This window comes from Mycolicibacterium fluoranthenivorans (assembly GCF_011758805.1).
In the GTDB taxonomy this organism is placed as follows: Bacteria; Actinomycetota; Actinomycetes; order Mycobacteriales; family Mycobacteriaceae; genus Mycobacterium; species Mycobacterium fluoranthenivorans.
The window spans coordinates 633,922-690,403 of record NZ_JAANOW010000002.1 but is presented as its reverse complement, the minus strand read 5'-3'; the positions used below and the strand labels follow the sequence as shown (position 1 = coordinate 690,403).

Here is a 56,482-nt window from a genome sequence, read left to right as displayed (position 1 = left end):
CGACGAGTTCGAGCGCGGTCGCGAGGAATCGGGAGCTGCGTGCCAGTGCCCGCGCACGCGCCGTGCTGAGCCGACGGTCGATGGTCCGCTGCTGCCAGGTCTCCGGCATCGTCGGTTCCGCGTCGACGATGCCGAGTTCCTCCTCGACGTCGCCGGCTGACTTCTTGGTGCTCATAATCCAAGAACAATACCCGCACCATCGGAGAATGTGTGATCTACCTACACGGGTATGTTGATTATCTCTTTCGCAACGAGCGATTTACGGAACCGCTTCTCAGCGGGCCTGCCAGTGCGGCACGCGTTTTTCCAGGAAAGCGCGGGGTCCCTCGATCGCATCCTTGGTCAGCGCGACCTTCATGCGGTAGTTCTCGGCCAGCAACTCCGCTTCATAGATCGGCAAGGTCAAGCCTTTGCGGACCGCCATCCGTGAACCCCGTACCGCCAGGGGCGCATTGGAGTTCACAATCTCGCCGATCTCCCAGGCCCGGTCCATCAGATCGTCGTGGGATACCACCTCGGTGAAGACCCCCAGTTCGTGCGCGCGGTGCGCGTCGAGGCGCTCGTGCTTACCCATGAGCACCAGTCGCATGGCCACCGGGAGGGGCAAGATCCTGGCAAGCCGCACCGCCTCCCGGCCCGAGGTCACCCCGATGCTGACGTGCGGGTCCATCAACGTCGCGCGGTCCGAGGCGATGGTGATGTCGGCGGTGGTGACCAAATCCATCCCCGCACCGCAGGCGATACCGTTGACCGCGCAGATGATCGGCTTGGTCATCTGCAACCACGGTGGCGTGGCCTCCTGCGGTGCGTCCCACTGCCGGAGCGAACTCAGGATCGGCTCACCCTGGTTGTCGATGCCCGCGGCGTTCTCCATGTCGTGATCGGCGGCCTTCTTGACATCGGCACCCACGCACAATGCCCGCCCTGCGCCGGTGATGATCACCGTCCAAATATCCTGGGACTGTTCGATGTCGGCATACACCGTGGCGAGTTCAGCGATCATCTCATCATTGATCGCGTTGAGGACGTCGGGCCGGTTCAACGTCACGCACGCGGTGTGCCCGCGGACCTCGAACTCGATGGTTTCGTACGTTGTCACCTGGGCATGCTCCTTCACAGACGTTGCCACGACTGGTTCACTCACTCGGACACCGCGGCAACGGGCCGGGTGGGCCGGAAGCCGAGGATGTCGTGGAAGCGGTCGCAGTAACGGGGCCAGACATCGGGGTTGAGCAGACGTGGCGGCCGGCGCCCCTCGAAGATCATCTGCCATTGTGTGGCGGTTGCCACCGCGATATCGCGCGCCGCCTCTTTGGTGATCCCGGCGGTATGCGGTGTCGCCACCACGTTTTCGAGATGCAACAGCGGGTTGTCCGGCCGTGGTGGCTCATCGTGGAACACGTCCAGACCGGCACCGGCGATACCGCCGCCCACCAGGGCATCGAGCAGGGCCTGCTCGTCGTGCACCGGTCCGCGCGCGGTGGTGATGAAGAAGGCCGTCGGTTTCATGGCCGCGAATTCGGCCCTGCCGAACAACCCCCGCGTCTCGGCGGTGAGGGGGCAGGTCACCTGGACGAAGTCCGCCCGCGCCACGAGTTCGGACAGCGTCACCAGTTGCGCACCGCGCGCCTGCGCGGATTGCTCGTCGAGGTAGGGATCGAAGACCAGCACCTCCATCCCGAAGGGCGCGCACAGCTGCACCAGGCGGCTGCCGATGACCCCCATCCCAACCACCCCGAGGGTCTTGCCGAGCAACTGGCTGCCTTGCAGGACCAGCCGATCCCCGATCGGCCCGCTGCGCAGAGCGCGGTCGGCGACGGTGATCTTCTTCGCCAGGTCCAGCATGAATCCCAGGGCGTGCTCGGCCACCGCCTCGGCACCGGGACCAGAGTTGTTGCACACCGCGATGCCGGCGCTGGTACAGGCTTCGACATCGATGACGTCGTACCCGGCACCGGCCGAACACACCGCGAGAAGACTGTCGCAGCGCCGGACCAGGGCGGGGCCGGCCAACCATTGCTGGCCGGCCTCCACCCTGGCGATATCGGTGCGGGTGGCGACCTGATAGCCATGCGCCGACTCCAGCGCCGCCCACCCCTGCCCAGCGGGTGCACCGAGATCCAGTTTGACGACGTCGATGTCGGCGAGTTCGAGGATGTCTCCGGCGACGGGATCGGTCCAACGTTCGAAGACCAGCCGCGGTCGAGGGCGTTGGCTCATTTCTTCAGCGTGGGCTTCGCCTGTGCCGCCTTGAACATATCCGCCAGCGCCGCATCCACGTTCTTGTAGTCATTGCGCGCGATGGCACCGTCGCGGCCCTCGACCACGTCGTAGCCGAGCCGGAGATCCTTGTTCTCCATGTGGAAGTACTCACGCCCCAGCGGCAGCCGACGGTCCTCGCGCGGCACTTCCATCCACGCGCGAAGGAAGCACCGCGCCTTCTTCGGGTCGTTGCTGCTGACGAAATCCGAGCGAGAATGGCACATCGCGAAGTTGTTCGCGACCGCCGCCTCGCCGGATTCGAGACGGAATTCCACCTGCTGCTCGACGAGTACGTTGCGCAGGTACTCCACGGCCTCCTCCTCTTTGGCGGTGAACTCGCGGCCGATCGTCTTCATGGCGGGCAAGATGCTGCTGTACGTGAAGTTGATGCAGATCCTGCCGTCGATCTGCGAGAAGACCGGCACGTCGTAGGGAGTCACGTCGGGCTGGTCGTCGGGCTGCTCGCTCCGCCGGTGGTGCGGGAATCCTTGGTACAGCACGTCGAGCAGATCGGGACGTTCGGCGAGGATGCGGTTGTGCGCGGCCGGCCCGCTGGCGAACTGGCTCTCGCCGCCCTCGAAGGCGGGATACACGCACAGTAGCGACAAGATGTCGGCGGCATCGTTGTGCATCGCGAGCTCGGCCCGCGATTTGGTGCCACGGGCGGGCTGCACGCCGTTGGGCAGAATCTCCTCCTGCACCCGCACCATGCGGTGACCGAACGAGTTGTTCGACACCAGGTAGCCCAGATGAGTGCAGAACGCCCAGTAGATGCGTTCCAGGTCCTCAATAGAGTGCTGCTCCACCGGGAAACCGCGGACGCAGGCCAGGCCCTTGCCGAACATCAGATCTCGGTAGAGCCGCCCCAAATCGTCGTCGAGATCGGGGTGACGGGCGTCCTCAGGGGTGATGTCGTCGCGGTCTTTACCGGCGGTCTTCGCCAGAATCGACTCAAGCGCAGCGACATTGCGGGCTGAGAGATCGAAGGCGAAGTCCTCTTTACTGGTGAAGTCCGCACCGGTCCAGGCCATGCTGTCGGTTACTTGATCGTGGTAGATCGGGGTGGGCATCCGTCCTCCTGTAGTCGTCGCGCCAGTCCTGCCGACAGCCTGTCAGCCGGAGCAGCCCCGAAGCCCGCGAAGGGCTTGTGCGCGAGCCGTAGCAGCTTCGGTCATCATGCCGACATCCGTGCCTGCCGAGATGAATTGCAGACCGAGGTCGGCAAAGCGTCTCAGCAGGTCGACGGACTTTATCCCCGCTACGCCTAGCGCCACGCCGTGAGTGCGGCAGGCCGCCGCCACCGACTCTACCGCAATATGGAAATGTTCATTCTCATACTGGCCGTGGATTCCCATCTCGGCCGTCAGATCGCTAGGTCCGATGAGGATCATGTCGATCCCGCCCACAGCGGCGATATCGTCGCATGCCCGCACCGCCTGCGGGGTTTCTATCATCACCGACACCACCGTGCGCTGCTCGAGCACCTCGGTCAGTTTCGTCGCCGGGCGGGGCTCGTAGCCACTGACGGCGTTGGGTCCGGAGATCGACCTGTGACCCACCGGAGGGAACCGCGCGGCGTCCACGATCGCCCGCGCCTCGCTGGCTGAATTGACATGCGGCACAATAATTCCAGTCGCCCCGTTGTCGAGCACCCGGGCGATCACACTGGGATCATGAGACGGCACCCGAACCAGGCCGGCAATACCTGCGCCGATCGCACTGGAGCACAGCAGCGCGGCCGTCTCCAACGATGTCGAGGTGTGTTCCAGATCGACGTAGACGGCGTCATAACCGCACGCAGCGGCGATGGCCGGAACATCAGAGGTTCGCGAGTTCAACAGCGCCAGGCACACCACCAGATCGCCGGCCCTCAGCGCGTCCCGCAAAGCTGCTTGCACCAAGCCACCGTAACCGAGCGAGAACAATCATTTCACAAATTCGGCAATGCCCTTATCGGTGTGCTAACCATGACTGATGCCGTCTCGCCGCGTTGCCGTTGTGGGTGCCGCCCTGTCTGATTGCGGACGCGTTCCCGACCAGACCGCCGTGGCGCTGATGGCCCAGGCCGCTCGGCGCGCGGTGGCCGACGCCGGGTTGCACAAGGACGATGTTCAGGGACTGGGCGCGCACGGCTCGCTGCTGGCCCCGGTCGAGGTGAGCGAGTATCTCGGACTTCGCCCCACCTGGGTCGACGCCACGAATGTCGGCGGCTCGTCGTGGGAGGTGATGGCCCGGCACGCGGCCACGGCCATTGCCGCCGGCGAGTTGGACGTGGTCTTGCTGACGTACGGCTCCACAGCCCGGTCCGACGTCAAACGCCGCGTCCGCGGCTCTGCCGCGGCGATGGGCACCGGCGGCGCCTTGCAGTTCGAAACACCCTACGGTGCAACGCTCATCGCCAAGTATGCGATGGCCGCGCGACGGCACATGATCGAATACGGCACGACGGTCGAACAGCTCGCCGAAGTGGCCGTCGCCGCGCACGAATGGGCGGCGATGAATGAGGACGCCTTCGACCGGGAGCGGTTGACCGTGGCGGACGTGGGTGCAGCCCCGATGCTCGCTGACCCCTTCACGGCCAAACACGTGTGTCTGCGCACCGATGGCGGAGGTGCAGTGGTCCTGGCCAGTGAGGCGGTGGCCCGGGACTGCGCCAAGGAACCCGTCTGGATCTTGGGGGCCTCGGACGCCACGTCGCACGTGAACATGAGCCAGTGGCAGGATTTCACCACCTCGGCGGCTGCCGTCTCCGGTCCGCGGGCGTTCGACCAAGCTGGGGTCCGGCCATCCGACATCGACGTCTGCCAGTTGTACGATTCGTTCACCTCGACGGTGCTCCTCACTCTCGAAGACCTGGGATTCTGCGCCAAGGGCGACGGGGGCCCATTCCTGGAATCCGGCGCCCTGCGCCCCGGCGGAGCACTGCCCACCAACACCGACGGCGGCGGGCTGGCCGCCTGCCACCCCGGCATGCGCGGCATGTTCCTGTTGGTCGAGGCCGTCCGTCAACTGCGCGGAGAATGCGGACCGCGCCAGGTCGACCACGCCCGGCTGGCGTGCGTACACGCCATGGGCGGCTTCTTCACGCACAGCGCCACAATGATTCTCGGGAGGCAGTGATGGAGGTACCGTCCGGCCCGCACCGACCGACGGTCGACACCGACACCGACACCGAAGCATGGTGGACAGCCGTACAGGACCGGACCCTGATGGTGCACACCTGTGGGTCCTGCGGGCAGCGTTCGCTCTACGTGCGGCCGTTCTGCCCGCACTGCTGGAGCGAGGATGTGCAGCTGACGCCGGCCTCGGGGCATGCCCGGCTCTACACCTGGACCGTGATCCGGCAGAACGCCGCGCCGTTCGACGCCACGCCCTACGTGGTGGCGATGGTCGACCTGACCGACGGGCCGCGGCTGATGACGGTGATCCAGGATTGCGATATCGACGACCTACGCGCCGGGATGGAACTGGCGGTGGCCTACCGCGACGATGACGACGGATTCGTGGTCCCGGTCTTCGTCCCGGCCCCGGGTGTCACGACGCCGGGGTGACCAACCGATCCGCCAGCGTCCGGGGTCGGCCGGCGGACCGCTGGGCCAGTTCCTTGCGCACCACCTTGCCATTGTCGTTGAGCGGCAGGGGCTGATCCCAGAACACGAGTTCTTCGGGCAGTTTGTATTTGGGGAGCCCGGCCGCCAGCAGTGCTTCGGAAACCTCGGTCAGCGGGATCGCGGTGGTGCCCTCGTCCAGTACCACCGCCACGGCCAGTCGCTCGCCGGTGGTCGCGTCGGCGACGGCATAAGCCGCACAGTCGCGCACCCCCGGCAGCACCGCGACCGCCTCCTCGACCTCGGCCGCCGGGATCTTCAGCCCGTTGCGGATCACGATGTCCTTCAACCGGCCCACGATGCGGACCCGTCCGTCGGCGAGTTCGGCCACATCCCCGGTGCGAAACCACTCACCGTCGAACGCCGCCGTGTCGTCCTCGGCGTCGGTGTACCCCAGGAAAGCGTGCGGCCCGCGGATACAGCACTCCGCCGGATCAGACGGCGACCCCAATCGCACCTCGACATCGCCGAGCGCCACGCCGTCGTCGGCATGCCGCAGCGACGCAGGCTCACTGCGCAGGCCCGATGTGCTCACTGGTACCTCCGATGACCCGTAGGCGCGCATCACGATGATCCCGAAATCGTCCTCGATCCGATCGACGATCCGCGCGTCGAGCATGGTCCCGCCCAGATAGACCGCCCGTAGCGGTACCAGGCGGTCGCGTTTGACGGCCTCGTCGAGGAGCCGATCCAGCAGCCGGTCCGGGCCGCCGTACCAGGTGGCCCCCGACGTCAGCAGCAGTTCACACGTCGCCGCGGGATCCCACCGATCTTCGAGGACGACCGGCGCCGTCAGCATCGGCGCGATGAAGAGGGCCTGCAGCACGCCGGTGACCGACGCCAACGGGCTGATCAGAAAGATCCGGTCGTCCCAGCTGAGGCCGGCGCCGGCGATGTAGTTGACCGATGCCTTGGTCAGGGTGCTCACCGAGTGGATCACACCCTTGGGGCGCGACGTGGTCCCCGAGGTGTAAAGGATGAACGACGGCTGGTCGGCCGGCACCGTTCGGCGGGGCAGCTTGCCGGCACCGGTGTACCGGTGCGGGTCGATCCAGCTGAAGCCGGCGCCTCCGGTGCAGTCGGCGACGCGGTCCCAGTTCGGCGCGGTCCCGAATCGGGCGCCGGACCGTTCGATGACATCGGCCACCTGGGCGGGCCCGGAACTACGGGCCACCAGCAACACCACCGCCTCGATACGCATGACCGCATGGACGGCGACCACCGAGTCGATATCGTTGCCCACCACGACGACCACGGGAGTCGCCACACCCACGCCCGCGTCAACCATTGCCTTGGCCGCCAGGTCGATTCGCTCGTCCAGTTGGGAATAGGTCAGCTCGCCGAGACGGCGGTCGACGGCCGCGACCCGGGCCGGGTACCGCGCGGCGGCGAACCGCACAGCGTCCACAGGTTGCGCGGACCAGAACCCTGCGGCGCGAAACCGGGAACGCAGGCCCGCGGCCCGTCGGTGCGCGTGGCGCAACAGCTCGGACGGGACAGTCATGACGTACCTCCGTCGAAAATGTCAATTCTCTGTCCCGTAAATGTAACCTCTCACTCATGCAGTCAATGACTTTCGATGATCAGGTGGCCATCGTCACGGGGGCCGGCGGTGGACTTGGACGATGCCACGCCCTCGAACTGGCCCGTCGTGGGGCGCGGGTGCTGGTCAACGACCTCGGTAGCGCGGTCGACGGCCAGGGGGCATCCTCGGCAGCCGCCCAGTCCGTGGTCGACGAGATCACCGCCGCCGGCGGGATCGCCGTCGCGAACGGGGACTCGGTGGCCACCGAGGACGGGGGCGCCGCGATCGTGGCCGCCGCAGTAGAGGCGTTCGGCCGAGTCGACATCCTGGTGAACAACGCCGGGATTCTGCGCGACGCGGCCTTCAAGAACATGACGGCAGACCAGGTCGACGCAGTGGTCGCCGTCCACCTCACCGGCGCCTTCCACGTCACCCGCGCCGTCTGGCCGATCATGCGCGCGCAGAACTACGGCCGGATCGTGCAAACCACCTCGGGAACCGGACTTTTCGGCAACTTCGGGCAGGCCAACTACGGCGCCGCGAAGATGGGGCTGGTGGGCATGATGCACGTGCTCGCAATCGAAGGCGCGCGTAACGGGATCGCCGTCAACGCCATCGCGCCGATCGCCCGGACCCGGATGACCGAGGAGATCATGGGCGAGGCGGGCAAGGTCATGGATCCCGAGCTCGTCACCCCGGTCGTGGTCTACCTCTCACACCGCTCCTGCGACCGGACCGCACACATCTACTCGGTTGGCGCGGGCAAGGTGTCACGGGTGTTCATCGGCGTCACCAAGGGCATCGAAGACCCCCAGCTGAGTCCCGAAGGCATCGCAGACGCCATCGATCAGATCGACGACAGCTCGGCGTTCACCATCCGCGGTGGCCCGACGAGTTAGGGTCAGAAACCCTGGAACCGCGGGGCGCGGCGCTCCGCGAACGACCGCAGCCCTTCCTGAAGATCCTCCGTGCGCGAGACGACCTCCTGGGCCCACGCTTCCTGTTCGAGAGCGCGATCGCGACCCGATTCCGAGGAGACCGCCAACAGGCGCTTGGTGAGACCGAGCATGACCGTCGGGCCCGACGCCAGACGCCGGGCCCAGTCCTGCGCGATCACGTCGACATCCTCCACTGGGGCCACCCGATTGGCGATGCCGAGACGTTCACACGCCGCAGCATCGAGCGTCTCGCCCAGCATCAGCAACTCGGTGGCCTTGCGTAGCCCCACGATTCTGGTCAACAGGTAGGCAGCCCCCGAATCGGGCAGGATCCCGCGGTGCACGAACGACTCGACAAGCGTTGCTTGCGTTGACATCACGACCAGGTCGCAGGCCAGCATCAGACTGGACCCCGCGCCGGCTGCCACACCTTTCACCGTCGCGATCACCGGTTTGTCGCATTCCAGCACCGAGGTGACCAGCGCCTGCCAGCCGCCCCGCAGCATCCGTGCGATGTCGCCCGGCCGGCGCTTCTGGTCGGCGTAGGAACTCGATTTCGAGTCGGTCGGCGCAAGTCCCGCGCCCGCACAGAAGTGCCGCGTCCCCGCCGCGGATAACAGCACCGCGCGTACCGCAGGGTCGCCGGAAGCCGAACGAAAAGCCTCGGTGAGGAAGTCACGTGCCAACGGGGACAACGAGTTTCCCACCTCGGCTCGATCAATGAGGATGTGCGCAACACCGACCTCGTCGTGTGTCACAACGATTCCGGACGACTCCACGCCCATGTAGACCTCCTGCGTTAACGCCATTTCCGCTTTTCGGGTATCTTAATTTCCATTATCGTCTAGATCACGACGCGGGGCCACAACGAGGAGGCACTGGATGGCGGCGAATCCCTCCCCTGACACCGGCAAGATCACCGATGCGGGACTGGCGAGATTGCGGGCCACCATCGGCATCGCCGTACCGCACACCCAGCCCCCGCATTACTTCCGCCCCAACGAGGACGCGTTCCGCCATGTCGCCGAGAGCTACGGCGACGCCAACCCGCTCTGGTGCGACCCGGAGTACGCGGCGAAGTCCGTGTGGGGTGAGCCGTTGGCCCCACCGGCGCTGGTCGGCGGCGACACGCTGATCGGCGAGGACGAGGTAACCGAGCTGTCCGAGGAGGACCGGGCGCTGACCAAAGGCGATCCCCTGCGCGGCGTGCACGCCTTCTACGCCTCGTCCGCACGGGAGTGGTGGGCGCCGCTGCGGGCCGGCCGCCGGGTGTTCCGGCGCAACGCACTCGTGGCGGCGCTGGACAAAGACAGTGAGTTCGCCGACCGCGCGGTGCACGAATGGTCCGCCCAAGTGTTCCGCGAGGAGGACGGCACACTGCTCGGAGGGCAGTACCGGAACATGATTCGCACCGAACGCAGCAAGGCGCGCGGACGCAAGAAGTACCAGACCGTCGAACTCAAGTCCTGGTCGCCCGAGGAGATCGCCGAGATCGACCGACGGTATGCCGCCCAGGCGCCGCGTGGAGCCAGCCCGCGATGGTGGGAGGACGTCCAGGAGGGCGACGAGGTCGGACCCCTGACCAAGGGGCCGCTGACGGTGACCGACATGGTCTGCTGGCATGTCGGCATGGGCACCGGCATGTACGGAGTCCGACCACTGGCGTTGGCGTGGCGCAACCGCCAGCGGATCCCGCGTTTCTACACACCCAACGAACACGGCGTACCCGATGTCCAGCAACGGGTGCACTGGGAGCCGAGCGCCGCCCAGAACGCCGGCAACCCGACCACCTTCGACTACGGCCGGATGCGCGAGACCTGGTTGATCCACCTGTGCACCGACTGGATGGGTGACGATGCGTGGCTCTGGAAGCTGGACTGCGAATTCCGCCTGTTCAACTACGTGGGCGATCTGCACACCATCACAGGCACCGTGACCCGTAAGTACCTCGCCGAAGGGAACCGGCCGGCGGTCGATCTCGAGCTCGCAGCCACCAGCCAGCGGGGCGAGGTGACCGCACCCGGGCGCGCCACCATCCTGCTGCCGAGCCGGGAGCGGGGACCGGTCCGCCTGCCCGATCCCCCCGGCGCCGCCACCAACTTGCCCGAGCTGCTGACCGCGATCTCGGCGCAGTTCTCCGAGCGTTGACCTATGAGTTACCCCGATGTCGACGGTCTACGCGCCGAGCACCACGGTGCCGTACTGGAATTGACGCTGGACCGGGCGGAGCGCCGGAACGCCGTCAACGACGTGATACTCGACGCGATGATCGGCCACCTCGCCGCTGCGGGCATCGACGAGTCGGTTCGCGTCATCGTCCTCCGCGCCTGCGGACCCGACTTCTGCGCGGGGTCGGACCTTGTCTCCAACAACGCGAGATCCGACCGCAAACCACGGGTGGGCAGCACCCAGCGCCGACTCCCCAACAAGGCCAACCGCCTCATCCCGCTGATGCTGGAGACCCAGGTGCCCATCGTCTCGGTAGTCCGTGGCTGGACCGCCGGACTCGGCTTCCACCTCGCGATGGCCTCCGACTTCTGTGTAGCCTCCGAAGATGCGCGGTTCTGGGAACCGTTCATGGCCCGTGGCTTCACCCCCGACAGCGGCGCGGCCTGGTTGCTCCCCCGGCTGATCGGCATGGTTCGCACCCGTCGACTGCTGTTGCTCGGTCAGGAACTGTCCGGTTCCACCGCGGCAGATTGGGGCATCATCCACAGCGCCCACCCCGCCGCCGACCTCGACAGCGAGGCCGAACGACTCATCGGTGGCCTGGCGGCGGCTCCGACCGTGGCGCTCGGCCTCACCAAATGGTTGTTGCACAGCGGAAACGGACTCGATTTGGACCGGCACCTGCAGAACGAGGCAATGGCCCTCGAATTGTCAAGCCGCAGTGACGACTTCAAGGAGGGGCTGGCGGCCTTCCGCGACAAGCGCGACGCGCAATTCCAGGGCCGCTGACAATCATGACGGCACTGCCGATCTTCCCAGACACCAGTACCGACGACGCACTCGCCGTGGTCGGGGCGTGGGCGCAAGACCAGGTCCCGGCGGCCTGGCGCAGCGCCGCCGCCGACGGCCCCAAGGCACTGCGCGCCGTCCGCACACCGGCCGACTACGAGAGCTGGTATCCGACCTTCGCCGAGACCGGCCTCGTCGCGCCGACATGGCTGCCCGAGCACGGGGGCCTGGGCATCAGCAATACCGTTGCGCGTGCGGTCGATTCGCTGTTGGCGCCGCTGCGGCTGACCCGGTTGAACCCGCTGGGACTCAACAATGCGGCCGCAGCGTTGTTCAGCCACGGGACCGACGACCAGCGGCTCCGCTTCCTGCGGCCCATCGTGCGCAACGAGGAGAAGTGGTGTCAGCTGTTCAGCGAGCCCGGCGCGGGCTCGGACCTGGCATCGTTGGCCACCCGCGCCGTCCGCGATGGTGACGACTGGATCATCACCGGGCAGAAGGTCTGGACCACCTGGGCCGACGTCGCGGACTTCGGCATCCTGCTGGCGCGAACAGACCCCGACCAACCGAAACACCGAGGGATCACCTACTTCCTGCTGGACATGAACCAGCCCGGCGTCGAGGTCCGGCCACTGCGCCAAATCACCGGGGAGGCCGAGTTCAACGAGGTGTTCCTGGTGGAGGCGCGGGTGCCCGACATCCATCGGGTCGGCGCGCTCAACGACGGCTGGCGCGTCAGTGCCTCCACCCTGTCCAGCGAGCGCCAGATGGTCTCCGGATCCGGCTCCGGCGGCATGGGCCGGCTCGGCGGGTCGAGCAGTGAACGCCTCATCGCCCTGGCAAAGGAGACCGGGCGCTGGAACGACCCGGTGCTACGCGACAAGATCATCCGGCTGTGGGCCCAGGAGCAGATCCGCGGCTGGACCAACACTCGGGTGCGGGCGGCCCTGGCCACCGGCCAGTCCCCCGGTGCGGCCTCCTCGATCGGCAAGGTCCACCAGGCCACGCTCAATCAGCAGATCCAGGATGTGATGGTCGACCTACTCGGCACCGCGGCGGTCGGCTGGACCGGCTCCGACGCGGCGGAGTTGCCCCGCGAGGTGCGGGGCTGGATGCGCAGCCTGGCCAACGGCACGGAGGGTGGCACCACCGACATCAACAAGAACATCCTCGGCGAACGCGTGCTCGGTCTACCCAAAGAGCCAGACCCGTGGAAAGGCAAGCCCTGGAAGGATATTCCACGATCATGACCGACTACGAGCGCCTCATCGTGGAGAAGTCGGACGGGATCGGCTGGCTGATCCTGAACCGGCCCGATGCCGGCAACGCCTTCGACGCACGCATGCTCGACGAGCTCGAGCAGGCGTGGGCCGAGCTGGACCGCGATCCCGACGTGCGGGTCATCGTGAACACCGCGGTCGGGCGTTCGTTCTGCACCGGCATGGATGTCGTGCAAGTGGCCCGTGACAAAGAGGCGATGCGCCGGCACTCCCGCCGCACCCGCGACGCCGAACTGAAGATCTCCTCGTGGCACTGCGATGTCTGGAAGCCGGTCATTGCAGCGGTCAACGGGCTCTGCGCCGGCGGTGGGCTGCACCTGGTCGCGGACGCCGACATCGTGATCGCGGCGGAGACCGCGGCCTTCGTCGACCCGCATGTCTCGGTGGGCCAGGCCGTCGCGTACGAGTCGATCACGCTGCTGCGGAAATCCCCCATGGAGGCCGTCACCCGGATGGCGATGGTGGGCCGGGGCGAACGGATATCGGCGCGCCGGGCCTACGAGTTGGGCATCGTGTCGGACGTCGTGGCACCCGACGCACTCCGGCCGGCGGCCGGCCGGCTGGCCGCGGCTGTCGCCGCCAACTCGCCGACGGCGCTGCGGGAATCCAAACGCGCGCTGTGGCGATCGCTGGAGGTCGGACTCACCCAGGCCCGCAACGAGGCCGCGTCGACGATCTGGGAACTGCGAAACCATCCCGATCACGCCGAAGGCGTACACGCCTGGCGCGAAAAGCGAATGCCGCATTGGGAATCGCTTGCTCAAGAGAACATGGAGGCACGGTGACCACCGATCAGCAGGCACCCTATCGGCGGCTTATCGTCGAGCGCCGCGGGCCCGTGGGCTGGATCATCAACGACCGGCCGGACCGGCTCAACGCCTACGACGCCGTGATGCGCGCCGAATTTCCCAGGGCGTGGGCCGAGTTGGACGCCGATCCCGACGTGCGGGTCATCGTGCACACCGGAAACGGGCGGGCTTTCCAGGTGGGCGCCGACGTCGAGGAACTCGACGGCGACGCCGTCCTGCAGTTCCAGGAGACCATGCGCACCCTCGATCTGAAACTCACCGGGTGGCACTGCAACGTCCGCAAACCGGTGATCACCGCCATCAACGGGGTGTGCGCGGGCGGCGGCCTGCACTGGGTCGCCGATGCCGATGTCGTGATCGCGGCCTCGGATGCCTCCTTCGTCGACCCGCACGTCTCGATCGGACAGGTCAGCGCACTGGAGACCATTGCCCTGATGCGCAAGATCCCCGCGGAGGCCGTGTTGCGCATGGCGTTGGTGGGCAGTCACGAACGCCTCAGCGCGCAGCGCGCCTATGAACTCGGCCTTATCAGCCAGATCGTCGACCCGCCGGACAATCTCCGTGACGTCGCGCAGGAGTTGGCCGAGAAGATCGCCAAGAACTCGCCCGCGGCGATGTATGCCACCAAACGTGCGCTATGGGGTGCCCTGGAACACGGCCTCACCGACGCCTGCCGGGTCGGGGCAACGCATCTGACCTCCGTCTGGGGACATCCGGACCAGAACGAGGGTCCCCTCGCGTTCGCCGACAAGCGGACACCGAACTGGCTTCCGCTGGAGACCGAATCGTGAACCTGACCGAGCTGCTCGACGGTCTGCCCGACATCGCCGTCCACACCCTGGAGCAGGAGCTGTCTCGGGCCGAATTGGCCGACGCCGCCGATTCTCTGGGCGCCGTACTCGCCTCGGCCGGGGTGCGTACCGGCCAGGTGGTCGCCGCGATGTTGCCCAACGAGGCCACCACCGTGGCGGCGCTGTTCGGCACGTGGCGGGCCGGCGCCGTGTACACCCCGCTCAACCCGCGGGCAGCCGACAGCGAACTGATCGATCAACTCTCGACGCTGCGCCCGGTCGCCGTGCTGACGACACGTGCTCTGGCGCACCGGTTCACGTCATTCGGACTCCCCGTGATCACCGGAGCCGCCATGCAGTGGTCGACCTCCGACGGCGGGCAACAGCCGGCCGACCCTCGGCACTACGACCCCGATGTGGCTCTGCTCCAGTTCACCTCAGGCACGACCGGCGCACCCAAGCCGGTACCGCTGCGGCACAGCACCGTACTCGACCTCATCGACCGGCTGCTGTCGAAGTTGCGTGGTGCGCCGTCGGCCCCGGACAAGCCGAAGCGGCCACCGATGCCGAACCTGGTACCGCTGTCGCTGTCCTTGTGGGCAGGTATCTATCAGGTCTTGTTCGCATTCCGCGCCGGTTCGGGGGTGGTCCTGATGGACCGCTTCGCGCCCGCCGACTTCGCGACGTTGGTGCGGCGCCACCAATTGCGGTCCACCGTGCTGCCGCCGGCCGCCCTCACCATGGTGCTGCACGACGAGACGGTCACCGACCTGGCTCCCTTGAAAATCGTGCGGTCGATCACCGCCCCGCTGTCGCCGGTGCAGGCCGGCCGATTCCGCGACAAGTTCGGTGTCCTCGTGCTGAATTCATACGGACAGACCGAACTCGGCGGTGAAGTGGTGGGGTGGTCGGCGGCGGACGCTCGCGAGTGGGGTGAGACGAAGCTGGGTTCGGTGGGCCGTCCGCTGCCCGGGATCGACGTCACGATCGCCGATCACGAGGTGCTCGTGCGCACACCGACGACGGCAGCGCGCAAGATCGATCCCGCCTTCCTCGACCGGTTGACCGAGGAAGGCTGGTTTCGCACCGGCGATCTCGGCTGGTTCGACGCGGACGGCTTTCTCTGGCTCGACGGCAGGGTGTCGGACATGATCAACCGCGGCGGCCTGAAGGTGTTCCCCGGCACGGTCGAAGATGTCCTGGTGGCCGCGGCGGGCGTGCGGGAGGCCGCGGTGGTGGGCATCCCGGATGATCGGCTCGGCGAGGTACCGTGGGCATTCGTGGTCCGGCTGAGCGACGGTGTGCGCGAGGACGACCTGATCGCCTGGTGCCGGGAACGGCTGACGCCCTACCGGGTTCCGGTGCGAGTGGTGTTCGTCGACCAATTGCCGCGCAACGAGGTGGGCAAGGTGGTCAAACGCGAACTGGCGGCACTCGCCGACGCCTGAGCGGCGACTGCACACCGGTCAGCTGCCGGGTCCGTTCGGGAACTTGAGCAGTGAGCCCGCATCCACCCGGATCTGCTGACCGGTGATGTAGCGGCTGTCGTCACTGGCCAGGAAGACCGCCAGGTTGGCGATGTCCTCGGGCTCGACGTACGGAATCGGCATCGCCTGGAAGTAGGTGAACGCCAGCTCGGCGTCCTCGCGGGTGGGCTTACGCCCCTCCGCGGCCACATCGGGCCGGAAGACGCCGTAGATGCCGTCGTTGTGCAGCAGACCGGTGTTGCAGTTGGTCGGATGGATGACGTTGACCCGGATGAAGCGGGACGCGAGATGCACCGCCATCTGTTCGGCGTACTGCATCAAGGTGCGCTTGCTCCAGGCGTAGCCCGCCCCGCCCGGTCCCATCTCGGGGCTGTCGGCGTTGCCCGGCATCATCCCTGCGGTCGAGCCGGTGATGATGACGGAGGATTTCTCGGCCAGGTGTGGCACCGCGACCGCAACCGTGTTCATCACGCCCAAAAGATCGACATCCGTCGCGTCGACGAAGTGCATCGGGTCCGGCGAACCCATCGCCATCGGCAAGATGCCCGCGTTGGCCACCACGATGTCGAGACCGCCGAGCTCGGCCACGCCCGCCTCGAGAGCCTCTCGCAGCTCACCGCGCTCTCGCACGTCGGCGACCCGGAAGACGCCGCGCCTGCCGAGTTCCTTGACCGCGCGTTCGGTTTCGGCGAAGTCCTCACGCGATGCGAGCGGGTACGGGTTCGAGGCAATGGGTGCGCAGATGTCGACTGCAATGATGTCGGCACCCTCGCGCGCCATACCGAGCGCATGCGCCCGGCCCTGCCCTCTGGCCGCACCGGTGATGAATGCGACCTTTCCTGCTAGCCGTCCCGGCATCAGGCCTCCTCAGGATCCAGTGCAGCGTCCAGCGCGGCAATCGTCGCTCATCAACATACAGTGTGAATGTAGATCCGCTGGGCGGATTGGCCGAACTCGGAAACTGCTGTGCAGAAACGCTGTTGGTCGCGGTCAAGCTCAACGGAACCGGTTCCGCAGCTCCGCCTTGAGCACCTTGCCGGTCAGGTTTCTGGGCAGTTCATCCACCAGTTCCAGTCGTTCCGGGGACTTGTGCCTGCCGAGGCCCTGCGCCTCACAGTGCGCGGCGAGATCCGCGAGTGCGAGTGTCGATCCCTCCCGGGCAACCACCACGGCACACACCCGCTCACCTGTGCGGGTGTCGGCCACCCCGATCACCGCCACATCAGCGACACCGGGATGGGTGGCCAGCACACCCTCGATCTCCAGAGCGGAGATGTTCTCGGCGTTGCGGATGATGGCGTCCTTGATCCGACCGGTGACGAAGACATTTCCGTCGGCGTCCAGGCGACCGCGATCTCCGGTGCGGAACCAGCCCTCGGCGTCGAATGCCGCGGCGTCCAGCGCCGAATCCACATAGCCGAGGAAGCACTGGGGTCCCTGCAGCCGCAACTCCCCCTCGTCGCCGGGGCCGCACGGCCGCCCGTTGTCGTCGACCACCCGGACCCGAACCCCCGGCACCGCGCGGCCGACGGAACGATCGAGCAGATCGTGCTCACCGTTGGGCGGCTGTGTCGTCGCGACCGGGAACTCGGTCAACCCCCAGGCATTCGCGATCCCATCGACCGAGAAGGTCTCGCGCACTTGGCGACTCAGATCGGGGGTGACCGGAGCACCTCCACCGACACACCCGCGCAGGTCCGGATACAGCGGGGTGTCGCCGTGCGCCCGCTGCGCGGCCAAGAAGGCGACGAAGAACGGGGTCGCCGAACCGAGCAGCGTCGGGCGGTGCGCCGCCAGTGCCTTCGGCGTGGCCACCGGATCGAACGAGTCGAACAGCACCAGCCGCATCCCGGTGAGCAGGCCCGCCGCGAGCATGGCGGCGCCACCGATGTGCGACACCGGGAACGCGATCGGGTTGACGTCCGCGCTGGACGCGCCGACCAGATTCACCACGCCCGACGAACCCGCGATGACCGAGCGATCACAGTGCCGGACCCCTTTCGGCGCGGCGGTGGTGCCCGACGAATAGTAGATCCAACGGGGCTGGGAACCGTCGACCGGAGGCGCAGGCAATGTCGGTGCGGCGGCGACCGAATCGAGTCTCAGCTCGGACCCCGGTTCCGATTCCAATTCGAGAACAACGACTTTCATGGCTCGGCGGGTGGCCAGCCGGCGAGCCAGACCGGCGTGATCGAAACCGCGCCAGGCCCGCGGAACGATCATCACCTCGGTGCCGATCTGGGCGGTGGCGAAGCCCGCCTCGTGCTCGCGCCAGATGGGCAGGATGGGATTCTGCACAGCGTCGAGCCGCGTGAGCGCGACCATCACCACCATGGTCTCCAAGGTGGTCGGCAGTTGCCACGACACCACCGTGCCGGGCCCGACACCCTCGGCGGCCAGTGCCGCCGCCGTACGCGATGCGGCGTCGCGCAGCGCAGCGGTGGTCAGGCTGCGACCGAAGTCGTCCTCCAGGACGACGCGCTCTGGATGCGTCCGGGCCGCCGCTTCGACCAGGGCCCAGTAGGTTCCGGATTCCGGCCCGGTCACCGGTTGGGCAGCATCAGTCGCCGCTTGGCCAGGATGTTGCGCATCATCTCCGAGCTGCCACCCGACACCGTGTAGGCACGCGACCACAGCCAGCATTCTCTCAGTCGCTGCTTCGCCTGTTGCACATCCGGTTCCGCAGACGGCCCGCACCTGGCCGCGAGATCGGCCCCGAATGCCGACACCCGATGATAGGTCTCGGCGAAGCTGAGCTTGGCGATCGAACCGTCACCGGGCTGCTCGGCACCGGCGATCAACCGCTCGACATGGTCGTCGATGAACGCCTTGGCAACCTCGACCTCGACCGCGAGTTCGGCGACCGACTGCCGGATGTCCTGGTGCTCGATCGCCGGGCGGCCGTCGAGCACGCTGCCGCGGGCCGTCGTCAGCAGATCATCGATGAGCAGTTCCAGCAGGATGACGTTGCTGCCGATGCCGAATCGTTCGAAATCCAGTCCGGTCATGATGATCGACCAGCCATCACCCTCGGCGCCGACCAGATCCCCGGCACCCAGGACGACGTCGGTGAGGAACACCTCGTTCACCTCGATCGCATCGCCGATGGTGCGGATCGGGCGCACATCCACACCATCGGTGTCCAGCGGCACGGTGAACACCGACAGGCCATGATGGCGCGACGATGTCGGGTCGGTCCTGATCAATGCCAGCCCCATATCGGCCCAGTGCCCGTCGGTGATCCAGGTCTTCTGACCGTTGAGCACCCAGGTGCCGTCCTCCTGCCGCACCCCCCGGCTGCGCACTCCGGCGATATCGCTTCCGGCGTCGGGTTCGCTGAGCAATTGACACCACACGTGTTCGCTGCGGCGGATCGGGGGCAGCAGGGTCTCCTTCTGCTGCGCCGACCCGAAGTGCAGCAGGACGTGGGCCGCGAGATTGACCTGATCCACCGGGCGCGGTGCGCGGGCCCGCAGGATCTCCTCGCTCACGATGCGGTCATGCAGCGGATGGTGATCGGGCCGGCCACCGTACTCCACCGGCCAGTCGGCGCCCACGAACCCGGCTTCGAACAGCCCGGCGAACCAGGTGCGCAGCAACGACTCCTGTGCACTGTCCTCCGGTGCGCGCCTACCCTCGCGCGCCTCGATGGGCGGGGCGTGCTCACCGATGAATGCGCGCACCCGGTGGCGGAAGCTGTCCAGGGCCTTATCACTCGGGCGATCGACAATGGTGGTCACCATCCGGACACCTCAGCGAGGTGGGTGCGACTGCCCGCGGCGGTGCCGAGCAGATGGGCGTTGGTGAAGACCCGGCGCAGCTCGTGATGCAGAGGGTATTCCCAAGTAAAGCCGATACCGCCGGACAACTGCATGCATTCGTCGACGGCCGCAGCAGCTTTGGCGGTCACGAAGGCATGAGCCACGGTACTCAGCCTGGCCGAGCTCCCATCACCGGTAGCCGCAGCGCGTGCGGCCTTCATGATGGCCGCACGCGCCTTGACCTCGAGAACCAGCAACTCCACCAACCGGTGCTGGATGGCCTGGAAGCTGGCGATGGGCGCACCGAACGCCTCCCGCTCCTTGAGATAGGAGGTGAGCCGTTCCACCGTCATCGACAGGGCGCCCACCGAGTCCGCCGCCAGCAGCAGCCGGGCCGTATCGACCAGCCGGCCGGCCAACTCGGCGGATCCGATCAGCATCCCGGGCGCGCTGCTGATGTCGACCCGCCACACGGGCCGAACCACATCCAGCAGATCCTCGTCCGGGTGCGTCACCATGCTGTCGCTCAGCTCGATGAGATGTACACCGTTGCGCCCCAAGGTGACAACGAGGTCAACCTCATCGCCACGGATCACCCGGACTTCGTCGTCGGCGATAGCCACTCCCGCCGTCGCCGCACCGCTGAGCAGTGCCTCCAGCCTGCCGTTGCGGATGTCATCGGGAGCCGCGCTCACGGCCGCGGCCGCCACGAGGGTACCCAGCCAGGCCGACCCGTCGCCGGAACGTCCCAGCTCTTCGGCCACCACCACGGATTCGACCGGTAGCCAACCACTTCCGCCGAACTTCTCGGGAGCCAGCAGGCCAATCCAGTCCAGCCGGGCCAGGTCATCCACGGAATCCTGGTGTCCGCGCCCGGTCAGAAAATCCCGGGCCGACTTCCGGAGCAGATCCAGGTCGACGTCGTCAGCAGAGCTCACCGCTATCCTCGAACCAACAACTGATCCGCGTTGTCCCGCATGATGCGCTTCTTAGCGGCCTCGTCCAGCGGGTCCAGGAGCTTGACGAAATCGGCGGGCTCGGCCAGACCCTCGGCGTGCGGGTAATCGGATCCCATCAACAGGCACTCGTCGTAGCCGAGCCGCCCCACAATGGCCGGGACGTCGTCCTCCGGGTAAGGAACCACGCCCACGTGGCGCCGGAAGATATCGGACGGCCGCTCGGTCAGCTTGCCGCCGATCCAGGGTCCGTTGCGGCCCATGCCACGGCTCTTGTCCATGTGGACGACGAACTGCGGCACCCACTCGGCGCCGTGCTCAGCGACCAGGACGTTCAGACCGGGGAAGCGACCGAAGAGGTTGTCGAAGATGAGTGCGGACAAGGTGTCCTCGATGGGCCGCTGACCGTAGATGTTCATCCACTGCCAGGCCGACATGTGCCACGCCGCCGGGTCGGGATCGTGTCCCCACGCCGGGGAGATGGCGTTGAAGTACCAGAACGGCTGGATATGGAACACCAGCGTGCAGCCGGCCTCCTGCAGACGCGCGTAAATGGGGTCGAAATACGGATCGCCCGGGGAGCGGCCGTGCGCGGGGCCCGTCGGGAGCAGCACCATCTTGGCGCCCTGCTCGATGATGGCCTCGGTCTCGGCGATGGCGGATTCCAGATCGCGCAGCGACAACAGCGCCGTCGCATAGATCTTGTCCTGGTAGTTGAACCCCCAGGTCTCGTCGAACCAGCGGTTGAAGGAACGAACATTGGCATACAACGCCGCGGTGTCGTCAACGTAGTGCTCGGCGGCCAGCGCCATCCCCGCGGGGAAGATGACCGCGCGCTCGACATTCTGCTCGGCCATCACCCTCAGCCGCGGTTCCCGCTCGAGCCACTCGGCCTGCATCGGCTGGGGCTCGTAGGTCTCGTCGGGATTACCCGAGCCCATCTGCTTGAGCATTTCCTTGAGCGAACCGGGCCGGTACGCCAGGTCGAACCCGAGTCCGGCTTCGCTGTTGAACGTCGCGATCCGGTGTCCGGCGAGAATGACCTCCTTCCCGTCGGCCGACCGAACCGGGGTGATGGCCCGGTCGTGAAACGCCTTGGGCAGATAACGGGTGAACGCGTCCCGCGTCTCGTAGCAGTGGGTATCGCAGTCGAAGATCCCATAATCGAGTCTCGCCGTCACGACGCAGCTCCTTCCGGTGAGAATGAATATTCTCTCTTTTCAGAAAAGATACTATCGTCTTCCGATAATGCCTATAGCAACGGTGCAAGAGATGTGGCCTGACACCCGTGTGGGCCGACGCATCCACCCTCGGCGGGCACCGGTGTCGCGGACCGACCCGCCGAGGCGGCCAGGGAATCAAATCCCTTGCCAATCAACGATGAAGGCCAGGACCGCATGAGCGCAGACACCACACCTATCGACACCCGAGCGCAGCTCGCAGAGCGGGAGCGGCACGTGTCGGGCGATGAACTCGAAGAACTGCGCCACGCGATCCGGGACTTTTTGACCGCCAAGTCGCCGAGCTCCGCGGTGCGTACGCTCATGATGGCCGACGCAGGCTACGACCCTGGTGTGTGGCTACAGATGGCCCGGGAGCTGGGGCTACACGGGATAGCGGTGCCCGAGGAGTGGGGCGGCGCGGGCGCGGGGATGCCCGAACTCGTCGTCGTATTCGAGGAGATGGGCGCAGCACTGTTGTGCGCGCCGTTCTTCGCCACGGTGGCGCTCGCCGCTTCGGCGGTGCTGGCCAGCGGTGACCGCGCCGCCATGGCGGACCTGCTCCCCCGCTTCGTCGACGGCACCAGCATGGGCACCGTGGCCCTCAACGGGACGCTGGAGGCCTGGACGCCGGACTCTGTCGGTGCCAGCGCGCGATCGACGCCGGACGGATTCCGGCTCAGCGGCGACCTTCCCCTGGTGCTCGACGGTCACGCGGCAGACGTCATCCTGGTCGCGGCCAACACCGATCGCGGGGTGTCGCTGTTCGCGGTTGCCGGAACCGCGGACGGGCTGCGCCGCGAGCAGCTCGTCACGCTCGACCGCACCCGCAAGGCCGCCCGCCTCCGCCTCGACGACGTGCCTGCCCGACTTATCGGGGACGACGGGGCGGCCGCTCCCGTGCTCGCCCGGGTCAGCGATCTGGCCACCGTCGCCCTGGCGGCGGAACAGCTGGGGGTAGCCCAACGATCCCTGGACATGGCCGTCCGTTACGCGAAGGACCGAATCCAGTTCGGTCGCGCCATCGGTAGCTTCCAGGCCGTCAAACACCGTTGCGCGGACATGCTGGTGCTCGTCGAGGGCGCCCGCTCGGCGGTGGTGCACGCCGCACAGGTCGCCGACACCGACGAGTTGGCCCTCGCCGCGTCGGTCGCCAAGATGACCTGCTCGGAGGTGGCCCTGCAGACCGCACTCGACAGCATGCGCATCCATGGCGGCATCGGATTCACCTGGGAGCACGACGCGCACCTGTACGTGCGCCGGGCCAAGTCCACCGAGCTGATCTTGGGCAGTCCGGGCTACCACGCTCGGCGCCTCGCCGACCTCGTCACCATCTGAAAGGACCCCTCGTGCCCATCTCGTATTCGCTCGAACTGCCGACCCAGCGGGTGGACGCCGGCGCGGAGTTCGTCTCCGCATCCGCCATCTCCGATGTCGCACGCGCGGCAGAGGAGGCCGGATTCGCCGCCGTGCACGTCACCGACCATCCGGCACCGGACGCCAAGTGGCTGGACCACGGTGGGCACCACGCGCTCGACCCGTTCGTGGCGCTGTCGTTCGCCGCGGCGGCAACCAGCACGGTCAAAGTGCTGACCAACGTGTACATTGCGGCCTACCGCAATCCTTTCCTCGGGGCGAAGTCCATTCAGAGCCTGGCGGTGCTGTCGGGAAACCGACTCATCGTCGGAGCCGCGGCGGGCTACCTGAAACCGGAGTTTCGCGCCCTGGGAGTCGACTTCGACACGCGCGGCGCGCTTTTCGACGAAGCTCTCGACGTGCTGCAGAAAGTCCTCTCCGGCGCCGACCTCGCCTATGTGGGCAGCTCGTTCTCGGCCAGGGGCGTGCGGCTGCGTCCGCTACCGGCGACCGCACCGCCGATCTGGATCGGCGGGAACAGCAAGCCCGCCGTACGCCGGGCGGTGACCCATGCGCAGGGCTGGGCACCGTTCAACACGTTCGGTTATGCCGCGGCGTCCCGAACCGCCGAGATCTCCACGCTGGACGAATTGGAGTCGGCGATCACCTGGGCCCGCGCCTATGCCGCCGAGGTCGGCCGGACGGAACCGCTGGACATCTGCTTCTCGGCGGGCAACCTGCTCGACGACGATCGGTCGACCGACGAACGGCACGCGATCGTCGACCGGCTGGCCGCTGCCGGGGTGACCTGGTTGACCATCGCGCCCGCCGGCCACGACCGGGCCGAGTACGTCGAACTCGCGGCGGCGTTCGCCAAGGAGTTCATCACGACGTGATCATCACGCCATCAGACTGGAGGCGGAGAACGAGTCCACGGTGATACGCCGGTGCGCGAACAGCCATCGGCCCTCGTGCGGAACCAGAACGTCGCGGTATCGGCCCCAGTGGTCGGAGCCGATGTCGGTGTACACCGCGAAATAGCTGCTGACCTGCGCCCGTCCGGGCTTCACGGAGATGAACCGCACGCTGGAGACATGGTGGCGGACGTAGGTCGGTCGAGGCCGGTCCGGCTCCGGCGAGCCGCTCAGGGCGGCGCCGAGGCCGGCTTCGATGGCGGCCGGACCGGTCAGCGGTCCGTCGCCGCCGGTGAACTCCAGCACGCCGTCGGGGGCGAAACACGACGCCAGTGCCGCGAGGTCGAAGGAGTCAGTTGCCGCCGTGTAGTCGGAAAGGGTCTGCCGTACCGACTCACGTATCTCGATCTCCGCATGTTGCATAGCCGCCTCCTCTGGAATTTCCTACCCGCCAAACGATAACGTCTGTTCTCATGCCGCAGCCACGTCTCCGCGATCTGATCGAACCCGCGACCACCGCCATCGTCACGCAGGAATGCCAAGGCGGTGTCATCGGCCCGGAGGCCGGTCTTCCGCTGCTGGCCGCGGAGGCCCGGCGCGAGGCGATCCCGAATATCGCCGAGCTGCTCACCGGCGCGCGCCGTGCGGGCGTGACCGTGGTGCACTGCCTCATCCAGCGCCGAACCGACGGCCGCGGATCCAACACCAACGCCAGGCTCTTCGCGGCGGCCAAATCGTTCTCGGCAGACCTCACCCCGGGTACGCCCGCCGCCTCCGTCCTTCCCGAATTCGGTCCGGAGGAAAGCGATCTGGTGCTTACCCGCACCCACGGGGTCGGACCTATGACGGGTACCGATCTGGACTCGGTACTGCGGAACCTGGGTATCCGGACGATCGTCGGCGTCGGGGTTTCCGTCAACATCGCGATCACGAATTTCGTCATGGATGCCGTCAACCGCGGCTATCGATTCGTGCTACCCAGGGACGCCGTCAGCGGATTCCCGCGCGAGTACGCGGACGCGATGATCGACAATACGCTGGCCCTGCTCTCCACCGTGACGACCACCCACGAAGTCCTCGCATCCTGGGACGAAGCCCGGTCAGGCCCAGCAATTCTGGATGTTACCCAGCGATAGTGATAACGTCGTTTTCACCTACCGTAAATGGTCATATTCACCACCCTCAGGAGGCACGGCACATGGCGCCCCGTTCACTTCCGTACCCGATCTTCGACATCGACAATCACATGTACGAGACGAAGGATGCCCTGCTCAAATACCTGCCGAAGGAGCATCGAGGCAAGGTCGGCTACGTCGAGGTCAACGGCCGGCCGAAGCTCGTCGTCAAAGACCACATCAGCCACATGATCCCGAACCCGACCTTCGAACGGGTAGCGCGACCGGGTAGCGCGGAGGACTACTTCCTCGGCAACAACCCCGAAGGACTCAACTTCCGCGAGTTCATCGGCGAGGCAATGGATGTCATCCCGGCCTATCAGTCACCCGCCCCGCGGCTGGAGCTGATGGACGAGTTGGGCATCGACCAGTGCGTGATGTATCCGACGCTGGCCAGCCTCATCGAGGAGCGCACCACCGACGACGTCGTGCTCACGCACGCGATCATCCACGCCCTCAACGAGTGGATGCACGAGCACTGGACGTTCAACTACCAGGACCGGATCTTCGCCACCCCGGTCATCTGTCTGCCTCTGGTCGACGAGGCCATCAAGGAGTTCCACTGGGCGCTCGAGCGGGGGATGAAGACTTTTCTGGTGCGACCGGCACCGGTGCCCAGCCGGTTCGGGGGATCGCGCTCCATGGGACTGCCGGAGTTCGACCCGTTCTGGGCCGAAGTCGTCAAGGCGGACATCCCGGTGACGTTCCACGCTTCCGACAGCGGGTACCAGAAGCACCTCATGGAATGGGAGGGCGGCGACGAGTACCTGTCGTTCAAGACCAGCGCACTACGTGAGGTGGTGATGGGATTCCGCGCCATGGAGGACACCCTGGCCGCGCTGATCTGCCACGGCGTGCTCTCGCGGTTCCCCGACCTGCGGGTGTTGGTCGTGGAGAACGGCAGCGGTTGGGTGAAGAACCTGCTTCGTCAGCTGGACAAGGCTTACCGGGTGATGCCCAAGGAGTTCGAAGAGCACCCGGTCGAGGTGTTCAAGCGCAACATCTACATCCACCCGTTCCTCGAAGACGATGTGAAGTCGATCGTCGACATCATGGGCGAGGACCACGTGATGTTCGGCTCGGACTTCCCCCACCCCGAAGGCATCGGCGATCCGCTCAGCTTCGTCGATCGGCTTGACGGCATCTCCGAGGAGGGTAAGGCGAAGATCATGGGAGGCAACGCGATCAAGCAGCTGCGCCTCAAGGTGTCGGTATGACGCAGGCCCCTCCGGCACCCACGGTGTACGACGGTATCGCGGGGTTCGCGGCCCATGTCGGCGAGCATCTCGGTCACAGCGACTGGCGAGAGGTCACCCAGAAGGAAGTCGACCTGTTCGCCGACGCCACCGGCGACCACCAGTGGATCCACGTGGACCCGGAGAAGGCCGCCGCCGGGCCCTACGGCGGCACCATCGCACACGGATATCTCACACTCTCGCTGGTGCCCGTGCTGGTTCAGCAGATCTACCAGGTGACCGGCCTGTCCATGCAGGTGAACTACGGAGTCGACAAGCTCCGTTTCCCGGCACCAGTGCCGGTGGGATCCCGGATCCGCGCCGGCGCGGAACTGATCAAGATCGATCGCGACGACAAGGGCGGCCGTGCCACGGTGCGGGTGACCGTCGAGGTCGAGGGGTCGCAGCGGCCGGCCTGTGTCGTCGACACCATCGCCGCGATGATGGACGCCTAGGTGTGATGTCCGCTACGGCGGGGTCAGCTTGAAGGGCATTTCGATCACCAGCGGTGTGTTGATACCGCATGCGCCACTCGGGCCGACCACGGTGTCCCAGCCTTTGAAGATCGTCGGATCGTCGGGGTCGCGGTAGAACTTCACGATCTGCTTGCCCGGCACCGACGTTCCGTCGGCACAGTGTTCCCAATCGGGCAACGTCCGGCTGACGAACCACATCCGGCTCTGATAGCGGATCGGCGCGGTCCAACCCTGATCACTGTGCACGGTCCCGGTGCAGTCGAAGACCCCCGTGCACGCCGATGTCACCGTCCACAGGCTCGACACCGTCGATTCATCGTGGAAGACCTCATTTGTCTTGGCCCACTGCCCATCTGACACCGCCCGCAGAGTGCCGTTGATCGCGATGTCGTCGATGGTGGCTTGGGCGGCCGGTAGTTCGGCGGGCGCCAAGGCCAGGGATACGGCAGCAACGAGCCAGAGCACCCTCATGATCCGCGCATCCCCGGATTCAGCACCAAGTCCTGCCAGACGGGCGCGGCGCCGGGGTCGGTGAGATCACTCTGGATGTGTGTGGATCCGTCCGGAGCCGCGTAGCGTCCGGTGCGAGGGTCGTAGGTCGCCACCGACACCGCAGGCCCGGTACCGGGGGAACGCTGATGCGACGCCGGTGCCGCGCCGCCGGCAGGCGCCGGCGGCGCCGTGCCCTCGACCGGGGCGTGGATGTTCTCGTCGGAGGTCACCCGGTCGTCGGGGGGCACCCCCTGAGCGAGCAGATTCGGGTCAATCGGGTTGGGGCCCAACGCATGCTGGCGCATCGCCAGCGGTACGTAGGGTTTGTCGCTGTCACAGATCTCCACCGTCGGAGCCCGCTTTCCCGGCTTGCCCATACACGGCAGGTTGCGTGCCCCGCGCACCAGGATCGGAGAGTCCTGCGGAAGCTTGCAGTAGAGACCGTCGGGGGTGTCCACGGTCTCGGTGTCGGCCGGTGACCGCCACTGCGACGGCGGCAGGAACCCGACGGTACAAGCGGGTGGGTCACTGATCTGGATCCGGAAGTTGGCCAACGGCAGCCCGGAGGCGTTGTGGCCGGGCGAGATCGCTTCCAGGTCGGCAAAATACGGCGGGATCAACACCATCAGCTGCTCCAGCGCCGGCAGATACGTCACGGCGACCTTGCTCACGCTCGTCAGGTTGGCCAACAGGATGGGCAAGGTCGGCTTGACCCGTTCCAGCAGATCGGTGACGGATCCGAGGGCGCCAGGTCCTTGGGTGAGGATCGTCCGGATGTGAGCGTCGTTGGTTGCCAGACTGTCGGTGACGCCTGCCAGGCTGTGCGCCCATGTCCGGATCGCCTGGTCGGACTCCAATTGCGCGTCGAGCAGCGGGGTTGCGTCGTCGATCAGTCCCGTAAGGCGGGGCGCCACGGCACGCAGGTCGCCGGAAACGGTCCCCCAGGAATCGAGCAACGAGCCCAGGTCGTAACCCGCGTTGTCCAACGCCTTGGATGACTCGTCGAACACCGTGGCGAGCTTGTCCCGCGGCACGCTACCCAGCAATGCGCTGACATGGTCGAGCATCGGGCCCACCGGCTGAGGCACCGTCACGTTCTCCTGCGGGATCACTGCGCCGTCTTCGAGATACGGCGGCTGGTCGGTGCGCGGCTGCAAGTCGACGTACTGTTCGCCGACCGCGCTGATACTGCGCACGTGGGCCACCAGATCGGCCGGGATACGGGGGGTGCGGTCCAGCGAGAGGATCGCCTCGGCCCTGTCCCGGGTGAGCCTGACGTCGGTCACCTTGCCCATCTGTGCGCCCCGGTAGGTGACATTGGCCAGCCGGTAAAGGCCGCCGCCGCTCGGCAGCTGCACGGTGACGGTGAGTCTCCCGATTCCCAAGAGAACGGGGCCTTGCAGGTACACCGCGAACATGGTCACCAGCCCCACGACCGTGGCGACCGCGAAGATGATGAGTTGGATTCGGACGAAGCGGGTGAGCATCATCCCCCCGCTTTCGGCGCAGGCACCGGGTCGGGCGGCGGCGGATCCAGGGGGGCCATCAGCGGATTGGAGCTGTAGTAAGCGTCGAAGCCGGGGTCACCGGGCGCCGGAACGATATGCACGTTCTCGTCGCCCCAGCGGGTTCCGGCGAACAACGTGCGCTTGAGGCGGGGCACCGTGAGATCGAAGACGGCGAACAGATTCATGTAGTCACCTTTGATCCCCCGGTCGATCAGGTTCTGCCCGAATGGCATCACGGGCAGGAATGCCAGCGCGGTATCGATTTCGGGCCCGACGTCGGCCAGTGCTCGGATCGTCGGCTCCAGATGCTGCAGATCCGCCACCAGATCGTCCCCGCTGTCCTGCACTAAACCGGTGGTGGTATCGCTGAAGCGGCGCATGTGGTCCAAGGCCGTCACGAGTTGCTGCCGCTGTCCGTTGAGCACATCGAGAGCACCCGGAAGTACGTCGAGAGCGCGTGAGATCACGGGTTGTTGATCAGCAAGCGTGGTGGCCAGTCGGTCCATCGCTTGGATGGCTCCGACCATCTCGTCGCGCTGCTCGTCGAACACCGTCACCAGATCGTTCAGGCGAGACAGCACGTCCCGGGTCTGAGCCGCATGCCCGCCGAGCGCGAGCGTGAAATCGTGGACGATGCTGCCGATCTGGCCGAGTCCACCAGCATTGACCACCGTCGACAAAGTCGACAGGGTGCGTTCGGTGGACGGGTAGCTCGCTGACCTGGTCAGTGGGAGATGAGTGCCAGGATCCAGTCGGCCCTGTGCCTGCTGTCCGACGGGTGGGTCCAGGGCCACGTGCATCGAACCGAGGAGGCTGGTCTGGCCCACCCGGGCCACGACGTTGGCGGGTACCACGACATCAGGACGTAACGACACTTCGATGTCGGCATGCCAGTCGACCACGCTGATGGCGCGGACACTGCCGACCACCACGTCATCGACCAGCACAGGTGAATTCGGTTCCAGTGTTCCGACATTGGCGACGGCGAGATGGTATACGAGCGCATCCGAACTACGTCCGACAGCGCCTGGCAGCGGCAGCGAGTTCAGCCCCTGGAACGCACACCCCGCAGTGGCCATCAGAGCAGAGCACAGCGCGCCCGTACGACGCAGCATGGATCTGACGTTCATCGGGACGGACCTTCCGCCGGCAGCGGCGGGGGGCTGTCCGCGGGCGGTGGCGCGACAGCGCCCTGGTCTGGAAGCAAGAGCTCGGGCAGGCTCGCCGGCGGTTGCCCGGGAATCGAGGTGCCGGGCAGTGCGGGCGCGGCATATCCCGGTGGCGGAGGCACATCGCCGGCCCCGGTGTAGGCCGACACCGCCGGCGGGGTCTCCGGTGGCGCCGGCTTGGGACCAGGACCGCCCGGCGCAAGATTTGGTTCGGTGTAGATGATGTCCTTGGAGGGCGGCACAGATGGCAGGACCGGGTTGAACGGAAACGGAAGATAGTTGAAGTTCAACTGCCGCAACGCCGGACCGAGGTACTGACTGCACAGCTTGGCCGTTTCGGGTGCGGTGGCATTCTCGATGGCTCCGATGGCCCCGCAGAGGAACTGCATGGGATTGCTGAGGTTGGACAGCGCGATGGTGCCGGTGGCGCCGCCATCGCGGGGGTCGAACATGTTGAGCGTGTTGGCAACCGCGGTCGGGGCGACATGCAGGATCTGCTCTAGATCCTTCTGGCGGTTCACCACCGACTGGGTCACTGCGGCAAGGCTGCGGATCTGTTCGGCGGTGGGGTCACGCACGTCGGCGATGAAGCGCTGGACGTCGCCGACGGTACCGGCGACGTTGGTCAGCACCGCATCCAGATCGGCTCTGCTCCCGTCGACGACGCTGGTCAAGGTGGCGAGCCGGTCCTGGAACTGCACTATCTGCGTCTTGCTCGCTTGCAGTGTAGTGACGAAGGTCTGCAGGTTGGCGATGATGTCGGTGATGCTGCCGCCGCCGGCGGCCAGGATCCGGCCCACGCCGGAGAGCTGGGACAGCGTCTGGCGCAGCTTGTCGCCGTTACCGGCCATGGCGTCCGCGGTGCTGGTGATGAACCTGGCCGACGCAGTGTCCGACACCCCCGATTTCGGTCCGAGTTCGACAGCCAGCCGGTTCAATTGGTCCTTCACCTCGTCCCACTCCACCGGGATCGCCGTCCGGCTCAACGGAATCGCGGCGCCGTCGGCCATCATCGGCCCGCTGGACCGGTAGGCAGGCGTCAGCTGCACGTAACGCGCCGAGATCAGGTTCTGCGCGACGATGACCGCCTGGGCATCGGCGGGGATCGGGACCCGGCGGTCCACCGTCAGCGTCATCCTGGTGAAGGTCCCCCGAGGCTGGACCGACTCGATGGTTCCCACTCGCACCCCCGACACCTGAACCTGGTCGCCGGGGTAGATGGCCGTCGCAGTCTGGAAATCTGCGGTGATGGTGATCGGGGCGAAGAAGTGCCGGTAAGTGAGCAGTGCCGCGCCGCCGGTCAGGCACCCGGCCAGCACGATTACGGTGATCAATCTAAGTGCTCGGCGCATCATCGTCCCCACTGCTCGCCGGGTTGCGGAATCCCGTTGCGCGGGAATGGAATTTCTGCTCGGGGGCCCGCGTTGTCCGGCGGCTGACCGCTGTCGGTACCGCGCCGGAAGCCGAACGCATAGTCCAGGAAGGGCTGCAGCAGCGAGCCCTGAGTGAGGTTGGGAATATAGCCGATGTAATAGGGACCGTTGGCGACGAGTTCGCTGAGCCCGCCCTGGAATTTCGCCAGCCCGGGAAGGGCCTTCTCCAGGTTGTCGCGATTGCGTTCCAGTACCGCGGTGACGGCATTGAGTTTGTCCAACGTGGGCTTGAGTTTGTCCTGATTGTCGTGGATCAGCCCGGAAACACGCTGGGCCAGGGCGGACGTGTCCGCCAGCAGGTTGACGATGGCCCGTCGGCGGTCGGCCAGCACGGCCGTCAGATCGTTGGCATCCAGCAGCATGGTGTTCACCGCATCGCTTCGCTCGGCGACGATGCCGCTGACCATCGCGGCGTGCTCAAGGAGTTCGCCTATCTTTTGGTCCCGGCCGTTGAGGATCCTCGACAACCGGGTCAGTTCGTCGAACGTGGGCCCCAACTGCGGGGCGATCTCGTCCACCGTGGTGGCCAGCACATCCAGCGACTGGTTGAGTGAAGCCGTATCCGTGTGGGCGACGGTGGTGGTCAGGTCACCGACCGCATCGGTCAGCGAGTACGGCGACGAGGTCCGCTCAACCGGGATCCGGCCGTTGGGCCTCAACGTGCCCTCACCCGCGGATTGCAGGTTGAGCATCCGCTCGCCGAGCAGGGTGCCGGTCCCGATGTGCGCACTGGTCTGCGAACCGAGTTCAGTGACGCCGTCTACTGAGAACGTCACCAGCGCATCGCCGTGATCGAGAGTGACGTCCGTGACCGAGCCGACCTTGACCCCCGAGAGCTTGACCGGATTGCCGACCTGCAACCCCCCGGCTTCGGTGAACACCGCCTGGTATCTGACCGCCGTCGCCCAGTCGGTCAGCCGCTCCGGCTGCAGCCCCACGGCGATGATCAGCAGAATCAGCACCACACCGATGAATCCGGTGCGGATGAGCTGGGGCCCGCGATATTTGATCATCCTGTCTCAGCGCACCTTCCGGTGTCTTGCTTGATCCATGGAAAGACCGCGGTGCGGCCCTGCATATCACTGACCCGCCAGGTCACCCCACATAGGTAATAGTTGAAAAAGCTGCCGTACGAACCGATTCGGGACAGCTTGCGGTAATTCTCCGGCGCGCGCTGCAACGCACCGTCGATGAGCTCCTTCTCAGCATCCAGCGCAGGGGCCAGCCGGTTCAGCTGATCGATGGTGCCAGTCAGCGGCGGCCTGACCTGTCCCAGCAGGCTTGCCACCGAGGCTGTCCCGGCGCTCAGCGAGTCGATCGCAGCGCCGATGCGGTCACGGTCGGCAGCCAATCCCGAGACCAGGTGCTGGAGCCTGTCGATCGTGTCGCCGAACTGCTGTCCGTCGCGGCTCACGTCGGCCGTCACCTTGTTGAGATTGTCGATCAGCGATTCGACCACCTGGCTGTTGTCGGCCAGCTTGCCCGCGAATGAGGACGTGCGTGCCAGCAGCGACGACAGCGTGTCGCCCTGGCCTTGCACCGCTTCGATGAGGGCAGTGGTCAGGGCGTTGACATCTTTTGGATCAAGCCCTCGGACAACAGGTTTGAGCCCGTTGAGCAGAACGTCGAGATTGAGTGCCGGCTTGGTCCGTCCGATCGGAATCTGCTCGCCGGGCTTGAGGAGCCGCGTCGACCCCGGCTCGTCGGTGAGTTCGAGGTAGCGGTCGCCGACGAGATTGAGGTAGCGGACCGCCGCGTGGGTGCCGGCGGTCAATCGGATGGCGGCGTCGGTGTCGAAGCCGACCAGGACGGTCTTGTCCCTCTGCAGATCCACTGCACCCACCGTGCCAACTCGGACACCGGCCACTCGCACCGAATCGCCCGCTTTGAGGTCGGACACGTCGGAGAACAGAGCGGTGTACCGCGACGCCGCCCCGCCGCGGTAGTCGGCGAAGACGGCCACCAGAACTACCGTCAACAACATCATGACCACGGCGAAGATACCGAAATTCACTGCCGCCGAGAGCCGGCGGCTCATCCGGGCATGCCGATCTGTGCCGAATTACGGGGCGGTCCTTCGACCGGATGCCCGAGCAGCCACTCCTTGAGGCCTGCGGTGTTCAGTTCGATGCCCTGGTTTCCGTACTTGTACTGGTTGGTGCCGACATCGGCGACGACATACGGTGGCCTCGTCTCGAACGGCAACCGGGGCAGTCCTACACACTGCGGGCCCCCGGTGGCAGCGACCTTGGGCAGGTCGCCCGGATAACGGTAGGGATCGGCACCCCACAACAGGCTGGCCATCACTTCCGCGCCGGGGACGCGCAGTGGCGGCGTCTTGGCCAGTTCGACGGCCCCGGCCAGCGCGCAGTTGAGCGCGTGCTCGTAGCGGTCGGTGAGCTCGGTGACGGGTACCAGCAGATGGAGCAGGTCGGTCAGCGTGGAGCGGTTGGATCCGATCACCTCCTGGCCGGTGTCAGCCAATCCGATCACGCTGACCAACAGCGCATCCAGATCGGTCTTGCGCTCGACGATGGTCGCGCCGATGGTGGTCGCGTTGTGCAGCGTGGTGAGCAGATCCGGGGCGACATCGGCCAGCGTTGTGAGTACAGGGTTCGCTGTCGCGATGTCGTGACCGAGGTTTCCCAGGCTGGGCTCGAGCTGCTGCAATGCGGTATCGGTGTCCGAGATCGCCTGGGCCACTTTGGCGCCTCGACCGTTGAGGGCGCTCGAGAGGGCAGTCAGGGTCTGGTTGAGTTGCTCGGGCTGAACGGCCGACAGAACATCGGTGAGTTGCTCGAAGACGGTGTTGATCTCGACGGTGACGTGCTCACCCGCGATCACCTGACCGGGGTGCACGGAGTCGGCAGAGGCGTCTGCCGGCGCAACGAGTTGCACGTATTTTGCACCGAACACCGTAGACGATGCGATGTCGACGCGAACATTGGCTGGTATCACCGCCACCGAGTCGGGATCGATCTGGAGGTGCAGCACTGCGCTGCCGTCCACGCGATCGTCGATTGAGACGACCTTGCCGACCTGGACGTCGCGCAGTTTGACTTTGGCATCCGGATTCATCACCAGGCCGGCCCGGTCGGAGATCACCGTGAGCTGCACACCGGAGTTGAAACCGCCGCTGAACTGAGTGAGGGCGAGAGCAACAATGACTGCCACCACGGTCAAGGTGAGCAATCCCACCAGTGGCCGCGCAGCCCCCCCGGCGCGGAAGTGGCGCCCGGCGCTCCCCGCTGCCGCCGGCCAGCGGCCGTAGCTCCGGGTTCGGTATCGCGCTCTGCCGCTGAAATGCTTTGCCAATTGGCTTTTCCGAACTGTCGGGCCCCTCGCGAAGTGGTGTCATCGAGTGGCGGTGCTACGCGACACCGGCTGGAAACGCCAGCCGGATGCCAGGACATCACGGACGGAAACCGACTGCAATCTCTACCTCTCGTAAATGAGAATACGCACTCCGCAAAGCAAAAACTATACTTTCGCTACATCTCTCAGAAACGTGGCCCTGGCTCCCGGGTATCCGCGCACTAGGAGCCCAGCAACCGGTCACCGATCACCAACTGCTCCCTCAGTACCGACAGCTGGGCACCGGACAGCCCCAGCCGCGAGAGCACTTCATCGTTGTGCTGGCCCAGGGTCGGCGGCGCTGTGCGGTGATGCTGCCGCGGTCCGGGGTCGATCCGAAACGGCCACCCCGGGAATCGGTCCCGACCGGTGATGGGGTGCTGCAGCTCCTGGTAGAAACCCCGTGCGTTGAGCTGTTCGACCTCATACATCCGGTCCGCGGTCAGCACGCACTCGGCGGGAACACCGCGGGCACAGAGCAGTTCGACCGCTCCATCGGAGGTCTGACGTGACATCCATTCCGCGACGACGGCATCGAAGTCATCGTGATGTGCATGGCGCGCCGCGCATGTGGAGAACCGCGGATCCTCGCGCAGCTCGGGGCGCTGCATCGCCTCAGCAAGAGCATGCCAGTCCGCGTCATGGCGGACCGACACAGCCACCCATTCACCGTCCCCGTCCGCCGGGTACACCCCCTGCGTGTGATCGCGCTGCCGATTTCCTTCGCGAGCACGCACCTGCCCGCTCAGTGCCGCCTCGATCACCGGCTCCGCGGTCACGGCGGCGCCCGCCTCGATCTGGGCGACCTCGATCAGTTGCCCCTCACCGGTACGCGCACGGTGTTCCAACGCTGCCAGCAGCGCCACCGCGGCATGCACACCGGCGATGGGATCCGCCGGCCCCTGGAGATTGCACGGCGGTCCGTCCGGATAGCCCGTCACCGACGACATGCCCGCCAGCTGTTCGATGTTCAGCGCCCAGCCCACGTAGTCGCGCCACGGCCCCTGCAAACCGAATCCCGGCATCCGCACCATGATCACCGCCGGATTGATCTCGATGAGCGAGTCATAGTCCAGCCCGAACTGCTCAACCACGCGCGGCGAGAAATTCTCCACGACGACATCGGCCTCGGCCGCGAGGGCATGGGCCAGCGTACGTCCTTGCTCCGAGGACAGATCCAGCGTGATGTCGCGCTTGTTGAGATTGGTGCCCTGCCACAGCGGCCCGCGTTCATACCAGTCGTCCCCGTCTCGGAGCAGGGCTCCAGAGAATCGATGTCCGTCGGCACGCTGGATCGACTCCACCTTGACGACATCTGCGCCGTAGGCGCCGAGATAGCAGGTGAGATACGCCCCAGCCCAGAACGTGCTGAGGTCGAATACCTTGAGTCCGGCAAACGGCAGCGCGACATCCGCGACGGGCGGCTGCGCGTGCGCCGACGGCGGAGCCAGCCAGCCCGAAGGTACCGTCGACCCGGGCGCGGGCGCCGGTCCCGGCTCGGGCACTGGGGTCTTGGCAAGGCGGAACGCCGCCCCGGGCCGACGAAACTGCCGGCCCTCGTCGGCGCCGCCCAACCGACTCTCGATGAAGAAATCCCGCTCGCGGTACTGCGGACACTCCACAATGGTCGCGCCGTCGGTGACCGGGGCAGCCGGAATCCGCATGGCCTGACTCAGATCGACGATATCCGCCACCGTCATCGCGTCCAGCCACGGCTGCGCTTTCGCGAAGAACTCGTCGCGCTCGGGCCCGCCCAACATGATCGCAAGCTGGTGCTCTTCGAACTCGGGCAGTCCCACCATTGCGCACACGTCCATCCAGTGCTGCCCGGTGAGGCAGTTGATCCCGACCCAGCCGTCGCGTGCCCGCACGATTCCCAGCATCGGCGCCGCCTTCGTGTTGGTCGGCAAGCCCATCTTCTTCAGCCGCTCGGCCAACAACATCGGATAAGGCAACGTCGAGATCAGGCACTCCAGCATCGACAGGTCGACCTCGACGATCCGGCCTACGTCGCTGCCGGCGACGCGAAGCGCCGTCAGAGCCGCCAGTGCGGCATAGGCGCCCGCCACGTATTCCGGTATCCGGGCGCCGGATTGCACTGGTGGCCGGTCGAACTCGCGAACGTTCACCCAGCCGGAGGCGGCCTGCAGAGTCAGCGGCGTGCTGGGCCGGTCGCGTAACGGGCCATGCTGTCCGTACGGGGAGACGCGCACGACCGCAAGCCGCGGGTTGAGGCGCTGCAGACCGGCGGAGTCCAGGCCGCAGCCCCATTTATCAAGGGTGCCCGGCGCGAGGTTCTCCACCAGCAGGTCGGCGCCGGCAACGAGGTCGAGCAGTACGGTGATCTCGGCATCGCGGGTGGGGTCGACGGTGTGGCCGCGCTTGCCGGCGTTCAAGTACTCGAAGACACCGCCCTGGCCCCACCGGCGCATAGGGTCGCCGGCAACCGGTTCGACCTTGATGACATCGGCGCCCAGGTCGGCGAGAAGTTTCGTGCAGTAGGGCCCGGCGATCTCGGTCCCGATCTCGACGACCCGCACGCCGCTCAGCGGTGCGGTCACGACGGCACGCCGATCACCTTGGGCTCCATGTAGCCCCGCAGCCCCAACAGGCCGCCCTCACGGCCGATCCCACTCTGCTTGAATCCGCCGAACGGCGCATCGCCGGCGATAGTGCCGTTGATCGACACCTGGCCGGTCCGCATGCCCCGGGCCAGCCCGAGCGCACGGTCGACATCGGTCCCCCACACCGCCCCGCCCAGACCGTACGGCGAGTCATTGGCGATCACCACCGCCTCGTCATCGGTGCGGTAACGCAGCACCGTAAGCACCGGACCGAAAACCTCTTCCTGTGCGATCGCGGCGTCCGGCGTCACATCCGTGAGTATCGTCGGTTCGAAGAAGTAACCGCTGAACTGATCTTTGGGCCGTCGTCCACCGGCCCGCACCGTCGCCCCTTCGCTTTCAGCCTGCGCCACAAAGGTTTCCACCCGCTCCAGATGCTCGCGGCTGATCAGTGGTCCCATCGTGGTATCGGGATCACGAGGATCGCCGAGCACGACCGCGCGCGCCAGCGCGCACAGTCGGTCGACCACCTCGTCGTGGATCGCATCCGGCACCAGCAGCCGGCTGTTCAAGATGCAGGCCTGACCTGCGTGCAGAGTGCAACCCTCGAACAGAAGACGTTCGAGCAGCGCGTCGGTGATCTCGACGTCGTCGACGAGAATGCTCGCGGATTTGCCCCCGCACTCCAACAGGACGCGTTTCATCGACGCCGCCGCGGCGGCCATGACGTCGCGCCCGACCGCCGAACTGCCCGTGAAGCTGACCATGTCCACGCCGGGGTCCTGGGTCAGGGCCCTGCTGGCAGCGATACCGCGCGGAGCCACCACGTTCACCACACCGTGCGGGATGTCGGTCTCCTCGGCGATGATGCGGGCCAGCGCGAAACCCGCCAGCGGCGTCAGCGGTGACGGCTTGAGCACCAACGTGTTCCCGGCCGCCAGGGCGGCCCCCAGCTTCATCACGTTGAGGGTGTGCGGGAAATTCCACGGCGTCATCGCCGCGACCACGCCGAGCGGTTCGTAGCGCAGCAGCGTGTTCCCGCCCGCACCCCACGCGTCGAGCGGAGCCTCCGCCGGCACGCTGGCCAGCTCCGCCGAATGCCCGGCCATGAACGCCGGACCTTCGACGTGGATCAGCCGTTCGTTTGCCGTGCAGCCCCACTCCTGCTGGGCCAGCCGGTAAAGATCGTCGGCCCGGGCCAGCAGCGCGTCGCTGAGCTGCTGGAGGCACCGGCCGCGCTCGGCCGGGTCCAGCCGCGGCCAGGGCCCGGAGTCGAAGGCTCGGCGCGCGGCGCCCACGGCACTGGCCACGTCGGCCACCCCGGCATCGGGCGCAGTGGCAATGACCTGCTCGGTGCTGGGGTCGACAACGTCGTAACGACCGTCCTGCGGGGGGATCCATCGACCGTCGATGTAATTCCCCTGCACGTCGACGAATGAGCCGTGATCAACCACCAGGGCACTGCCTTCCTCGTCGGCGTGGTCCCGGCCGGGACCACGCTGACGCCCTCCGAAGAACGGACATATCCGATCCCTGTGTACACCTCGCCGACCAACAGCGTCAACGTCGATAATTCCGATAGATACCGATAAATAAGGTCTTTACCGCTGATTGACACATATTGCGGGGTGCGGTAGACAGATCGCGAGTCGGACATTCGCAGACATACTGTCCGATCCGAGCTTCTGCCGAGGAAGGCATCCGTTGCCCACAACCACGATCCCCCTGCACTCGCCGGACTTCTACGCCGGCGACCCGTATCCCGCCTATCGGGAACTGCGCAATTCCACCCCGGTGGTGTGGAACGACGTCACGAATTTCTGGGCGCTGTCGAAGTACGAGGATGTCCGTTTCGTCTCGGGCAACCCGCACAAGTTCTCGTCCACAAAAGGCATCACCATCCCCGACCCGACGCAGCCCGAGCCGGTGCAGGAGGGCAATCTGATCTTCACGGATCCGCCCCGGCACCGGCAGCTGCGCAAGCTCATCAACTCCGGCTTCACCCGGCGCCAGGTGACCTTGCTGGAGCCCAAGGTGCGCGAGATCGTCAAGAACATCCTCGACGACGTCGAGCCCGGCCGCGAATACGAGTTTGCCGAGCAGATCGCCGCCCCCCTGCCGACCCGGATGATCGCCGAGATGCTGGGCGCGCCGCCGGAGGACTGGGAGCAGTTCAGAGCGTGGTCGGACGCGGCGGTCGGGACCGCCGACCCCGATATCGAGATGGATCACCTCTCCGCACTGGCCGAGTTGTACGCCTACTTCACCAACCTCATCGCCGACCGCCGGTCCGGTAAGGTATCCGGCCAGGACGATCTGCTGTCCATTCTGGCCTCGGCCGAAGTCGACGGGGAACGGCTCAGTGACGAGGACCTGCTCAACTTTTCGTTCTTGCTGCTGGTCGCCGGTAACGAAACCACCCGCAATCTGATCGCACTGGGAACACTGACCCTGATCGAGCACCCTGATCAGTTCGCACTGCTGAAATCGGACCCCACGCTGCTGCCCACTGCGATCGAAGAGATGCTGCGCTACACCAGCCCGGTGACCCACATGGCCAGGCGAGCCACCGGAGACATCGAGATCCGCGGTCAGCAGATCAAGGCCGGAGACACGGTGGTGATGCTCTACGGGGCGGCCAACCGGGACGAGGAGATCTTCGGACCCACCGCAGAGGAATTCGACATCACCCGTAATCCCAACCCGCACATCGCATTCGGTGCCGGCGAGCACGCATGCCTGGGAGCGCAACTGGCGCGCCTGGAAGCCAGGGTGATGTTCGAGGTGCTGTTGGGCACCTACCCGACCATCGAACTGACCGGAGACGTGACCCGCCTGCGCGCGACGATGGTCCCGGGTGTCAAACGTATGCCGGTGCGATTGAAAGCGAACATCTGATGGATTTCGACTACACACCCCGACAGGAGCAACTGCGCAAGGACTACCGCGCACGCCTCGAGGCGGTCATGACACCCGAACGGCGCGCCGCCGTCGCGGGTCTCATGGAGGGTGGCGATGCGATGACGGAAGCCCGGCATGCACTCGGCGAGGCCGGCCTGCTCGGGGTCGCCTGGCCGGTGGAGTACGGCGGCCACGGCCTGACGGCGTTGGAGCAGTACATCTTCGGTGAAGAAGCACGGCGGGTGCACGCGCCGCTGCCGATGATCACCCTGAACACCGTCGGCCCCACCCTTATCCAGTACGGGACCGACGAACAGAAGAACACGTTCCTGCCCGCCATCCTCAAGGGCACCGTCGACTTCGCGATCGGTTACTCCGAACCGGGTGCGGGCAGCGACCTGGCGTCGCTGCGCACCACGGCGGTTCGCGACGGCAATGAGTGGGTGATCAACGGCTCCAAGATGTTCACCAGCGGCGCCGCGTTCGCCGACTACATCTGGCTGGCTGCCCGTACCGATCCGAATGCCAAGAAACACAAGGGGATCACCCTCTTCATCGTCCCGACCGACAGTCCCGGCTTTTCGTGGAAGCCGCTGCACACCATGCCAGGAGTGTCCACGTACTACACGTTCTACGACGACGTGCGGGTGCCCGACAGCGCCATCGTGCTCGGCGAGAACGATGGCTGGAAGCTGGTCACCAACCAACTCAACCTGGAGCGGGCCGCGCTGGGCAACCTTGGAGCGCTGGAGCCGCTGTTCCACCAGACGCTCGCCTGGGCCAGGAGCACCCCGCTGGACGGCGAACGCGTGATCGACAAGCCGTGGGTGCAGCAGGCGCTGGCCCGTGTCGAGGCGCAGGTCGCCGCGTACCGCCTGCTCAACTTGCGGGTGAACACGACGCTGAGCTCAGGTGCGCTGGGCATGGGAGAAGCCTCGGCCACCAAGGTCTTCGGTACCGAACTCACCCAGCAGGTGGCCCGAGAGCTGCTGGACATCGTCGGACAAGGCGGCAGCCGCAAGGGCACCGACGCCCCGCTCAAGGGTGAACTCGAAAGTGCCTACCGCCTCGCAGTGATCAACACGTTCGGTGGCGGCGCCAACGAACTCCAACGCGACATCATCGCCATGGCCGGGCTGCTCATGCCCCGTGCACCACGCGACATGCGCGCCTCCTGAAGGAAAGGGTCCACACCAGTGAGCGACGAATCGAACACCGCATTGCGCGAACGCCTGGACGCGCTGATCGGGCAGCCGATCAGCACGGGGCAGCCGGTCAAGGCACCCGACCCGGTGAATGCCGCGATGATCCGGCACTGGGCGCATGCCCTCAGTGATTTCAACCCCGCCTACCTGGACCAGGAGTTCGCGACGACGTCGCGCTACGGGGCGCTGGTGTCACCGCCGGTGATGCTGCAATCGTGGACCATGGCGCCGCCCAAGCTCGAGGGCATCCACGACCGCGGTGGGGTCCCCGTCGAGCTCGGCGAGAACCCCTTGCAGTTCCTGGCCGACGCCGGCTATACCGGCATCATCGCGACGAACTCGGAATTCGAGATCGAGCGGTATCCGCGGGTGGGCGAAGAGATCAGCGCGGAGACTGTGTTCGAGACCATCTCCGATGAGAAGAAGACCGCGATGGGGACGGGATTCTTCGTCACCTGGATAACGACGTATCGCAACCAGGACGGCGAACTCATCGGCCGTCAGCGCTTCCGCACCCTTCGATTCAAGTCGGCACGCCGATGAGTCACCGGCTTGCCCCGTCCATCAGCCCGGACACCGAGTTCTTCTGGTCCGGCCTCAAGGAACACGAACTGCGCATCCAGCGCTGCACCGACTGCAAAACGCTGCGCGTTCCGCCGCGGCCGATGTGCGGTACCTGTCAGTCACTGAACTGGGACTACGTGGTCTCCAGCGGGCACGGCACCGTGTACAGCCACATCATGCCCCAGTACCCACCGCTGCCCTTCCTGCAGTATCCGTACGTGGTCGCCCTGATCGAGCTCGACGAAGGCGTTCGCCTCGTGTCGAACCTGTGCGACATCACCCCGGAGGACATCACCGCGGGCCTGCCGGTCGAGGTGTTCTACGAGACCTTCGAAGCGCTGCCCAGCGGGGACGAACTCGTCCTGCACCAATTCCGGCCGGCAAGCTGATACGGAGCGTATGACGATATGGACTTCTCATTCACCGAAGAGCAGGAAACCGTGGGCAAGGTGGCCCGGCAGCTGTTCGAGCACCGCGCCACCCCCGAACACCTCACCGCGCTGGAGGCCGGCGGGGTCCGGTTCGATCCCGCGCTGTGGAGTGAACTCGCGGCGTCGGACCTGCTCGGCATCGCGCTACCCGAGTCGGTCGGCGGCAGTGGCGGCGGCCCACTGGAGTTGGCGGTACTGCTCACCGAGGTCGGGTGGAGCGTGGCGCCGGTCCCCTTGTACGCGACACTGTTGCTCGGCGCGGATTCCCTTGCTCGACACGGTGATAAGGCACTACAAGACCGTTATCTGCCGGGCGTGGTGGACGGCAGTACGATTCTGACCGCGGCGCTCAGCGAGCCCGGGTACTCCGATCCCTCCGTGCCGCGCACCACCGCCCGTCGCGACGGCGACCGGTGGATCCTCAACGGGACCAAGGATCTGGTTCCTGCTGCCCAACTGGCCAACGCAATCGTGGTCTCGGCGCGCACCGACGACGACGAGAATGCCCTGTTCGTCGTCGAAAGCCCCGCGGCCGGGGTGGTCGTCACGCCCGTCCGCACCACCAACGGTGAACCCTTCGCGGATGTCGAGCTGACCGGTGCCGCCGGCCACCGGCTGACCGAGGACATCGACGGCGACATCGTGCGTTCGCTGCACACCAGGGCACTCGTGGGCTTGGCCGCCATCCAGATCGGCGTCGCGGACCGTGCGCTCAAGCTTTCCGCGTCGTACACCACCGAACGTGAGCAGTTCGGGCGGCCGATCGGCTCATTTCAGGCCGTCCAACAGCGCATGGCGGATGCCTTCATCGACGTCGAGGCCATCCGCTGGACGACGCTGCACGCGGCGTGGCTGATTGCCGAGGGCAGGCCCGCCGATCGGGAAGCGGCGATCGCAAAGTTCTGGGCCGCCGAGGCAGGGGCCCGGGTGACCGCCACGGCTCAGCAGGTGCACGGCGGAATGGGCATCGACATCACTTACCCGCTGTCTCGTTATTTCCTGTGGGGCAAGCAGATCGAACTATCGCTCGGTTCGGCCTCGCAGCAGCTGGCCCACCTCGGTGCCACCTACTCGGAAGGACGCTCATGACCTCTACTGTCTCGCGCACCAGTACCTTGGCGTGGAACGCGATCGCCGTCGGCGACGAGCTGACTCCGCTGGAAGTCCCCGTCACCACCACGCTGATCGTGGCCGGTGCGATCGCCTCCCGCGATTACATGCCGGTGCACCACGACCGTGACTTCGCCAACTCGCAAGGCTCGAAGGACATCTTCCTCAACATCCTGACCACCAACGGGTTGTGCGTGAAGTTCCTGCACGACTGGGCCGGCCCGGAAGCGATGATCAAGAAGCTGTCGGTCCGGCTCGGCGTGCCCGCCTACCCGAACGATCCGCTGCACTTTACGGGCGCCGTCACGGGTAAATCGTCCAGCGACGGTGAGGGTTTGGTCGAGGTGTCGCTGAAGGGCTCCAACAGTCTGGGCGATCACGTCAGCGGGACCGCAGTGCTGAGTCTGCTCAACGGAGTGGACGCGTGACCGACGGAATCGGCGGCAAGGCCGCGATCGCCGGGATCGGTCAGACGGAGTTCTCCAAGGAATCCGGGCGCACCGAGATGCAGCTCGCCTGCGAGGCGGTGAAGGCCGCCATCGCCGACGCCGGCTTGAAACCGGCCGACGTCGACGGAATGGTGACGTTCACCGTCGATGAGAACGAGGAGATCGAAGTCGCCCGCAACGTGGGCATCCAGAATCTCACCTTCTTCACCCGGGTCCCGCACGGCGGCGGCGCCGCGGCGGGCACTGTGCTGCAGGCGGCGATGGCCATCGCGACAGGTGTCGCCGAGGTGGTGGTGTGTTACCGCGCGTTCAACGAACGCTCGGGATTCCGGTTCGGCGGCGCCGGCCGGCAGCCGGGCGTGACACCGCTGTGGATGGCGCCCTACGCCCCTTTCGGTTTCATGACCCCGGCGGCGTGGGTGTCGCTGCACGCCCAGCGTTACATGACCGAATATGGGGTCACCAACGCCGATTTCGGTAAGATCTCGGTGATCGATCGCAAGCATGCCGCCAAGAATCCGGACGCCTGGTTCTTCGAAAAGCCGATCACCATCGAGGATCACCAGAAGTCACGATGGATCATCGAACCGGTGGTGCGTCTGCTCGACTGCTGCCAGGAGAGCGACGGCGGCGTGGCGATGGTGGTGACCTCGGTCGAGCGAGCCCGCGACCTGGCCAAGAAGCCGGCGGTGATCACGGCCGCCGCTCAAGGTGCCGCGTACGACGGCGAGGTCATGACCAGCTACTACCGCGACGACATCACCGGGCTACCGGAAATGGGCGTGGTCGGCAACAAGCTCTGGCGTGACTCCGGCCTCAAGCCAACCGATATCTCCACGGCGTTCCTCTACGACCACTTCACCCCCTTTGTGTTCACCCAGCTCGAAGAGCTCGGATTCTGCGGTCGCGGCGAAGCCAAGGACTTCGTGTCAGTCGAGGAGTTGTCCCTCGGCGGCCGGATGCCCATCAACACCAATGGTGGCCTGCTGGGCGAGGCGTACATCCACGGGATGAACGGCATTACCGAAGGCGTGCGGCAGGTCCGCGGCACGTCCTACAACCAGGTGCCGGACGTTGAACATGTGCTCGTCACCTCCGGCACCGGGGTGCCCACCAGCGGGTTGATCCTGGCACCCGACCAATGAGAACCGAGGCCAGCTATTGTCGTCGACAAGATTGCCGCGAGCGAGCGATCTGAGAGGACTGATGCCGGTATGACGCAGGTTACGACGGCTGACACCCGCCAGATGATCATCATGGCCGCCTTCGCCTGCTTCCGCGACCACGGTCTGCGTAAGACCACGATCGTGGATATCGCGCGTGCCGCCGACGTCTCCCGCAGCACGTTCTACGAGTACTTCCGTGACAAGGAGACCGTCGTCGAGGCGTGCGCCGAGGTGGCGTCGCAACGCTTCTATCGCAACATGGCCAAGGCCATCGACCGCGACGGCGGCAGCACGCTGGAAGACAGACTCGTCCGCGCGGCGGTCTTCGTGACACAGGCCCGCCAGGTCGTAGAACCCGAGGTGTACTTCGATCAGGAAGAAGTGAACCTCATGCTCACCAAGAATGCGGCGACGCTGCTACGCGAGTGTGCCGAGTTCATAGCGCCCTACATATCGGCGGCACGCGTCACCGGCGAGGTGCGCAGCGATCTCGATATCACCTCGGCGACAGAGTGGTTCTCACGGATGTTGTTCTCGCTCTTCACTACTCCGTCGCCGTACTTCGACCAGCGCAACAACGATGCAGTGGCCGACTTCGTCCGTTCACATGTGGTTCGGGGCTTCGTCGACGACCGTATCCGCCGACGCTGATCCCCAGCCTGCAACGCGACCAGCTTCCTCGAGTAGCCGGCACCCGAGACGAGTTTGGTTCGCACTCAAGCAACACCCGTCTGGATATGGACATTCTCGCTTTTGAAAGCAATCATTACCTATATGGCACCACATCCCAGAACCCGCGTGACACCGCCACTTCCGAAAGGGGCACCCGATGCGCGTTGAAGTCGACTTCGGATTGTGTGAGAGCAACGCGGTATGCGTCGGGATCGCACCGGAGGTGTTCGATCTGGGTGACGACGATATCCTGGCGGTAGCCCACAACGAACTGTCGGCCGAGCTGCGGCCCCAGGTGGAGGATGCAGCCAGGCAATGCCCGCGCCAAGCGATCGCTGTGTCGTGGTAGCCGCCAGAGCGGGCTCGGTGCGGACCGGCGCCGACGACGTCCGAGCGCAACAATGCAATGACGCACCTGCCACACGGCGTCAGCTCGCCATACTCGCACTGGAGAGTTCCGACGTGGTCAGGATGGCCGGAGGCCTGATCTTCGATCGTGTCCGCGCAGGCTGGGACGTCCAGGTGTACTTGACTGACCCCGGCGAACTTCGGGCGCTGGCCATCCTGGGCGTTCCCGAGTGCCGCGGGCTGCTCAGCTTCAGCATTGGGCCCGGCAATCCGCACGCCATCGTGGCGGCAGCCGATATCTACGCGCACGCCCCTCGACTACGCAGGGTATTCGCCACCCATGCGCGGCGGCATCAGGCCGAATTCGCCATCTGGGGCTCCGATGACGGGGCGTACACGCGGCCGGGATGGTCGCGCGTCGAACACCGCTTGAGCCAGGCAGCGAGGGCCTTCAAACCGCATGCACTGGTCGCGGCAGGCGTGTCGCCTGACGTCACGCCGACCGAACTCTTCTGCGGAGGATCGCAGTTCGCCGACGGCGCCGCTCCCCTGTTTCACCTCGGTTGACCGACGTGCCCGTCAGCCGAGCCGGCGGACGGGCACGTTGGACCAGCCGAAGACATTCGTCATCGCCACCCGACGCAGTCCGGATCGGTCGACCTCGTAGTCGGGAATGAGGTCCAGCAGCGCTTCCATGGCGATCCGGCTCTCCATCCGCGCCAGCGCGGCACCCAGGCAACTGTGCACGCCGTACCCGAAAGCCAGGTTGAAGCCCATCTTGCGGTCACGGTCGATGTCGAGCCGATCGGGATCCGGGAACATCCGCTCATCTCGGGTGGCCGACCCCGTCACCAGTAGTACCGCGCTGCCCGCCGGGATCGTCCCGCCGTGCACCGTCACATCCCGCGTGGCCGTACGGATCTGATACTGCGACGGCGCCTCGTATCGGAGCAACTCCTCTATGGCGGCGGGAATCTTGCTGCGATCGGCGCGCAGCTTCTGCCACTGGTCGGGGAAATCTGCGAACGCGACCATCGCATTGCCCACCAGCTTGGTGACCGTCTCCGCGCCGGCGCCGCCGAGCAGCGTGGCGAATCCGGCGATATCGACGTCGGTCAACTTCTCGACCTGGCCGTCACGTTCGATCTCGGTCTCGATGAGCCGGCTGATCATGTCGTCTTGCGGCCGCGCGCGCCGTTCCTGGATGAGTTTGTAGTAGTAGATGCCGGTCTTCATCGAGGCATCGAAACCCTCTGGCGTGGTGTCGATCTCACCGGGGTGGCGTTCCAGCAGCAGGTCGAGCCACTGCCGGATCTGGTCACGGTCGGCTTTCGGAACCCCGAGCATCGTGGTGATGACCTCGTTGGGGAACAGCGCCGAGAAATCTGCAACGACGTCGAAGGATGTCGGATCCAGGGCGCGCAGACGTTCGTGGACCTTCTCGCGCACCATGTCTTCCAGAGCGCCGATCGCGCGCGGGGTGAACACATTGCTGACCAGCTTGCGCATCTTCTGGTGTTCGGGGGGATCCATCGAGATGATCACCTTGGGTAGCGGGATCGCGTCGTCGTGAGCCTTGACCATGTCGAGCGTGGCGCCCTTCGCCGACGAGAACGTCTCGTGATCCTTGGTCGCCGGCGCCACGTCCTCGTAGCGGGTCAGGGCCCAGAAATCCCATTTGCTGCTGTAGTAGAGCGGCGCTTCGTCACGCATCCTGCGGTACGTCTCGAAGGCACCGTTGAAGAAATCGGACGAGAACGGGTCGAATTCGACGGGACCGCCGGAAACAGACGACGTAGTGGTGGTGTTCACAGGATCGCTCCAGATTCCTTGTAGGCCATGATGGTGTCCCAGTCCAGGCCGGCGTCCATGAGTATCTCTTCGGTGTGCTGACCGTGTTCAGGGGCGCCCGGCGGAACCACCTGCTGCTCGTCGAACTGCACCGGATTCGTCGGCAGAATGAAGGGCGTTCCGTTCACCGTGGTGGTGTGCGCGACATAGCCGTTGGCGGTGATCGCCGGGTCTTCGCACAGCTCGCTGGGTGTCTGCACAATCCCCCAGGCGCCGGAGATCCCCTCCAGGGCCGCACGCCACTCGGCCAGGGTGCGCCGGGCGAATGCGTCGTCCATCAACCGGATCAGCTCGCCTCGGTTCTGATACCGCGCCGCCGGATCTGCGAATCGCGGGTCGTCGACCAACTCGGGCAGACCGATCGCATGCATCGCTTCGGGGTAGAACTTGTCCAGTTGCAGCATCATCAACTGGACGTACCGACCATCCTTCGTGCGGTAGGTGCCCACCAACGGGTTGGGCGCATCGGCGTGACCGTATTTGGGAATCGCCCCACCACCGTGGATCTGACTCACCGCGACATCGGGGCTCAAGTTCCATGCCGCCAGCCCCAGCAGCGACACGTCCACGACCGAGCCGACCCCGGTGGTGGCCTTCTTGTACAGGGCCGCCGCGATCCCGCCCGCGATGGTCAACCCGCCGAGCAGATCACCGAAGGCAGGCCGGGACCGCACCAGCTCGTCGTTCTCCTCGGTCAGCACGGTGGCGATACCGCCGCGGGCCCAGTAGGAGACGCCGTCATAGCCCGGCTTGTCCGCGTCGGGGCCTTTTGGGCCGTGTCCCGAACCCCGCACATAGACGATTCCGGGGTTCACCGCCCGTATGTCGTCGACATCGATGCCGAACTTCTTGCGCCGGTTGGGCAGATAACTGGTCAGGAAGACATCAGCGGTCTTGGCCAACTCGCGGACGACCTCCCGCCCGCCCGGGGTACTCAGATCAACCCCGATCGACTTCTTGCCCCGGTTGGGTATCTCGATCATGTAGTTCACAGCTGCCGCGCCCTCGTCGACGATGCCCATGGTCACCAGGCCCCGCTGCGGATCACCCCCGTCGCGCGGCTCTACCTTGATGACCTCTGCACCCCACTCTGCGAGCACAGCTCCGGCAGCCGGGACGAATGTCCATGCCGCCACCTCCAGCACACGTACGCCTGCAAGCACTTTGTCGGCGGAAATGACGTCCTCCATGATCCGTGTCTCCCACCGGCGGACCAGAGTGACCACTGCTGCGCCGGCGACCGGAAACGAATGTAATCCCTCAGTGAGAATCGCAGTTTCGCGACTCGATGTAAACCTGGCGATGCCACCACCGATCGTCGGCCATATCGAGAATCATAGTTCTCGTAATCCGCAAATGCCTCTATTCTGGTGACATCGCAGGTGTTGCCGCGAGGTCCAGAGGGCGACACCCAGTACGCAAGGTGGTCAGTGCATGCCCTTCCCGTCCATCAAGCCGACGGTTCCCGCGCTGGTCCGCTCTGCGGCAGCCCGGTTCGGCGACAAGCCCTTCCTCATCGCGGACGGCTGCACGCTGAGTTACCTGGACCTCGACCTGCGCTCGACCCAGTTGGCGTTATCCCTGTTGGCGCACGGTATCGGCAAAGGTGACCATGTCGGCATCCTGATGCCCAACAGCACCGATTGGGCGCTCGCGTGGTTCGCCACCACGCGCATCGGCGCAGTGGCGGTGCCGCTCAACACCTTCTACAAGGCCCAGGAACTCGGCTGGACCACCCGGCACGCGGATCTGAAGGCGATCCTGGCCTGGTCAGCCTTTCGCAATCACGATTTCCTGGACCGGCTGGAGGAAGCCCTGCCTGGACTGGCCGAACAACGCAGACCCGGGCAGCTTCTGCTCCGTTCGGCACCCTTTCTGCGCTCGATCGTGATCTGGGGCCCCAGCGACCGGGATTGGTCGACCAGGCTGTCCGACGAAGACACGGCGCCCGCGCTGGACACCAATTTCCTCACTGCCGTGGAGGCCGGGGTCACCCCGGCCGACGACGTCACCGTCATCTACACCTCGGGGAGCACCGGCGACCCCAAGGCGCCGGTGCACTCGCATGGTGCCCTGGTGCGCCACACCTACAACCTCACCTTCCTCTACAAGGTGACGACCGACGACGTGATGTTCACGGCCATGCCGTTCTTCTGGGTGGGCGGCCTGATCACCGGTCTGCACGCGGTGATCCATCATGGGGCGACGCTGGTGACCCAGCCCGCGTTCGACGCCGCCGAGGCACTCACCCTGATGGAGAAATACCGAGCCACGATCGCGCTGGGCTGGCCGCAACAGGGCAAGACCCTGGCCGAGCACCCCGACTTCGCCACGCGCGACCTGAGTTCGGTGCAACGCACCAGCATGCCCGCGATGGTGCCTCCTGACCGGCGCCCGCAGGGACCCAATTCGCTCGGCATGACCGAATTGTGCGGCAATCACGTCGGTGTCGATCCCTACGTGTGGCAACCAGCCGAGCGGTCCGAGACGGGTGGCTGGTCCATCGAAGGGCTGCACCACCAACTGGTCGAACCGGAGACACAGACGCCGGTCGCGGTGGACACCACCGGTGAGATCTGGGTCCGGGGTTATTCGTTGATGCAACGGCTGTACAAGCGCGAGCGGGAACACGTTTTCACGCCGGACGGGTATTACCGGACCGGTGACTGCGGTATCCGGTCGGCAGACGGCTGGATCACGTTCACCGGGCGCCTGGGTGACCTGATCAAGACCGGCGGCGGAACGAACGTCACTCCGTCCGAAGTCGAACTGGCCCTGGCGAACTGCGACGGCGTGCTGGAGGCTTACGTCGTCGGGGCCAAGGACGGCGACCATGGCACGGTGGTGGCTGCGGCGGTCGTACCGAGGGGCAAGGCGGCACTCGACGGTGAAACGCTCAGGGCCGCGGTCCGCGACCGCCTCTCCGCGTACAAGGTGCCCAAGCACATCTGGGTCACCAGCAAGGACCAGTTGCCCTTCACCGCCACGGGCAAGGTGAAGAAGACCGAACTCGCCGACCGGTTGACGGCACGGCTGAGCGCCGGCCAGCGCTAGGTCTGGGCGGTGACGATGGCCCAGTCGGGCAACCGCATCGGCGAGTTCGGTGGATGCCGGGGTATCCCAGGGCTAGGGTTGGTCGGCGTGGCGGGCCCGTTCCCGGGCCTCGTGGATGCGCACCAGTTCCCGGAATCCGATGCTGGTGTACTTCGGTACCGGCTGAATACCCCACACGTCCCGTGCGGTGTGCTGTCCGGCCGCCTCGGGCGGTCCGCCGAACGGGGGCCCGCCCAACGGGTAGGGCTGGGTGCACTCCAGGGTGTCGTCCGAATACCGGATCTTCATCAACTCGCTGCAGATCTGGGTCAACGACAGGCTGGGCCAGCCGTACCAGACGGCCAGCACCGGAACGGTGAGCGCGCCTTCTATCACCAATCCGAACAGGCACACGAACAGTCCCCGTTTGAGCCAGGTGTGCATGCGGGCGAACTGCGGCGCGGTGCCGAGCGGAAGGTCTTCCGCATCACGCTGGGATGCTTGGGTTTCACTCACGGTGACAGCCTTCTCGGGAATGGGACGATCAGTCGGTGAAGACTTCGCGGTTCACCGTGTGCAGATACGGGATCGCGAGGAACGGTGTGATGTAGAAGATGTTGTACGCCCACCAACCGAGCACTGGGAAGGCCGTGCCGGCATAGCGCACGTCGGCGTACATCGTCATGTTGAGGATGTAGCCAAACCAGGCGATCACGCCGAACCAGCAGGTGACGATCAACCACTGGTGGCCCCAGCGCTTCATCTGCAGGAAGGCGATGGCGGCCGCGATACGCATCGGGAACACCACGAGGATGCAGACGATGATCCAGGCCTTCTCGCCGGGGGCGCCGGCCCCGCCGATCCAGAGCTCGTTGTAATGCCAGAAGTAGCCGCCGTCCATCAGGTTTCCCCATGCGGTGAAGATGGTCCGGGTGATCAGTGCGTGGTTGGCGAAGACATCGAGTCCCCAGCCGATGCTGTTGAGGGCCGCGTCGATGATGATCACGTAGCCGATCAGCGTGACCATCAGCGGCCGCACGGACAGGCCGGAGCGCTCCGCTCTGCGGATCAGCACAACCCCGCGACAGAAGATGGGCAGGCCGAGTGGCCCGAGCACCAGTGTGCCCATCAGGATGCTCCCGATGATCAGCCATCGATCGGCCTGGCGCTGCGCCGCCCGACTCGCGTCGACGTGTTCGTCGTAGGTCACGGACACGTTGCCGCCGTTTCCCTTTGCCGGTGGCGCGGAAAGCCGGTTGCGCGCCCATGGTTGAGGCTTCACCGCCGATCACCAATCCTTCACGACGAGCATGTGCAGCTGGATCAGAAACATGGCGATCAATGCTCCGTAGATCAGCAGCTGGAACACGATGAGGGCGCGCTTGCGGCGCCGGTCCTGATCGTCCATGGTGCTCAGAAGGTCCCGATGTTGGCGAGCAGCCAGTACCAGAAGGCGACGATGCCGACCATGGCACCCCACGCGAAGACCAGTCGAACCAACTCTTGGAGCATGGACATCCTCCCTGTGCAGAACGCGCGCTCGCCTGAATCGAGAATGCGAATTCTCATGAATATTGCCAACGGCATCCAAAATGTCAACTACGAACGGGCGGCGAGGATGCAATCAACCACTTGCCGCGATCAACGCTCTTGCCAGCCGGACAGGTTGCGCAAAGAAGGGTGAATGCCCACCGTCCAGCTCGAGCACGGTGGCACCGATCCGATGCACCGCGTGCCACCGGACCCATGACGTGCTGACCGCCCGGTCGTCGCGCATGAGAATGTAGGTGGCCGGCGTCTGGGGCCAGCGTTCGACCGGACACGTCTCCACAAACGGGGTGAACGACTGTCGGCGCATGTGGTTAAAGGCTTCCCGCGCGACGTCTTCAGGGCAGTCGTGGTAAAAGCCGGCGCGCACCGACTCCCACGTCAAACCCATCGGCGCGGTACCACCGGGTGCGGGCGAAGGAAAGGTGATCGCCTCCGGTTCGGTGGCGAGGTGTTCGACGAAGGATCGACCCGGCACGGGCAGTAGCCCAGCCACGAACACCATGTGGCGGATGGACCGTGGCGATCGACGGTAGGCACAACCCCGAGAGGGAGTGTCCGACCACCACGACATCGGTGTCGACGGCGCCCACAGCGGTGTCGATCGCGTCGACGACCCCCTGCGCCCATTCGTGCGCCCCGGCCGCGTCGTCCTCGACGGGCAGGTCCGGCGCTATGGCGGCATGGCCGCCCCGGTGTAGTTCGGCGCTCACCGCGTCCCAGCAGGAACCCCGATGCATCCCGCCGTGCAGAAGCGCGAACAGTGTCATACCCGCGACCGCGTTACCGCATCAAGGGGTGACTCAGCCCTGGAGGCAACGTTGTTGGTCATATCAGAACCTGGCCGAGGCGACCACGCATTGGCCCTCCCTCCGAGTGGCGGTGAACCCGACCACGACACCCACTGCTTGAGAAGGGCTATTCTCGCATGCGAGAATCTAGGTATCGGCCAATTCCCGAGCCGACTCTCGATGAGACGACACCCCGGAGGCACGCTTTGCGGCATTCACCGACGCGTACCTACATCTTCGCTGTCGAATTCCGCATCGTCGATCCGCAACAGGTCTGGCCCGTGCTGGAACAGCACCAGGAAAGCCTCGTCGATCTGGGTGCACGTTATGCCTTCGTCTACGAGTCGATCGTCGAGCCGGGCCGGGTTCTGGTGATCATCGGGATCCGCACAGAACAGCCACTGCTGAATCTGCTGCGCTCGCGGCATTTCTTCGCCTGGTTCGATGCAGTGGGCGTGAACGACATTCCCGCAGTGTTCGCCGGCGAGACTGTGGAACGTTTCGACATCGGCGATCCACCCGCACCCGGCACCGAACTCGTCGTCGCCGCAATCACCCCGGTGACCGATGTCGAGGACTTCATGCATCGAGTGCGTGACTCACTGAGCGAATTCGCCGACGCGGGCATCCGGCGCACCCTGGTCTACCGGGCCTTCGACAACCCTCGCGAGGTGATGTTCCTGCAGCAGCTGGCCAGCCCCGCCCACGCGCTCAGGTGGGCCGAGCGGTCCGACATCGCCACGACGTGGCTCGCCGACGCCGGAGTGGGCGTGTACCCACCGGTATTCATCGGACGATACGTCAACGCCATGCGGCTGGCCGAGCCGAGCCGGACGGGCCGGTACTGATGTATGTCTGCCTGTGCCTCGGTGTCACCAACGAGACGGTCTCCCGCGCGGTGTCCAACGGCGCAGAGACCACCGGTCAGGTCGCGGCCACGTGCGGCGCCGGGTCCGACTGCGGCCGTTGCCGGCGCACCATCAGATCGATGATCGAGTCCACGCAACCAGCTGGCACCGGTTCCGTTCGAAAGACCGTCCGCAAGAGCATCGGGAAGAGCAAGGTATGACCGACAGACATTCCAACATCGCCGGCAATCGGATGCTCATCGTCGGAGCATCATCCGGGATCGGCCAGGCGATCGCGGTGGCCGCGCACGCCCGAGGCGCCTCGGTGGCGCTGGCGGCGCGGCGCAGCGAACTGCTCGACAAACTGGCCCACCAACTTGACGGAACAGCCCACGAACTCGACGTATCCGACCCCCGTGCCATCGAATCGGTGGTCGACGAGGTGGCCGCCCGCTTCGGCAAGCTGGATTCGGTGGTGTTCACCAGTGCGGTGGTTCCGTTCGCCCTCATCGAGGACACCGACGTCACCACCTGGCTGCACGCCTTCGCCGTCAACACGATCGGCGCCTCACACCTGCTGCGCGCGTCGCTTCGCCACCTGGCCGACAACGCCGTCGCCCTCTTCGCCTCCAGCCACGACGTCGGACGTCCGAGGGCAGGCGTGGCTGCCTACCATGCGAGCAAGGCCGCACTGGACGAGACCTTGCGGTCGTGGCGGGCCGAACACCCGGAGCTACCCGTGATCCGGGTCGGCGTCGGCCCCACCGCGGACACCGAGATCCTCCGCGGCGCCGACCGCGACCTGCTTGCGGATCTGTACCGGGCCTGGGTACAGGAGGGCCAGATCCCGGCCCGGATGTCGGAGCTGGACGATGTGGCGAACACCCTGCTGTCGTTGATCGCGGTGGCTCGCGCGAATCCGTCAGTGGTGACCGAAATCGTCCATCTGGCACCGCGATTCGTCAAAAACTGAGGCCCACCGAAGGGGTAGTGAACCATGGATCTGGGTTATGCAGGGGCAACCGCCGTCGTGACGGGCGCAAGCAAAGGCATGGGTTTGGCGATCGCCGAGAGTCTGGGTGCCGAAGGCGCCTCGGTGGCGCTCATGGCACGCGGTCGGGACGCGCTGGAATCAGCGGCCCGACGCGTGCGCGACGCAGGCGCACCCGAGGTGCTGCCGATCAGCGTGGATATGGCCGACGCGGACTCGATCGCCGCCGGCTACGCGACGGTCCGTGACACCTGGGGCGGCCTGAACGTCCTGGTGCACACGGTCGGCCCGAACGCCGGCCGGTTCGAGGATCTGGACGACGACGACTGGCACGCGGCGTTCGATCTCGGAACGATGGCCGCGGTCCGATCAGTACGGGCGGCACTGCCCATGCTCCGGTCCGCCAGTTGGGCGCGCATCGTCACACTCTCGGCGCACTCGATCCAGCGGCAGAGTGCCGGACTGGTCGCCTACACGGCGAGCAAGGCAGCGCTGGCGAGCTTCACCAAGAACCTGTCCAAGACGCTGGGCCCCGAGAACATCCTGGTCAACTGCGTGTGCCCGGGCACCATCGTGACGGCGAGCTTCACCGAGATACTCAAGGATGTGCTGGCCGCCGAGGGACTGGACTCGGCGGATCCCGCCGATGTCATGACCTGGGTCGAGCGTACGTACGGCCATCCATGCGATCTGGGCAGGGCGGGTCTTCCTGATGAGATCGCCTCGGCCACAGTGTATCTGGCATCGAAGCGCAACAGCTACGTCACCGGTGCCACCGTCAACGTGGACGGCGGCTCCGACTTCATCTGAGCTGCCAACCGTGCTGCGTCAGTGGGTCTTGGACATCTCGTCGGCCGCGGTGTCTGCCCACTGCGCCTGGTGGCGACCCATCGTCATCGCGCCGTTCCAGCCACCGTCGGTCCACAGCACCTCACCACCGACATAGCTCAACCGGGGACTGCCCAGGCAGACCAGCGGCCACGCCTGCTCCTCGGCCGTGGAATACCGGCCCACCGGACCGATCGCCTGGTCCACGGTGTCCTTGCCCATCAGATCCTGGAAGGCGGGCATCATCGCCGTCTCGGTCGGCCCGGGATTGATGCAGTTGATCCGGATGCCTCGTCGGCCGAGTTCGGGGTACCACCAGCCCACCCACGCGTCGATGATGTACTTGGAGTAGGCGTAACCGCTCCACGACCACTTCTTCTCATTGGCCGTCAGCCACGCCACGGCGGCATCGAAACCCTCGGTCTCCAACAGTTCGGTAATCACCTTGATATGTCCCTGCCAGCCGATGGCTGCC

The 56,482-nt window shown here is 66.0% G+C and carries 56 protein-coding genes and 1 pseudogene (2 of these 57 running past the window's edge); 29 read left to right on the top strand and 28 right to left on the bottom strand.

Annotated features, from left to right (window positions below; all coding sequences use genetic code 11):
• The 5 genes from FHU31_RS21295 to FHU31_RS21275 form a co-directional block, all read right to left on the bottom strand.
• Positions 1 to 175, bottom strand: the 5' portion of a protein-coding gene (locus FHU31_RS21295; RefSeq protein ID WP_167162206.1) for a TetR/AcrR family transcriptional regulator. Its footprint begins 599 nt before the window's first position; 175 of the gene's 774 nt are visible here — the first part of the coding sequence; the start codon lies at positions 173 to 175; its stop codon lies off the left edge, out of view.
• A gap of 99 nt (positions 176 to 274) precedes the next feature.
• Positions 275 to 1,099 (bottom strand): enoyl-CoA hydratase/isomerase family protein, encoded by an 825-nt coding sequence (locus FHU31_RS21290; RefSeq protein ID WP_167162204.1) that lies wholly within the window; start codon positions 1,097 to 1,099, stop codon positions 275 to 277.
• Between the two features lie 41 nt (positions 1,100 to 1,140).
• A complete protein-coding gene (locus FHU31_RS21285; RefSeq protein ID WP_167162202.1) occupies positions 1,141 to 2,220 on the bottom strand; it encodes an NAD(P)-dependent oxidoreductase in 1,080 nt (359 codons plus the stop codon).
• Positions 2,217 to 3,332 carry a TauD/TfdA family dioxygenase gene (locus tag FHU31_RS21280; RefSeq protein WP_167162200.1) on the bottom strand — a complete coding sequence of 372 codons (1,116 nt, stop codon included), beginning with the start codon at positions 3,330 to 3,332 and terminating at the stop codon, positions 2,217 to 2,219. The genes FHU31_RS21285 and FHU31_RS21280 overlap by 4 nt, the downstream gene beginning before the upstream one ends.
• A gap of 42 nt (positions 3,333 to 3,374) precedes the next feature.
• Positions 3,375 to 4,160: an HpcH/HpaI aldolase family protein gene (locus FHU31_RS21275; protein WP_167162940.1), complete on the bottom strand. Its 786-nt coding sequence runs from the start codon at positions 4,158 to 4,160 to the stop codon at positions 3,375 to 3,377.
• A 76-nt stretch (positions 4,161 to 4,236) separates the two neighbouring features.
• On the opposite strand from FHU31_RS21275, the gene FHU31_RS21270 reads away from it, so the two are divergent.
• Together FHU31_RS21270 and FHU31_RS21265 are read left to right on the top strand one after the other, a co-directional pair.
• Positions 4,237 to 5,382 (top strand): acetyl-CoA acetyltransferase, encoded by a 1,146-nt coding sequence (locus FHU31_RS21270; protein WP_167162198.1) that lies wholly within the window; start codon positions 4,237 to 4,239, stop codon positions 5,380 to 5,382.
• A complete protein-coding gene (locus FHU31_RS21265; protein WP_167162196.1) occupies positions 5,382 to 5,813 on the top strand; it encodes a Zn-ribbon domain-containing OB-fold protein in 432 nt (143 codons plus the stop codon). The genes FHU31_RS21270 and FHU31_RS21265 overlap by 1 nt, the downstream gene beginning before the upstream one ends.
• Here FHU31_RS21265 and FHU31_RS21260 read toward each other — a convergent pair.
• Positions 5,797 to 7,374: a class I adenylate-forming enzyme family protein gene (locus tag FHU31_RS21260; RefSeq protein WP_167162194.1), complete on the bottom strand. Its 1,578-nt coding sequence runs from the start codon at positions 7,372 to 7,374 to the stop codon at positions 5,797 to 5,799. The genes FHU31_RS21265 and FHU31_RS21260 overlap by 17 nt on opposite strands.
• 56 nt (positions 7,375 to 7,430) lie before the next feature.
• On the opposite strand from FHU31_RS21260, the gene FHU31_RS21255 reads away from it, so the two are divergent.
• Positions 7,431 to 8,294, top strand: a complete 864-nt coding sequence (locus tag FHU31_RS21255; RefSeq protein WP_167162192.1) for an SDR family NAD(P)-dependent oxidoreductase — start codon at positions 7,431 to 7,433, stop codon at positions 8,292 to 8,294.
• Positions 8,295 to 8,296: 2 nt separating this feature from the next.
• On the opposite strand, the gene FHU31_RS21250 is transcribed toward FHU31_RS21255, so the two are convergent.
• Positions 8,297 to 9,142 carry an enoyl-CoA hydratase/isomerase family protein gene (locus tag FHU31_RS21250; protein WP_234901543.1) on the bottom strand — a complete coding sequence of 282 codons (846 nt, stop codon included), beginning with the start codon at positions 9,140 to 9,142 and terminating at the stop codon, positions 8,297 to 8,299.
• Positions 9,143 to 9,215: 73 nt separating this feature from the next.
• Between FHU31_RS21250 and FHU31_RS21245 the strand changes: the two genes are divergently transcribed.
• From FHU31_RS21245 to FHU31_RS21220, 6 genes are read left to right on the top strand one after another with little or no spacing between them, the layout of a single operon-like run.
• Positions 9,216 to 10,481 (top strand): hotdog family protein, encoded by a 1,266-nt coding sequence (locus FHU31_RS21245; protein ID WP_167162190.1) that lies wholly within the window; start codon positions 9,216 to 9,218, stop codon positions 10,479 to 10,481.
• Positions 10,482 to 10,484: 3 nt separating this feature from the next.
• On the top strand, positions 10,485 to 11,291 hold the full coding sequence (locus FHU31_RS21240; protein WP_167162188.1) for an enoyl-CoA hydratase/isomerase family protein: 807 nt from the start codon (positions 10,485 to 10,487) through the stop codon (positions 11,289 to 11,291).
• A 5-nt stretch (positions 11,292 to 11,296) separates the two neighbouring features.
• Positions 11,297 to 12,541, top strand: coding sequence for an acyl-CoA dehydrogenase family protein (locus tag FHU31_RS21235; RefSeq protein WP_167162186.1), 1,245 nt, complete (start codon positions 11,297 to 11,299; stop codon positions 12,539 to 12,541).
• The gene (locus tag FHU31_RS21230) at positions 12,538 to 13,356 is read left to right on the top strand and encodes an enoyl-CoA hydratase/isomerase family protein (RefSeq protein WP_167162184.1); all 819 of its coding nucleotides are present in this window, start codon (positions 12,538 to 12,540) and stop codon (positions 13,354 to 13,356) included. The genes FHU31_RS21235 and FHU31_RS21230 overlap by 4 nt, the downstream gene beginning before the upstream one ends.
• Positions 13,353 to 14,171 (top strand): enoyl-CoA hydratase/isomerase family protein, encoded by an 819-nt coding sequence (locus tag FHU31_RS21225; RefSeq protein WP_167162182.1) that lies wholly within the window; start codon positions 13,353 to 13,355, stop codon positions 14,169 to 14,171. Before FHU31_RS21230 ends, FHU31_RS21225 begins: the two co-directional genes overlap by 4 nt.
• A complete protein-coding gene (locus FHU31_RS21220; RefSeq protein WP_167162180.1) occupies positions 14,168 to 15,619 on the top strand; it encodes a class I adenylate-forming enzyme family protein in 1,452 nt (483 codons plus the stop codon). The genes FHU31_RS21225 and FHU31_RS21220 overlap by 4 nt, the downstream gene beginning before the upstream one ends.
• A gap of 18 nt (positions 15,620 to 15,637) precedes the next feature.
• Here FHU31_RS21220 and FHU31_RS21215 read toward each other — a convergent pair whose 3' ends face one another.
• From FHU31_RS21215 to FHU31_RS21195, 5 genes are all read right to left on the bottom strand, one after another.
• Complete coding sequence (locus FHU31_RS21215; protein ID WP_167162178.1) at positions 15,638 to 16,516, bottom strand: mycofactocin-coupled SDR family oxidoreductase; 879 nt, start codon at positions 16,514 to 16,516, stop codon at positions 15,638 to 15,640.
• Between the two features lie 138 nt (positions 16,517 to 16,654).
• Positions 16,655 to 18,205, bottom strand: a complete 1,551-nt coding sequence (locus tag FHU31_RS21210) for a class I adenylate-forming enzyme family protein (RefSeq protein WP_263987763.1) — start codon at positions 18,203 to 18,205, stop codon at positions 16,655 to 16,657.
• The gene (locus tag FHU31_RS21205) at positions 18,202 to 19,398 is read right to left on the bottom strand and encodes an acyl-CoA dehydrogenase family protein (protein ID WP_167162936.1); all 1,197 of its coding nucleotides are present in this window, start codon (positions 19,396 to 19,398) and stop codon (positions 18,202 to 18,204) included. Before FHU31_RS21205 ends, FHU31_RS21210 begins: the two co-directional genes overlap by 4 nt.
• Entirely contained in the window at positions 19,395 to 20,363 is a 969-nt protein-coding gene (locus FHU31_RS21200; protein ID WP_167162934.1) for an acyl-CoA dehydrogenase family protein, read from the bottom strand. Before FHU31_RS21200 ends, FHU31_RS21205 begins: the two co-directional genes overlap by 4 nt.
• A complete protein-coding gene (locus FHU31_RS21195) occupies positions 20,360 to 21,556 on the bottom strand; it encodes an amidohydrolase family protein (protein WP_167162174.1) in 1,197 nt (398 codons plus the stop codon). Before FHU31_RS21195 ends, FHU31_RS21200 begins: the two co-directional genes overlap by 4 nt.
• A gap of 276 nt (positions 21,557 to 21,832) precedes the next feature.
• On the opposite strand from FHU31_RS21195, the gene FHU31_RS21190 reads away from it, so the two are divergent.
• Complete coding sequence (locus tag FHU31_RS21190; protein WP_167162932.1) at positions 21,833 to 22,933, top strand: acyl-CoA dehydrogenase family protein; 1,101 nt, start codon at positions 21,833 to 21,835, stop codon at positions 22,931 to 22,933.
• 11 nt (positions 22,934 to 22,944) lie between these two features.
• Positions 22,945 to 23,847 carry a TIGR03619 family F420-dependent LLM class oxidoreductase gene (locus FHU31_RS21185; RefSeq protein ID WP_167162172.1) on the top strand — a complete coding sequence of 301 codons (903 nt, stop codon included), beginning with the start codon at positions 22,945 to 22,947 and terminating at the stop codon, positions 23,845 to 23,847.
• A 3-nt stretch (positions 23,848 to 23,850) separates the two neighbouring features.
• Here the strand turns inward: FHU31_RS21185 and FHU31_RS21180 are convergent, their stop codons facing one another.
• Positions 23,851 to 24,288 (bottom strand): nuclear transport factor 2 family protein, encoded by a 438-nt coding sequence (locus FHU31_RS21180; protein ID WP_167162170.1) that lies wholly within the window; start codon positions 24,286 to 24,288, stop codon positions 23,851 to 23,853.
• Between the two features lie 50 nt (positions 24,289 to 24,338).
• On the opposite strand from FHU31_RS21180, the gene FHU31_RS21175 reads away from it, so the two are divergent.
• From FHU31_RS21175 to FHU31_RS21165, 3 genes are all read left to right on the top strand, one after another.
• Complete coding sequence (locus tag FHU31_RS21175; RefSeq protein ID WP_167162168.1) at positions 24,339 to 25,001, top strand: cysteine hydrolase family protein; 663 nt, start codon at positions 24,339 to 24,341, stop codon at positions 24,999 to 25,001.
• Positions 25,002 to 25,063: 62 nt separating this feature from the next.
• Positions 25,064 to 26,257 carry an amidohydrolase family protein gene (locus FHU31_RS21170; RefSeq protein WP_167162166.1) on the top strand — a complete coding sequence of 398 codons (1,194 nt, stop codon included), beginning with the start codon at positions 25,064 to 25,066 and terminating at the stop codon, positions 26,255 to 26,257.
• Positions 26,254 to 26,730, top strand: coding sequence for a MaoC family dehydratase (locus FHU31_RS21165; RefSeq protein ID WP_167162164.1), 477 nt, complete (start codon positions 26,254 to 26,256; stop codon positions 26,728 to 26,730). The genes FHU31_RS21170 and FHU31_RS21165 overlap by 4 nt, the downstream gene beginning before the upstream one ends.
• Positions 26,731 to 26,742: 12 nt before the next feature.
• Here FHU31_RS21165 and FHU31_RS21160 read toward each other — a convergent pair whose 3' ends face one another.
• The 9 genes from FHU31_RS21160 to FHU31_RS21120 form a co-directional block, all read right to left on the bottom strand.
• Positions 26,743 to 27,222 (bottom strand): Rv2253/PknI dimerization domain-containing protein, encoded by a 480-nt coding sequence (locus tag FHU31_RS21160; RefSeq protein ID WP_167162162.1) that lies wholly within the window; start codon positions 27,220 to 27,222, stop codon positions 26,743 to 26,745.
• Positions 27,219 to 28,730, bottom strand: a complete 1,512-nt coding sequence (locus FHU31_RS21155; RefSeq protein WP_167162931.1) for an MCE family protein — start codon at positions 28,728 to 28,730, stop codon at positions 27,219 to 27,221. The genes FHU31_RS21160 and FHU31_RS21155 overlap by 4 nt, the downstream gene beginning before the upstream one ends.
• On the bottom strand, positions 28,730 to 29,881 hold the full coding sequence (locus FHU31_RS21150; RefSeq protein WP_167162160.1) for an MCE family protein: 1,152 nt from the start codon (positions 29,879 to 29,881) through the stop codon (positions 28,730 to 28,732). Before FHU31_RS21150 ends, FHU31_RS21155 begins: the two co-directional genes overlap by 1 nt.
• Entirely contained in the window at positions 29,878 to 31,275 is a 1,398-nt protein-coding gene (locus FHU31_RS21145; RefSeq protein ID WP_167162158.1) for an MCE family protein, read from the bottom strand. Before FHU31_RS21145 ends, FHU31_RS21150 begins: the two co-directional genes overlap by 4 nt.
• A complete protein-coding gene (locus tag FHU31_RS21140; protein ID WP_167162156.1) occupies positions 31,272 to 32,366 on the bottom strand; it encodes an MCE family protein in 1,095 nt (364 codons plus the stop codon). The genes FHU31_RS21145 and FHU31_RS21140 overlap by 4 nt, the downstream gene beginning before the upstream one ends.
• Positions 32,363 to 33,391, bottom strand: a complete 1,029-nt coding sequence (locus FHU31_RS21135) for an MCE family protein (RefSeq protein WP_167162154.1) — start codon at positions 33,389 to 33,391, stop codon at positions 32,363 to 32,365. Before FHU31_RS21135 ends, FHU31_RS21140 begins: the two co-directional genes overlap by 4 nt.
• A complete protein-coding gene (locus FHU31_RS21130) occupies positions 33,388 to 34,545 on the bottom strand; it encodes an MCE family protein (protein WP_167162929.1) in 1,158 nt (385 codons plus the stop codon). Before FHU31_RS21130 ends, FHU31_RS21135 begins: the two co-directional genes overlap by 4 nt.
• A gap of 344 nt (positions 34,546 to 34,889) precedes the next feature.
• The gene (locus FHU31_RS21125) at positions 34,890 to 37,268 is read right to left on the bottom strand and encodes a CaiB/BaiF CoA transferase family protein (RefSeq protein ID WP_167162152.1); all 2,379 of its coding nucleotides are present in this window, start codon (positions 37,266 to 37,268) and stop codon (positions 34,890 to 34,892) included.
• Positions 37,265 to 38,725, bottom strand: coding sequence for an aldehyde dehydrogenase family protein (locus FHU31_RS21120; protein ID WP_167162150.1), 1,461 nt, complete (start codon positions 38,723 to 38,725; stop codon positions 37,265 to 37,267). Before FHU31_RS21120 ends, FHU31_RS21125 begins: the two co-directional genes overlap by 4 nt.
• A gap of 271 nt (positions 38,726 to 38,996) precedes the next feature.
• Between FHU31_RS21120 and FHU31_RS21115 the strand changes: the two genes are divergently transcribed.
• From FHU31_RS21115 to FHU31_RS21070, 10 genes are all read left to right on the top strand, one after another.
• Positions 38,997 to 40,169, top strand: coding sequence for a cytochrome P450 (locus FHU31_RS21115; RefSeq protein ID WP_167162927.1), 1,173 nt, complete (start codon positions 38,997 to 38,999; stop codon positions 40,167 to 40,169).
• On the top strand, positions 40,169 to 41,350 hold the full coding sequence (locus tag FHU31_RS21110; RefSeq protein WP_167162148.1) for an acyl-CoA dehydrogenase family protein: 1,182 nt from the start codon (positions 40,169 to 40,171) through the stop codon (positions 41,348 to 41,350). The genes FHU31_RS21115 and FHU31_RS21110 overlap by 1 nt, the downstream gene beginning before the upstream one ends.
• Before the next feature lie 18 nt (positions 41,351 to 41,368).
• Positions 41,369 to 41,920, top strand: a complete 552-nt coding sequence (locus tag FHU31_RS21105) for an FAS1-like dehydratase domain-containing protein (RefSeq protein ID WP_167162146.1) — start codon at positions 41,369 to 41,371, stop codon at positions 41,918 to 41,920.
• Entirely contained in the window at positions 41,917 to 42,330 is a 414-nt protein-coding gene (locus tag FHU31_RS21100; RefSeq protein WP_167162144.1) for a Zn-ribbon domain-containing OB-fold protein, read from the top strand. The genes FHU31_RS21105 and FHU31_RS21100 overlap by 4 nt, the downstream gene beginning before the upstream one ends.
• A gap of 18 nt (positions 42,331 to 42,348) precedes the next feature.
• Positions 42,349 to 43,461, top strand: a complete 1,113-nt coding sequence (locus FHU31_RS21095; protein WP_167162142.1) for an acyl-CoA dehydrogenase family protein — start codon at positions 42,349 to 42,351, stop codon at positions 43,459 to 43,461.
• Positions 43,458 to 43,910, top strand: coding sequence for a MaoC family dehydratase (locus tag FHU31_RS21090; protein ID WP_167162140.1), 453 nt, complete (start codon positions 43,458 to 43,460; stop codon positions 43,908 to 43,910). Before FHU31_RS21095 ends, FHU31_RS21090 begins: the two co-directional genes overlap by 4 nt.
• Positions 43,907 to 45,076 (top strand): lipid-transfer protein, encoded by a 1,170-nt coding sequence (locus FHU31_RS21085; RefSeq protein ID WP_167162138.1) that lies wholly within the window; start codon positions 43,907 to 43,909, stop codon positions 45,074 to 45,076. Before FHU31_RS21090 ends, FHU31_RS21085 begins: the two co-directional genes overlap by 4 nt.
• A gap of 69 nt (positions 45,077 to 45,145) precedes the next feature.
• The gene (locus FHU31_RS21080; protein ID WP_167162137.1) at positions 45,146 to 45,748 is read left to right on the top strand and encodes a TetR/AcrR family transcriptional regulator; all 603 of its coding nucleotides are present in this window, start codon (positions 45,146 to 45,148) and stop codon (positions 45,746 to 45,748) included.
• Between the two features lie 178 nt (positions 45,749 to 45,926).
• Positions 45,927 to 46,118: a ferredoxin gene (locus FHU31_RS21075; protein ID WP_167162135.1), complete on the top strand. Its 192-nt coding sequence runs from the start codon at positions 45,927 to 45,929 to the stop codon at positions 46,116 to 46,118.
• Between the two features lie 122 nt (positions 46,119 to 46,240).
• Positions 46,241 to 46,684, top strand: a complete 444-nt coding sequence (locus tag FHU31_RS21070) for a hypothetical protein (RefSeq protein WP_167162133.1) — start codon at positions 46,241 to 46,243, stop codon at positions 46,682 to 46,684.
• 12 nt (positions 46,685 to 46,696) lie between these two features.
• Here the strand turns inward: FHU31_RS21070 and FHU31_RS21065 are convergent, their stop codons facing one another.
• Together FHU31_RS21065 and FHU31_RS21060 are read right to left on the bottom strand one after the other, a co-directional pair.
• Positions 46,697 to 47,929, bottom strand: coding sequence for a cytochrome P450 (locus FHU31_RS21065; RefSeq protein ID WP_167162131.1), 1,233 nt, complete (start codon positions 47,927 to 47,929; stop codon positions 46,697 to 46,699).
• Positions 47,926 to 49,158 carry a CaiB/BaiF CoA transferase family protein gene (locus FHU31_RS21060; RefSeq protein WP_167162129.1) on the bottom strand — a complete coding sequence of 411 codons (1,233 nt, stop codon included), beginning with the start codon at positions 49,156 to 49,158 and terminating at the stop codon, positions 47,926 to 47,928. Before FHU31_RS21060 ends, FHU31_RS21065 begins: the two co-directional genes overlap by 4 nt.
• 244 nt (positions 49,159 to 49,402) lie before the next feature.
• On the opposite strand from FHU31_RS21060, the gene FHU31_RS21055 reads away from it, so the two are divergent.
• The gene (locus FHU31_RS21055) at positions 49,403 to 51,022 is read left to right on the top strand and encodes a class I adenylate-forming enzyme family protein (RefSeq protein ID WP_167162127.1); all 1,620 of its coding nucleotides are present in this window, start codon (positions 49,403 to 49,405) and stop codon (positions 51,020 to 51,022) included.
• Between the two features lie 72 nt (positions 51,023 to 51,094).
• Here the strand turns inward: FHU31_RS21055 and FHU31_RS21050 are convergent, their stop codons facing one another.
• The 3 genes and pseudogenes from FHU31_RS21050 to FHU31_RS32210 form a co-directional block, all read right to left on the bottom strand.
• On the bottom strand, positions 51,095 to 51,445 hold the full coding sequence (locus FHU31_RS21050) for a hypothetical protein (protein ID WP_208411253.1): 351 nt from the start codon (positions 51,443 to 51,445) through the stop codon (positions 51,095 to 51,097).
• 100 nt (positions 51,446 to 51,545) lie between these two features.
• On the bottom strand, positions 51,546 to 52,217 hold the full coding sequence (locus FHU31_RS21045; RefSeq protein ID WP_167162925.1) for a hypothetical protein: 672 nt from the start codon (positions 52,215 to 52,217) through the stop codon (positions 51,546 to 51,548).
• 408 nt (positions 52,218 to 52,625) lie between these two features.
• Positions 52,626 to 53,289: pseudogene (locus FHU31_RS32210) on the bottom strand (alpha/beta hydrolase).
• A 257-nt stretch (positions 53,290 to 53,546) separates the two neighbouring features.
• Between FHU31_RS32210 and FHU31_RS21035 the strand changes: the two are divergent.
• From FHU31_RS21035 to FHU31_RS21020, 4 genes are read left to right on the top strand one after another with little or no spacing between them, the layout of a single operon-like run.
• Positions 53,547 to 54,188, top strand: coding sequence for a fatty-acid--CoA ligase (locus FHU31_RS21035; protein WP_208411124.1), 642 nt, complete (start codon positions 53,547 to 53,549; stop codon positions 54,186 to 54,188).
• Entirely contained in the window at positions 54,188 to 54,409 is a 222-nt protein-coding gene (locus FHU31_RS21030; RefSeq protein WP_167162124.1) for a (2Fe-2S)-binding protein, read from the top strand. The genes FHU31_RS21035 and FHU31_RS21030 overlap by 1 nt, the downstream gene beginning before the upstream one ends.
• Complete coding sequence (locus tag FHU31_RS21025; RefSeq protein ID WP_167162122.1) at positions 54,406 to 55,161, top strand: SDR family oxidoreductase; 756 nt, start codon at positions 54,406 to 54,408, stop codon at positions 55,159 to 55,161. The genes FHU31_RS21030 and FHU31_RS21025 overlap by 4 nt, the downstream gene beginning before the upstream one ends.
• Before the next feature lie 24 nt (positions 55,162 to 55,185).
• Complete coding sequence (locus tag FHU31_RS21020) at positions 55,186 to 55,989, top strand: SDR family NAD(P)-dependent oxidoreductase (protein ID WP_167162120.1); 804 nt, start codon at positions 55,186 to 55,188, stop codon at positions 55,987 to 55,989.
• An 18-nt stretch (positions 55,990 to 56,007) separates the two neighbouring features.
• Here FHU31_RS21020 and FHU31_RS21015 read toward each other — a convergent pair whose 3' ends face one another.
• Positions 56,008 to 56,482, bottom strand: the 3' portion of a protein-coding gene (locus FHU31_RS21015; RefSeq protein WP_167162118.1) for an SDR family oxidoreductase. 368 nt of this gene lie beyond the right edge of the window; the window shows 475 of its 843 coding nt (coding positions 369–843); its start codon lies beyond the right edge, outside the window — the gene reads right to left on this strand; its stop codon occupies positions 56,008 to 56,010.

What these genes read in the sequence shown, in the direction of transcription:
- FHU31_RS21285 (WP_167162202.1), bottom strand. Translation starts at nt 2,220, where the DNA reads ATGAGCCAACGCCCTCGACCGCGGCTGGTCTTCGAACGTTGGACCGAT.
- FHU31_RS21280 (WP_167162200.1), bottom strand. Translation starts at nt 3,332, where the DNA reads ATGCCCACCCCGATCTACCACGATCAAGTAACCGACAGCATGGCCTGG.
- FHU31_RS21270 (WP_167162198.1), top strand. Translation starts at nt 4,237, where the DNA reads ATGCCGTCTCGCCGCGTTGCCGTTGTGGGTGCCGCCCTGTCTGATTGC.
- FHU31_RS21265 (WP_167162196.1), top strand. Translation starts at nt 5,382, where the DNA reads ATGGAGGTACCGTCCGGCCCGCACCGACCGACGGTCGACACCGACACC.
- FHU31_RS21260 (WP_167162194.1), bottom strand. Translation starts at nt 7,374, where the DNA reads ATGACTGTCCCGTCCGAGCTGTTGCGCCACGCGCACCGACGGGCCGCG.
- FHU31_RS21255 (WP_167162192.1), top strand. Translation starts at nt 7,431, where the DNA reads ATGCAGTCAATGACTTTCGATGATCAGGTGGCCATCGTCACGGGGGCC.
- FHU31_RS21250 (WP_234901543.1), bottom strand. Translation starts at nt 9,142, where the DNA reads ATGGCGTTAACGCAGGAGGTCTACATGGGCGTGGAGTCGTCCGGAATC.
- FHU31_RS21245 (WP_167162190.1), top strand. Translation starts at nt 9,216, where the DNA reads ATGGCGGCGAATCCCTCCCCTGACACCGGCAAGATCACCGATGCGGGA.
- FHU31_RS21240 (WP_167162188.1), top strand. Translation starts at nt 10,485, where the DNA reads ATGAGTTACCCCGATGTCGACGGTCTACGCGCCGAGCACCACGGTGCC.
- FHU31_RS21235 (WP_167162186.1), top strand. Translation starts at nt 11,297, where the DNA reads ATGACGGCACTGCCGATCTTCCCAGACACCAGTACCGACGACGCACTC.
- FHU31_RS21230 (WP_167162184.1), top strand. Translation starts at nt 12,538, where the DNA reads ATGACCGACTACGAGCGCCTCATCGTGGAGAAGTCGGACGGGATCGGC.
- FHU31_RS21215 (WP_167162178.1), bottom strand. Translation starts at nt 16,516, where the DNA reads ATGCCGGGACGGCTAGCAGGAAAGGTCGCATTCATCACCGGTGCGGCC.
- FHU31_RS21180 (WP_167162170.1), bottom strand. Translation starts at nt 24,288, where the DNA reads ATGCAACATGCGGAGATCGAGATACGTGAGTCGGTACGGCAGACCCTT.
- FHU31_RS21175 (WP_167162168.1), top strand. Translation starts at nt 24,339, where the DNA reads ATGCCGCAGCCACGTCTCCGCGATCTGATCGAACCCGCGACCACCGCC.
- FHU31_RS21170 (WP_167162166.1), top strand. Translation starts at nt 25,064, where the DNA reads ATGGCGCCCCGTTCACTTCCGTACCCGATCTTCGACATCGACAATCAC.
- FHU31_RS21165 (WP_167162164.1), top strand. Translation starts at nt 26,254, where the DNA reads ATGACGCAGGCCCCTCCGGCACCCACGGTGTACGACGGTATCGCGGGG.
- FHU31_RS21160 (WP_167162162.1), bottom strand. Translation starts at nt 27,222, where the DNA reads ATGAGGGTGCTCTGGCTCGTTGCTGCCGTATCCCTGGCCTTGGCGCCC.
- FHU31_RS21155 (WP_167162931.1), bottom strand. Translation starts at nt 28,730, where the DNA reads ATGCTCACCCGCTTCGTCCGAATCCAACTCATCATCTTCGCGGTCGCC.
- FHU31_RS21150 (WP_167162160.1), bottom strand. Translation starts at nt 29,881, where the DNA reads ATGAACGTCAGATCCATGCTGCGTCGTACGGGCGCGCTGTGCTCTGCT.
- FHU31_RS21145 (WP_167162158.1), bottom strand. Translation starts at nt 31,275, where the DNA reads ATGATGCGCCGAGCACTTAGATTGATCACCGTAATCGTGCTGGCCGGG.
- FHU31_RS21140 (WP_167162156.1), bottom strand. Translation starts at nt 32,366, where the DNA reads ATGATCAAATATCGCGGGCCCCAGCTCATCCGCACCGGATTCATCGGT.
- FHU31_RS21135 (WP_167162154.1), bottom strand. Translation starts at nt 33,391, where the DNA reads ATGAGCCGCCGGCTCTCGGCGGCAGTGAATTTCGGTATCTTCGCCGTG.
- FHU31_RS21110 (WP_167162148.1), top strand. Translation starts at nt 40,169, where the DNA reads ATGGATTTCGACTACACACCCCGACAGGAGCAACTGCGCAAGGACTAC.
- FHU31_RS21100 (WP_167162144.1), top strand. Translation starts at nt 41,917, where the DNA reads ATGAGTCACCGGCTTGCCCCGTCCATCAGCCCGGACACCGAGTTCTTC.
- FHU31_RS21095 (WP_167162142.1), top strand. Translation starts at nt 42,349, where the DNA reads ATGGACTTCTCATTCACCGAAGAGCAGGAAACCGTGGGCAAGGTGGCC.
- FHU31_RS21090 (WP_167162140.1), top strand. Translation starts at nt 43,458, where the DNA reads ATGACCTCTACTGTCTCGCGCACCAGTACCTTGGCGTGGAACGCGATC.
- FHU31_RS21080 (WP_167162137.1), top strand. Translation starts at nt 45,146, where the DNA reads ATGACGCAGGTTACGACGGCTGACACCCGCCAGATGATCATCATGGCC.
- FHU31_RS21075 (WP_167162135.1), top strand. Translation starts at nt 45,927, where the DNA reads ATGCGCGTTGAAGTCGACTTCGGATTGTGTGAGAGCAACGCGGTATGC.
- FHU31_RS21070 (WP_167162133.1), top strand. Translation starts at nt 46,241, where the DNA reads ATGGCCGGAGGCCTGATCTTCGATCGTGTCCGCGCAGGCTGGGACGTC.
- FHU31_RS21060 (WP_167162129.1), bottom strand. Translation starts at nt 49,158, where the DNA reads ATGGAGGACGTCATTTCCGCCGACAAAGTGCTTGCAGGCGTACGTGTG.
- FHU31_RS21055 (WP_167162127.1), top strand. Translation starts at nt 49,403, where the DNA reads ATGCCCTTCCCGTCCATCAAGCCGACGGTTCCCGCGCTGGTCCGCTCT.
- FHU31_RS21050 (WP_208411253.1), bottom strand. Translation starts at nt 51,445, where the DNA reads ATGCACACCTGGCTCAAACGGGGACTGTTCGTGTGCCTGTTCGGATTG.
- FHU31_RS21030 (WP_167162124.1), top strand. Translation starts at nt 54,188, where the DNA reads ATGTATGTCTGCCTGTGCCTCGGTGTCACCAACGAGACGGTCTCCCGC.
- FHU31_RS21025 (WP_167162122.1), top strand. Translation starts at nt 54,406, where the DNA reads ATGACCGACAGACATTCCAACATCGCCGGCAATCGGATGCTCATCGTC.
- FHU31_RS21020 (WP_167162120.1), top strand. Translation starts at nt 55,186, where the DNA reads ATGGATCTGGGTTATGCAGGGGCAACCGCCGTCGTGACGGGCGCAAGC.